The 56,324-nt window shown below is 64.6% G+C and carries 43 protein-coding genes and 1 pseudogene; 20 read left to right on the top strand and 24 right to left on the bottom strand.

Going from position 1 to position 56,324, the window contains the following annotated elements; all coding sequences use genetic code 11:
• Positions 1 to 35 precede the first annotated feature (35 nt).
• Entirely contained in the window at positions 36 to 3,665 is a 3,630-nt protein-coding gene (locus VGL01_RS19995; RefSeq protein ID WP_331572385.1) for a hypothetical protein, read from the top strand.
• A 3-nt stretch (positions 3,666 to 3,668) separates the two neighbouring features.
• On the opposite strand, the gene VGL01_RS19990 is transcribed toward VGL01_RS19995, so the two are convergent.
• Complete coding sequence (locus VGL01_RS19990) at positions 3,669 to 4,541, bottom strand: helix-turn-helix transcriptional regulator (RefSeq protein ID WP_331572383.1); 873 nt, start codon at positions 4,539 to 4,541, stop codon at positions 3,669 to 3,671.
• 279 nt (positions 4,542 to 4,820) lie between these two features.
• Between VGL01_RS19990 and VGL01_RS19985 the strand changes: the two genes are divergently transcribed.
• Positions 4,821 to 5,573, top strand: coding sequence for a class I SAM-dependent methyltransferase (locus VGL01_RS19985; protein ID WP_331572381.1), 753 nt, complete (start codon positions 4,821 to 4,823; stop codon positions 5,571 to 5,573).
• A gap of 42 nt (positions 5,574 to 5,615) precedes the next feature.
• On the opposite strand, the gene VGL01_RS19980 is transcribed toward VGL01_RS19985, so the two are convergent.
• From VGL01_RS19980 to ppc, 4 genes are all read right to left on the bottom strand, one after another.
• Positions 5,616 to 6,824, bottom strand: coding sequence for an EAL domain-containing response regulator (locus VGL01_RS19980; RefSeq protein ID WP_331572380.1), 1,209 nt, complete (start codon positions 6,822 to 6,824; stop codon positions 5,616 to 5,618).
• A 72-nt stretch (positions 6,825 to 6,896) separates the two neighbouring features.
• The gene (locus VGL01_RS19975; protein ID WP_331572378.1) at positions 6,897 to 7,940 is read right to left on the bottom strand and encodes a response regulator; all 1,044 of its coding nucleotides are present in this window, start codon (positions 7,938 to 7,940) and stop codon (positions 6,897 to 6,899) included.
• Positions 7,941 to 7,962: 22 nt separating this feature from the next.
• Positions 7,963 to 11,718: a PAS domain S-box protein gene (locus tag VGL01_RS19970; RefSeq protein ID WP_331572377.1), complete on the bottom strand. Its 3,756-nt coding sequence runs from the start codon at positions 11,716 to 11,718 to the stop codon at positions 7,963 to 7,965.
• 191 nt (positions 11,719 to 11,909) lie between these two features.
• On the bottom strand, positions 11,910 to 14,783 hold the full coding sequence (gene ppc, locus VGL01_RS19965; RefSeq protein WP_414720308.1) for a phosphoenolpyruvate carboxylase: 2,874 nt from the start codon (positions 14,781 to 14,783) through the stop codon (positions 11,910 to 11,912).
• A gap of 293 nt (positions 14,784 to 15,076) precedes the next feature.
• Here ppc and hemC point away from each other — a divergent pair, with 293 nt between their 5' ends.
• From hemC to VGL01_RS19950, 3 genes are read left to right on the top strand one after another with little or no spacing between them, the layout of a single operon-like run.
• Positions 15,077 to 16,063: a hydroxymethylbilane synthase gene (gene hemC / locus VGL01_RS19960; protein WP_331572375.1), complete on the top strand. Its 987-nt coding sequence runs from the start codon at positions 15,077 to 15,079 to the stop codon at positions 16,061 to 16,063.
• Between the two features lie 17 nt (positions 16,064 to 16,080).
• A complete protein-coding gene (gene hemDX, locus VGL01_RS19955; protein WP_331572373.1) occupies positions 16,081 to 18,168 on the top strand; it encodes a fused uroporphyrinogen-III synthase HemD/membrane protein HemX in 2,088 nt (695 codons plus the stop codon).
• A gap of 2 nt (positions 18,169 to 18,170) precedes the next feature.
• Complete coding sequence (locus VGL01_RS19950) at positions 18,171 to 19,367, top strand: heme biosynthesis protein HemY (protein ID WP_331572372.1); 1,197 nt, start codon at positions 18,171 to 18,173, stop codon at positions 19,365 to 19,367.
• Between the two features lie 44 nt (positions 19,368 to 19,411).
• Here VGL01_RS19950 and VGL01_RS19945 read toward each other — a convergent pair whose 3' ends face one another.
• The 4 genes from VGL01_RS19945 to VGL01_RS19930 all read right to left on the bottom strand — a co-directional run bounded on the left by VGL01_RS19945 (position 19,412) and on the right by VGL01_RS19930 (position 25,352).
• Positions 19,412 to 20,665 (bottom strand): hypothetical protein, encoded by a 1,254-nt coding sequence (locus VGL01_RS19945; protein WP_331572389.1) that lies wholly within the window; start codon positions 20,663 to 20,665, stop codon positions 19,412 to 19,414.
• An 841-nt stretch (positions 20,666 to 21,506) separates the two neighbouring features.
• Entirely contained in the window at positions 21,507 to 22,832 is a 1,326-nt protein-coding gene (locus VGL01_RS19940; RefSeq protein WP_331572371.1) for an MFS transporter, read from the bottom strand.
• 159 nt (positions 22,833 to 22,991) lie between these two features.
• Entirely contained in the window at positions 22,992 to 23,750 is a 759-nt protein-coding gene (locus tag VGL01_RS19935; RefSeq protein WP_173260608.1) for an SDR family oxidoreductase, read from the bottom strand.
• Positions 23,751 to 23,912: 162 nt separating this feature from the next.
• The gene (locus VGL01_RS19930) at positions 23,913 to 25,352 is read right to left on the bottom strand and encodes an aldehyde dehydrogenase family protein (RefSeq protein WP_331572369.1); all 1,440 of its coding nucleotides are present in this window, start codon (positions 25,350 to 25,352) and stop codon (positions 23,913 to 23,915) included.
• A gap of 199 nt (positions 25,353 to 25,551) precedes the next feature.
• Between VGL01_RS19930 and ppa the strand changes: the two genes are divergently transcribed.
• Positions 25,552 to 26,079: an inorganic diphosphatase gene (gene ppa, locus VGL01_RS19925; protein ID WP_331572367.1), complete on the top strand. Its 528-nt coding sequence runs from the start codon at positions 25,552 to 25,554 to the stop codon at positions 26,077 to 26,079.
• Here ppa and VGL01_RS19920 read toward each other — a convergent pair.
• Together VGL01_RS19920 and VGL01_RS19915 are read right to left on the bottom strand one after the other, a co-directional pair.
• Positions 26,079 to 26,369: pseudogene (locus VGL01_RS19920) on the bottom strand (GIY-YIG nuclease family protein); the annotation flags it as partial. The gene ppa and the pseudogene VGL01_RS19920 overlap by 1 nt on opposite strands.
• A 27-nt stretch (positions 26,370 to 26,396) precedes the next feature.
• Complete coding sequence (locus VGL01_RS19915; protein ID WP_331572365.1) at positions 26,397 to 27,566, bottom strand: GNAT family N-acetyltransferase; 1,170 nt, start codon at positions 27,564 to 27,566, stop codon at positions 26,397 to 26,399.
• Between the two features lie 156 nt (positions 27,567 to 27,722).
• On the opposite strand from VGL01_RS19915, the gene VGL01_RS19910 reads away from it, so the two are divergent.
• Positions 27,723 to 28,061 carry a P-II family nitrogen regulator gene (locus VGL01_RS19910; protein WP_173260618.1) on the top strand — a complete coding sequence of 113 codons (339 nt, stop codon included), beginning with the start codon at positions 27,723 to 27,725 and terminating at the stop codon, positions 28,059 to 28,061.
• 144 nt (positions 28,062 to 28,205) lie between these two features.
• Here the strand turns inward: VGL01_RS19910 and VGL01_RS19905 are convergent, their stop codons facing one another.
• The 5 genes from VGL01_RS19905 to VGL01_RS19885 all read right to left on the bottom strand — a co-directional run bounded on the left by VGL01_RS19905 (position 28,206) and on the right by VGL01_RS19885 (position 33,016).
• Positions 28,206 to 29,321, bottom strand: coding sequence for a porin (locus VGL01_RS19905; RefSeq protein ID WP_331572363.1), 1,116 nt, complete (start codon positions 29,319 to 29,321; stop codon positions 28,206 to 28,208).
• 516 nt (positions 29,322 to 29,837) lie between these two features.
• The gene (locus tag VGL01_RS19900; protein ID WP_331572362.1) at positions 29,838 to 30,605 is read right to left on the bottom strand and encodes an ABC transporter ATP-binding protein; all 768 of its coding nucleotides are present in this window, start codon (positions 30,603 to 30,605) and stop codon (positions 29,838 to 29,840) included.
• A 15-nt stretch (positions 30,606 to 30,620) separates the two neighbouring features.
• Positions 30,621 to 31,334 carry an ABC transporter permease gene (locus tag VGL01_RS19895; protein ID WP_331572361.1) on the bottom strand — a complete coding sequence of 238 codons (714 nt, stop codon included), beginning with the start codon at positions 31,332 to 31,334 and terminating at the stop codon, positions 30,621 to 30,623.
• 3 nt (positions 31,335 to 31,337) lie between these two features.
• Entirely contained in the window at positions 31,338 to 32,027 is a 690-nt protein-coding gene (locus VGL01_RS19890; protein ID WP_331572359.1) for a histidine ABC transporter permease HisQ, read from the bottom strand.
• A 410-nt stretch (positions 32,028 to 32,437) separates the two neighbouring features.
• Positions 32,438 to 33,016 carry a periplasmic heavy metal sensor gene (locus VGL01_RS19885; protein ID WP_331572358.1) on the bottom strand — a complete coding sequence of 193 codons (579 nt, stop codon included), beginning with the start codon at positions 33,014 to 33,016 and terminating at the stop codon, positions 32,438 to 32,440.
• A 218-nt stretch (positions 33,017 to 33,234) separates the two neighbouring features.
• Here VGL01_RS19885 and VGL01_RS19880 point away from each other — a divergent pair, with 218 nt between their 5' ends.
• Positions 33,235 to 33,957, top strand: coding sequence for a response regulator (locus VGL01_RS19880; RefSeq protein ID WP_331572356.1), 723 nt, complete (start codon positions 33,235 to 33,237; stop codon positions 33,955 to 33,957).
• Entirely contained in the window at positions 33,941 to 35,239 is a 1,299-nt protein-coding gene (locus VGL01_RS19875) for an ATP-binding protein (RefSeq protein ID WP_331572354.1), read from the top strand. Before VGL01_RS19880 ends, VGL01_RS19875 begins: the two co-directional genes overlap by 17 nt.
• Before the next feature lie 14 nt (positions 35,240 to 35,253).
• On the opposite strand, the gene VGL01_RS19870 is transcribed toward VGL01_RS19875, so the two are convergent.
• Together VGL01_RS19870 and VGL01_RS19865 are read right to left on the bottom strand one after the other, a co-directional pair.
• The gene (locus VGL01_RS19870; RefSeq protein WP_331572352.1) at positions 35,254 to 35,517 is read right to left on the bottom strand and encodes a hypothetical protein; all 264 of its coding nucleotides are present in this window, start codon (positions 35,515 to 35,517) and stop codon (positions 35,254 to 35,256) included.
• 116 nt (positions 35,518 to 35,633) lie between these two features.
• Entirely contained in the window at positions 35,634 to 37,310 is a 1,677-nt protein-coding gene (locus VGL01_RS19865) for a diguanylate cyclase (protein ID WP_331572351.1), read from the bottom strand.
• Positions 37,311 to 37,686: 376 nt separating this feature from the next.
• On the opposite strand from VGL01_RS19865, the gene VGL01_RS19860 reads away from it, so the two are divergent.
• Together VGL01_RS19860 and VGL01_RS19855 are read left to right on the top strand one after the other, a co-directional pair.
• Entirely contained in the window at positions 37,687 to 39,444 is a 1,758-nt protein-coding gene (locus VGL01_RS19860) for an ABC transporter permease subunit (RefSeq protein ID WP_331572350.1), read from the top strand.
• Between the two features lie 41 nt (positions 39,445 to 39,485).
• Positions 39,486 to 40,847, top strand: coding sequence for a nitrate/sulfonate/bicarbonate ABC transporter ATP-binding protein (locus tag VGL01_RS19855; protein WP_331572349.1), 1,362 nt, complete (start codon positions 39,486 to 39,488; stop codon positions 40,845 to 40,847).
• A gap of 156 nt (positions 40,848 to 41,003) precedes the next feature.
• On the opposite strand, the gene VGL01_RS19850 is transcribed toward VGL01_RS19855, so the two are convergent.
• On the bottom strand, positions 41,004 to 42,068 hold the full coding sequence (locus tag VGL01_RS19850; RefSeq protein ID WP_331572348.1) for a sigma-54 dependent transcriptional regulator: 1,065 nt from the start codon (positions 42,066 to 42,068) through the stop codon (positions 41,004 to 41,006).
• A gap of 292 nt (positions 42,069 to 42,360) precedes the next feature.
• Between VGL01_RS19850 and VGL01_RS19845 the strand changes: the two genes are divergently transcribed.
• The 5 genes from VGL01_RS19845 to otsA all read left to right on the top strand — a co-directional run bounded on the left by VGL01_RS19845 (position 42,361) and on the right by otsA (position 46,551).
• Positions 42,361 to 42,624, top strand: coding sequence for a hypothetical protein (locus tag VGL01_RS19845; RefSeq protein WP_331572387.1), 264 nt, complete (start codon positions 42,361 to 42,363; stop codon positions 42,622 to 42,624).
• A gap of 181 nt (positions 42,625 to 42,805) precedes the next feature.
• Positions 42,806 to 44,227 (top strand): sigma-54 dependent transcriptional regulator, encoded by a 1,422-nt coding sequence (locus VGL01_RS19840; protein WP_331572347.1) that lies wholly within the window; start codon positions 42,806 to 42,808, stop codon positions 44,225 to 44,227.
• Between the two features lie 110 nt (positions 44,228 to 44,337).
• A complete protein-coding gene (locus VGL01_RS19835; protein ID WP_331572346.1) occupies positions 44,338 to 44,514 on the top strand; it encodes a hypothetical protein in 177 nt (58 codons plus the stop codon).
• 140 nt (positions 44,515 to 44,654) lie between these two features.
• The gene (locus VGL01_RS19830; protein ID WP_173260014.1) at positions 44,655 to 44,867 is read left to right on the top strand and encodes a hypothetical protein; all 213 of its coding nucleotides are present in this window, start codon (positions 44,655 to 44,657) and stop codon (positions 44,865 to 44,867) included.
• Between the two features lie 202 nt (positions 44,868 to 45,069).
• Positions 45,070 to 46,551 carry an alpha,alpha-trehalose-phosphate synthase (UDP-forming) gene (gene otsA / locus VGL01_RS19825; protein ID WP_331572345.1) on the top strand — a complete coding sequence of 494 codons (1,482 nt, stop codon included), beginning with the start codon at positions 45,070 to 45,072 and terminating at the stop codon, positions 46,549 to 46,551.
• 93 nt (positions 46,552 to 46,644) lie between these two features.
• Here the strand turns inward: otsA and VGL01_RS19820 are convergent, their stop codons facing one another.
• The 5 genes from VGL01_RS19820 to VGL01_RS19800 all read right to left on the bottom strand — a co-directional run bounded on the left by VGL01_RS19820 (position 46,645) and on the right by VGL01_RS19800 (position 52,478).
• The gene (locus VGL01_RS19820) at positions 46,645 to 48,135 is read right to left on the bottom strand and encodes an RNA polymerase factor sigma-54 (RefSeq protein WP_331572344.1); all 1,491 of its coding nucleotides are present in this window, start codon (positions 48,133 to 48,135) and stop codon (positions 46,645 to 46,647) included.
• Positions 48,136 to 48,378: 243 nt separating this feature from the next.
• Entirely contained in the window at positions 48,379 to 49,743 is a 1,365-nt protein-coding gene (locus VGL01_RS19815) for an MFS transporter (protein ID WP_331572342.1), read from the bottom strand.
• Between the two features lie 7 nt (positions 49,744 to 49,750).
• The gene (locus VGL01_RS19810) at positions 49,751 to 50,260 is read right to left on the bottom strand and encodes a YbhB/YbcL family Raf kinase inhibitor-like protein (protein ID WP_331572341.1); all 510 of its coding nucleotides are present in this window, start codon (positions 50,258 to 50,260) and stop codon (positions 49,751 to 49,753) included.
• Positions 50,261 to 50,394: 134 nt separating this feature from the next.
• Positions 50,395 to 51,798 carry a heavy metal sensor histidine kinase gene (locus VGL01_RS19805; RefSeq protein ID WP_331572340.1) on the bottom strand — a complete coding sequence of 468 codons (1,404 nt, stop codon included), beginning with the start codon at positions 51,796 to 51,798 and terminating at the stop codon, positions 50,395 to 50,397.
• Positions 51,795 to 52,478: a heavy metal response regulator transcription factor gene (locus VGL01_RS19800; RefSeq protein ID WP_173260020.1), complete on the bottom strand. Its 684-nt coding sequence runs from the start codon at positions 52,476 to 52,478 to the stop codon at positions 51,795 to 51,797. Before VGL01_RS19800 ends, VGL01_RS19805 begins: the two co-directional genes overlap by 4 nt.
• Positions 52,479 to 52,826: 348 nt before the next feature.
• Between VGL01_RS19800 and VGL01_RS19795 the strand changes: the two genes are divergently transcribed.
• The 4 genes from VGL01_RS19795 to VGL01_RS19780 all read left to right on the top strand — a co-directional run bounded on the left by VGL01_RS19795 (position 52,827) and on the right by VGL01_RS19780 (position 56,285).
• Positions 52,827 to 53,504, top strand: coding sequence for a carbonic anhydrase (locus tag VGL01_RS19795; RefSeq protein WP_331572339.1), 678 nt, complete (start codon positions 52,827 to 52,829; stop codon positions 53,502 to 53,504).
• Between the two features lie 117 nt (positions 53,505 to 53,621).
• On the top strand, positions 53,622 to 55,124 hold the full coding sequence (locus VGL01_RS19790) for a SulP family inorganic anion transporter (protein WP_331572338.1): 1,503 nt from the start codon (positions 53,622 to 53,624) through the stop codon (positions 55,122 to 55,124).
• Between the two features lie 207 nt (positions 55,125 to 55,331).
• Positions 55,332 to 55,490, top strand: coding sequence for a hypothetical protein (locus VGL01_RS19785; RefSeq protein ID WP_331572337.1), 159 nt, complete (start codon positions 55,332 to 55,334; stop codon positions 55,488 to 55,490).
• A gap of 264 nt (positions 55,491 to 55,754) precedes the next feature.
• A complete protein-coding gene (locus VGL01_RS19780) occupies positions 55,755 to 56,285 on the top strand; it encodes a TIGR00645 family protein (RefSeq protein ID WP_331572336.1) in 531 nt (176 codons plus the stop codon).
• Positions 56,286 to 56,324: the final 39 nt, after the last annotated feature.

Raw genomic sequence — 56,324 nt, 5'->3', positions numbered from 1 at the left:
TGGATCGGCTTTTGCGCATTCGGAAGATCGATTCATTGGGCGATCTGGTACCGCCCATTTTCCCCATCGCCCCGCTGCCGAGCAACGTCACGGGCGTCTTGACGCCGACCGATGGAGCGGTGTCGGGCTACGCCGCCTTATTGGCGGAGGCGTTACCCGGACTGCCACAGGCGGTGGAGGAGATCTGCGGTCCGGCGCCGTGGATCGTGCGTAGTGCCGGCATCGAGGATTTGACGGATCATGTCAACGCGGGGGGCTACGAAAGCCTGATATGCCTCGCGCCGCAAGATCTGATGCAGCGCATCGCCGCCGTGGCCCTGAGCGGATCGACCGAGCATGCACGGCGTCAGCAGGCACTTTCGGGTCGAACTGCTCGTTCCGAGGCCATTTCATGCTTTGTGCAGCCGCTGCTGAAGATCGATGTTGCTGATGATGTCGGCCCCAATCACTCGCCATTTCTGGACGCGACGGTCTTGGATCGAATGGAGGCGGTATGTGCCGAGCTGATGGAGGCCTTCGACTTCGCGGCCATTGATTGCGAATGGGGCCTCGAAACGACGCTGGGCTTCGTCTCCATTACCACCATTGCGCCGCGCAATCAGAGGCTGATGAACGTCGCCCATACGATGGGCTTCGGCTTCGCCAGCGCCCAGAACACCGGCTCGCGGGCGACGACTCTTGCCCTGCGTCCGGCCACCACTGGCCTCCGACTCTGGCGGGGACAACACTTGCGTGAGACCCTGGTTCAGCGATTGCATTTGCTGCAGGCTAGGCCGGCACATCTTGATGCTGCCTTCTGTGAGCGGTCGTCGCTTACCGACGACTGCTACGAAGCGCTAAACCAACACTACGACGTGGTGGAGGCCGGGCTATTGATGCTAGGCGCGGCGTCCTTTGGCCACGTTTTGGTAGCGCCGGACCTTATGAGTGCGTGGCGTCGGTATCTCGCCTTAGATACGCAGGGGCAGGCCGCTGTGGCGGTGGTCATGGTGGACAAAGGCAGTGCGGAAGAACATGCCGGCATCATGTTTCGGCAGCAGAAGATCACCTGCGTCAGAGCGGACACGCGGCGTGTACCTGCCGGGGCGGACTGTGCTGCATTCGATCGCGGCACATGCGTGCTGGGGGGAGCAACCATGCTGCGGTCAATTCAGACAGAGGTTCGCCGAGAGCTGATTTTGCCCGACGACTGCGCCTGCGTCTTCACGGAGGAGGTGCTTTCTCCCACCGGCGAGCTGACACTGGAATGCACCGACGCCCTATCCCAACTGCATCTTCTGCCGCTGGCCAAGGAGGTCAAAGAACGACTGCTTGCGCGCACCGAACAGCCGATGGCGACACTGTGGATGCAGCGGGTCGGCGGCGCGGTGGAGTCGCCGTCCCTCCTCGCGCAGATCGGGCGATCGCGGCATTCGGGGTACGCTGGAGGACTCGCCGCGCGCACCGAATTCGCACAAGCCTATGAACGCGCCGCCCGCGTGTCGCGCATCGAGCTGTGGCGCGAACTGCCCACGCTATTTGCGCTGTCATCCGATATACGCCCACTAGTCGAAAGCGCCGACCTGCGTCTCATAATGGCGTTGCTGGTTTGCGAAGCAGCAGCGTCTTGGGTACCAGCGGAAACTCTTTCCTGTTTGCTCAATTCGGCAGCCATACAGCTGGCTGCGCAGCAGCGAGACAACGCTGTGCTTGTCTTGGAGACCGTATCGTTAGTCAGTGCGGAATGCGCACGACTGCCGCTCTATGAGGCGGATGAGACCGTTTCATACCTGAATACGTTGGCACGCGCCTTTGAGAGTGGTCTGACCGCTAGATCGATGGCGTCCATCCATTCATTGGAGCTGCCGATCTCCAGCGTCGTGCGGCTGGCCATGCGGGTGCTGGATCGTCCTGCCGTCCTCGAACCAGTGAACGCCTTCCAGCAGGCGGTGGCGTCGTTCAGGGGAATTGTGTCTGCCGGAGCCGCGGCGGCGTGGCTCTCACAGCAGTTGAATGAGGCCTTCTGGAGCCTGCGAAACGCGCTGTGCGACGCCGATCTGAAGGATGTCGCCGAGCAGCTCAGGGGATCGCTGATTGAAACCTACGACGCGTCGCTGAAGGGACTGCTCGCTCGTGCGGTGGAGGGGGGCGATGCCGCTAGCTACCAGCGATACCTTGTGGTGATGCAGCAATGGATCGCACTCCTGTGCGCGGAGCCGCTTTCTGAGCGCGATGACATAGTGCTCCGTCGCTTCGAGGTATGGCTGCGTCAGTGGAAAGATGAGGAGATACTCAAGTCGTTCGAGATAGAGGACCGCAACTGGCGTTCCGAGTTTGACAAAATTATGGCTGCACGCGAGGCTGCTCCTCGCTATGAAAACCCGCACGTTCTGCACAACCTCCTGCACCAGTGGTCCCTGGCGGGGCTGCGACTGGATACGCGTTGGCTACCGCAACGGGTACAAGCGCTTGCGCGTTTCTGCTCGACATTCAGCAGCCGGTCGACGAAGGTTTTGCGCTTTGAGCGAGAGCTCCTAGAGATTCAGATCCCGATGGGGACGCATAAGGCTAGCTACGTGTTCACGCCCCGTCAGATCACGGTGGAATGGGCAGAGCCGCCCGATTGCCGCGGCGACGAGATTGCGCGAATCCTGGCGTTCGAAGTATTTCTGGATCGTTTGCGCACCTGGATGTTTCCGGGGCTCACGGTCCGGCGCGAGCAGGTGTTGGGCACTTGGACATTGTTTATCCGCCTCGGCGTGCCGGCATCAGGTCGCTGGCATGACGAGGACCTCACACGCTTTGTGGCCGCAACGCGTTTCCTCTTCGATGCGTCGTACGATTTCTCGTACGTCGAGAACGATGCGGTCGACGGCTTTGCCGAGCGCTTTAACGGCCCGAATTGGGAGTCGGTGGTCGCTACGCTGGTCCGGTATCGGGAGGTCTTCGAGGACGCATCGCAGTACGTTGCCTTGCATACTTTGCCGATGTCTTCGGCTGTCAGCGCGATCGCGCAGAGTCGTGTGGTGCGTGGGCTGATACTGCGCTGTCGGCGCGGTGGTATCGAGTACTGCTGGTCGCTGATCGACACGTACGCGCGGTGGCTGGAGATGTGCGCTGAAGATGACGACCGGTGGCGCGGTCGTTATGAGTGCCTCCGGCAGGCCAGCCTGTTCCTGGCGGCGATGTGGCCGCGGGAAGCCCTTAAGGGGCTCGCCTCCCGGGCAAGCTTTCACGTAGGCCATGACCTAATCGCGGCGTGCCTCTTCAAGCGCTCGGACTTGGAGGATGAACTGCAGCACATCATGACTGCGGGGGGCGCAGAGCTGTCCGGAATGTCCGCACTCATCACGCGGCATGCCCCAAAGATCGCTGCGGCGGGCTGCGGCGCGGAGGCCTTGGCCGCGCAACTCGCCGACACCGGCGTTCGGTTCCGGCGCGCCAAACACTTCTTGGTCGCTCACTACAGTGATCGCATCGATCTGGCCGTGCTGGGGCGTCTGATCGAGGACATGGAGACTGTACCGTGGGGACGCACCGCAGCCGCGGAGCAGGCCGTCCAGACGCAGATATCGACGCGGGGGCTTACCTGCCGATTCGAACTGGAGCGAGGCATTGACTGGACGATGCTGGACTCTTGCTCAACGACCTCGCGAGAACGGTGTGAGCCCCGACCCGCGCCGTAAGCCTCAGTCCCGCACGAGCACCACAAGCAGCAAATCCTCCCGATGCGCGGGCTTGAACGTGATTTGTTCGTAGACGACGCGACCCGCATCGGGATGATCGAATTCACGCCTGCCGACTTCGCGTTCGCCGACATCCTGCGACGCCCAAAACCGCGCGAAGTCCTCGCTTTCGGCAACGAGCCCATCGATGAGGGCCCGTGTCGGCGCGTCGTTCAGATGCCGGATCGAATCGGCGCGGAACTGCGCGACGAGGCGCCGCGCGCGCGTTTCCCAATCGACGATGAACGTGCGCGCCGCAGGCACAGTGAACGTGAAACGCAGCAAGTTGCGCTCGCGCGTGGGGTCTTGCGGCGCGCCATCGAGCCAGCCGACGAACAGCGCGGCCGCCGGCGCGTTCCACGCCAGCGCATTCCATTGCCGATCGAGCACATAAGCAGGCGTATCGAGATGGCGTACCGTCGCCAGCAGCGCGGTGGGGGCGTCCGCCGCGGCCGGCGCGGGTTCCGACGGGTCGCGTTCCCCCGCCAACTCGAAAAGGTAGGCGCGCTCCGCCCGCGTGAGCTGCAAGGCTGCCGCTATGCGTGCGAGCGCATCGGGGGATGCCGAGACCGACCGCCCTTGCTCGATCCAGGTGTACCAAGTGGGACTCACGCCGCACAGTTGAGCAACTTCCTCGCGCCGCAGCCCCGGTGTGCGGCGACGCGGGCCCGGTGGCAGCCCCACGGCCTGAGGAGAAAGACGCTCCCGATGGGCGCGGATGAAATCTCCGAGCGCGCGTGCCGGTGTTTCGCCGAGCGGCCCCGCATCGGCAGCGGCCGACGATGCCGATGACGGGATGGGGCGCGAAGCCGGCGGTCGATCGTTCGTATTGGCCATCTTCGATTCATGTACAAGATTGGGCGCGAGGCCGGCTGCCGGGCCAGCTCGTGATGCATAACGTGTAGAGCCCCGCGGACAGTTCCCGAGCGGGCAGCCTGGGCCAAGCCGGGTGGATCGGATACCAGGATAATCGCTTGCCTTGTACCGGTACCGAGGCAACCGTATTGTAGCGTCAGATGTGACGCCTCGGGGCTGTGCACGTGATGTTGCCGGCCGTGCGGGCGTCGTCGCCGGATTCGTCCGATCCGTCTTTTACTCTTCGAAGGAGTTGCCGCAATGAAACACCGCGAACAGGTTGCCGATGCATTCGGCTCGACCGCTGCCGCCTATCTCGTCAGTCAATCTCACGCGAGCGGCGCCGATCTGCGGACACTGGCCGGCGAGCTCGCCGCGGCCCCGGGCGGCAGCGTGCTCGATCTGGGCTGCGGTGCGGGCCATGTAAGCTTTGCGGTGGCGCCCCATGCGGCCACGGTGACCGCCTACGATCTTTCGGCCCAGATGCTCGAGACGGTCGCCGCAGCCGCTCACGAGCGCGGATTCGACAATATCCGGACTCAGCAAGGCGCCGCCGAAGCGCTGCCGTTCGCCGATGCGTCGTTCGATTGGGTCTTGAGCCGGTTCAGTGCCCATCATTGGCACGACGTGCCGGCCGCCCTCGCCGAGGTGCGCCGCGTTTTGAAGCCGGGCGCGCGGGCGATCTTCGTCGACGTGGCCGGTGCCGACCATCCGTTGCTCGACACTTACGTGCAGAGTGTCGAGCTCCTGCGGGACACGTCCCACATCCGCGATTACCGTGCCGACGAATGGTTGACCTTTTTCGAACGGGCGGGCTTCGAAGCGCATGTGCGCGAGCGCTGGAGGCTGCCCATGCAGTTCGACGAATGGGTGGCGCGCATGCGCACACCCGCGGAGCGCGTGGCGGGGATCCGCTCGCTTTGGCGCGCGGCACCCGACGAAGTGCGCGAGTACTTCGCCGTTGCCGAGGACGACTCGTTCGAGATCGATGTCCTCATGATCGACGCGCGATGAACGACGCTCACGGGACCGCGCGTTCGGCCTAAAGCGGGAGGCCTACATCATCGACGCATAACGTTGCGTCCACGCCTCGTGCCAGCCGGCCAGTTGCGCCGCTGGCATCGGCGCACCGACGAACGCGCCCTGTGCGACCTCGCAGCCCATGTCGCGCATCGCCTTCCAGTCCTCGAGGTCGTCGATACCTTGCGCCACGGTGCGCATGTTGAGCTGGCGCGCGAGTGAAAGCGTGGCCTTGACGATTGCGCCGAGCGACGAATCGCGGCTCGCGCCGTGCACGAAGCTGCGCTCGAGCTTCAGTTCGTCGAACGGAATGTCGCGCAGATGGGCGAGCGCCGCGTCGCCGGTGCCGAAATCGTCGATCAGCAGACTGATGCGCTTCAAGCGCAAACGCGTGAGGACATCGAGCGAGATGAGGCGGTTGCGCTGGATGCGCGTTTCGGTGATCTCGAGCACGAGCCGCGAAAGCGGGAAGTCTGCGGCATGGGCGGCGTCGACGATGAAATCGGGAAAATCGAGCGAGGCGAGATCGTCCGTCGACAGGTTGATCCCGAGCCGGAAATCGGGGCCGAGCGCGTGCCATTGCCGTGCTTGTTCTAACAAAGCTGGGAGCAGGCCCCGCGTGACATCGTCCACGATGCCATGCTGCTCGGCCATCTTGAGAAAGCGTCCGACGAGCACGAGGCCATCGCGCGGGTGCTGCCATGCGACGAGTGCCTCGACGCCGGCCACTTCTCCCGTTGCGAACGCGGCCTGCGGTTGATAGCACATCACGATCTGCCCCGCTGCAATGGCCGCGCGCAATTCATCGGGCGAGTAGCTGGGCGCATCGCTCGCGTTGGCCGCGGTATTCGGCGCATCGGTCGCGAGGCGCTGCTGCAATTGCTCGCGCGTGGCCGGCTTCGCGAGGGAGCCCAGCACGCGCAGCCCGCGCGAGTAAGCCAGCTTTTCCGCACTCTTCAGTACGCGCAGATCTTCGCCGCTCACGAGCACGACTTGTCCATCGTAGCCGCGCGCCACGAGCTGGCGCAGGAACTCGACGCCATCCATCTCGGGCATCTGCAAGTCCGTGAAGACGACGTCGATCTCATGGTCCTCGGCTTCGAGCGCGGCCAGCGCGTCTTGCGCGTGCTCGTACGGCAGTATCGCCTCGTAGCCGAGCTGCGTGAGTTGGCGCACGAGCACCTTCAGAACGAAAGGCTCGTCGTCGACCACCAGGATCTTGCGTTGCTTGGTGGGTTGAGTCATGCAGTTCACCGTTATCAATGAATCAATGAATGAGTGAGGCAGGCGGCGCGTGGACCGCGCCGCGCGCGACTGTCATGACATTGCCGTTACGGACAGGAAAAGGCGCAGCTTGTCGACCAGCGTATTGCGATCGAAAGGCTTCACGAGGAAATCGACGGCGCCTGCCTTCAGGCTTTCGACGACGATGGCGCGTTCGCTGTGGCCGGTCACCATGACGATCGGCACGTGCGCGAATTGCGCGATCGCTTTGATCGCGCGCGTCGCCTCGACACCGCTCGTATCGGGCAGGCCGACGTCCATCAGCACGAGATCGGGTTTCATCTCCCACATCAGCGATTGCGCTTCGGCGCCCGTGCCCGCGAACGCCAGCTGCAGGTTCTGCCCGGAGAGCAGCCGTGCGAGCAGCTTTTGCTGGAATTCGTCGTCTTCGACGATGAGGACTTTGGGCCGATCCGGTTGCGGCGCGGGGCTCGCGTCGGGCTTCGCAGGCACTGCCTCGGGGGCGGCGCCGGCAGCGATGGGGCTTGCGTGCTGCGCCTCCTCGAAGAACCCGCCCGCGCGCGGTGCGGCGGCAGCCGGTTGGGCACTGGCCTGGGGCGCTGGCGCGACAGCGGCGCGAGCCGTCGCCCGCACGGAGCGGGCAGTGGCGGGCTGGCCGGGAGCCGCGCGCAGCCACGACTCGCCGGCGCGGTTTTCCGTGCGCATGAGCCGCAGCACCTGATGCACGGACATGCGAATGCGCGGCGCATCGTTCGTGGCCGGCCAGAACAGCACGTAATCGTCGAAGTGTTCCTTGCGGCACAGTTCGTAAGCGGTGCGGAGATCGCGGGAATTGCAGAGCAGCACGGTGCGATGCGGCACCGTGTGCACTGTCGTGCCGAGCCGGTAGAGCCCGAGGTAATAACGCTGCGCGGCTTCGATCGTATCGAACGCGAGCACGAGCACGGCCGGGCGGTGCGTTTCGAAGTCGGCAACGGCGGATTCCGGTTTGACGGACAAACGCACGGTGCCGAAGTCGTCGGCAAGCAGTTTTCCGACCAGCTCCGCGTCGGCGACGGCTTCGGACGCCACGAGAATCGAGGCGTGTTCGCAAGAGAGATCGGCTTCGTTGAACATCGTTGAGCCCCTATCGATTCATTTATTTCAGTTCTGCCGCGAGCAGGTGCTCGAGCGTGTCTTCCACGGCCGCGAGTGCCGTATCGAATTGATTCGCCCAGTTGGCAAGCGTCGCGAGATCGCCCGCCTTGCCGGCGTTTTCGAGTTCGGCGCACAGATCGCCGAGCGCCATCGCGCCTACCGAGCGCGACGACGATTTGAGCTTGTGGGCGATCGCGCCGGCTTCGCGTCCGCGTCCGGCGTCGCAGTGCGTGCGCAACTCGGCGGCCAGCTTGCCGACGGATTGCTGATAGTCCGACAGCAATTCACGCACGATGTCCGGATCGTCGCCCACGATGCCCTTCAGTATCTCGACATCGACGGCCGCCGCTGTTTGCGCGGTCGTATGCGCTTGAGACTCCGCAATGGGCGCGGTCATCGGCACCATGGCGTCGGGTGCGCGAAAGTGCGCTTCGAGGACGGCCTGCAGCCGGTTGAGCTGAAGCGGCTTGGTGAGATACCCGTCCATCCCGACCGCCTGGACGCGCGCCGCTTCGCCCTGCACGGCGTTGGCCGTCAAGGCGACGATCGCGAGCCGTGTGCCGGGCGGCTCTTCGCGGCGGATCGTCTCGACGAGTTCGTAGCCGTCCATTTCGGGCATGTGCAGATCGGTCAGCAGCAGCGCGTAGCGATGCGCCCGCCACAGCGCGAGCGCTTCCTGGCCATCGCTCGCGATCTCGGCCACATGTCCCAGCAAGCCGAGCTGGCGCAGGATCACTTTCTGATTGATCGCATCGTCCTCGGCGACGAGGATCAGCCGGCCTTGCTCGCGCGCCTGTGCGACCGATAACACCGGGCCAGAACGCTCGATGCGGGCCGGGTCGCGCCCCTGTGCCGTGGCGTGCACGCCAAAGCGGCTGACGGAGACGGCCTCCGTTTCGACATCGAAGGGCAGCCGTACCGTGAATGTGGAGCCCGCGCCGACGGTGCTGTCGACGGTCACGGTCCCGCCCATGAGATCGACGAGCCGGCGGCAGATCGCGAGGCCGAGTCCCGTCCCGCCGAAGCGGCGCGTGGTCGACGCTTCGGCTTGCGTGAACGGCTTGAACAGCTTCGGTAAGGTCTCCGCCGAGATGCCGATGCCGTTGTCGGCGATGGCGAACGCGACTTCGACGCGTCCCGATTCGAGCGGCGTGGCGGTGACGCGCACGGACACGCTGCCCGGTGTGTCGGGCCGTCCGCCCGAGAACTTGATCGCGTTGCCGACGAGGTTGTTGAGCACTTGCCGCAGCCGTGTGTCGTCCGACAGTACGGCTCGGGGGAGATCGGGCGCGACGAATTTCGACAGTTTGACGCCTGCGCGCTCGGCCACTGGTGTGAGCGACTGGCACAGCCCGTCGGTCAGATGGGCGAGGCAAACCGGCACGAACTCGATATGCAAACGTCCCGCCTCGATCTTCGAAAAGTCGAGGATATCGTCGATGAGCGTCAGCAGCGCATTCGCCGATTCGCGAATCGTCGTGATCATGTCGCCCTGATCGGCGGTAAGCCCCGTTTGCGCAAGGACCTCGGTCATGCCGATCACGCCGTTCATCGGCGTACGGATTTCGTGGCTCATCGCCGCGAGGAAGGCGCTCTTCGCACGTGAGGCGGCCTCGGCCTCGGCACGCGCCTGTTCGAGTTGCTGCGTGGCCAGCCGGCTTTCGGTGACATCGCGCGCAGTCGCATAGATGAGCCCGTCGAGTTGGATGGCTTTCCACGCGAGCCAGCGTACGCTGCCGTCCTGGCACAGGTAGCGGTTTTCGACATTCTCGATCGGCTCGCCCGGCGCGCGGCGCTCGATTTCGGCGACCGTCGCGGCCCGATCGTCGGGGTGTACGAATTCGATGAAAGGCCGCGACAGCAACGCCTCGCTCGACCAGCCGAGCACCTTCGTGAAGGCTGGATTGACCCGTTTGAAGTAGCCCGCCGGGTTCGCGTCGGTGAGGCAGATGAGGTCGAGTGAGAGATCGAAGAAACGGTCGCGCTGCGTTTCGGCTTCCTTGCGGCTCGTGATGTCCTGCAGCATGACCAGCGCACCCCAGGCGCCGTCCACTTCGTACGGTACCGCCGTCATTTCGCCGATGAACGTGCTGCCGTCGAGTCGCAGCCAATTCGCTTCGCGCGCGGGCGAAGCGATGCGCGAGCGCGACAAACGCAGCATGCGTTCCTCGATCGTCGCGCGGCTGTCGGGACGCAGGAACTCCATCAGCGAAAGCCCGCGTATTTGCGCGGCGGAATAGGCGCCGAGCGTCTGAAGCGCCTTCGGATTGGCGAACGCAATCGTTTGCTCTTGAATGAGCAAGACCGCGTAGGGCGACAGTTCGATCAACTGCCGATAGCGCGCTTCGCTGTTCTTGAGCGCTTCCTCGCTGGCCCGCTCGCGGCTCACGTCGCGAATCAGCGCGACCACCCCCGCCGATGCCGTACCGCGTTTTTCGACGCGCACTTCGAAGACGGCCGGCACCGGCGTTTCGAGGCGGAAGATCGCGCTTTGCGCGTTGCCGAGCGTCGCGTCGCCGGCCAGCACGGCCGCCAGGCGCTCAGCCTCGGCCGCGCCCTCCTGCTCGAGGTCGTCGCGGAAAAATGCGCGGGCGACATCGGCCGGCGTGGCGTTGACCGCGTCGTCGCCCGTCCAGCCGACGAGCGCGAGAAAGTGAGGATTGTGGCCATCGATGCGGCCCTCGGCGGAAAAGCCGACCGCTGCATCGGGGATCGCTTTGAAGAGCGCTTCGGCGCGCTCGACTTCGTCGCGCGTGCGCGCGAGCGCTTCGCTCTCGCGTGCCGACGACGCTTCGAGGCGCTTGGCGAGCCGCCCCTGAACGAGCGCGGCGCCGAGGATCAGCAGCGTCAGGACGATACCCGCGGCGACGAGCGCTGTCGTGCGCTGCCGAAACGCTTGCAGATATTCGGCGTTCGAAAACCCGACCATCGCCACGACGGGATAGTCCTCGAGACGCTCGTAGCTGATCGTGCGCTGCACGCCGTCGTAGAAGCTGGCCGCTTCGAACGTGCCGCGCAACGCTCGCGCGAGCGCGACGCGCAACGGCGAGCGCGGCGGGATCGGCCAGCTCGTGTCGAAGTTGTAGTGCGTGCCTGTGCGGCGGGCGCGCAGCACATAATCGTTCGTGCCGATGACCGCAAAGAGGCCGTCGCGCCCGATGCGCTCCGATTCGAGCAGCTCCGTGAAGACCGACGGCGGCACGGACACCACGACCACGCCGACGAATCGTCCCTGCGGATCGTTGATGCGGCGTGACAGCTGGACCGAACGTTCGCCGCTCACGCGATCGATGACGGGCTTGCTGATGAACAGGCGTGCGCTGGGGTCGTCCATGTGGACGCGGTAGTAGTCGCGATCCGTGTGGTCCATCGGCACGAAGCCGTGAAACGTCGAAGCACGCAGAATGCCGTGCTTGTCGATGACGGCCACCTGGGTGAACACGTCGAGATCGACGAGGCCCGAGTGGACGTAGTCTTCCAGCGCGAGTTCGGGTCCGTCGCGCTTCACGAGCCATGTGACGACATCGGCGACCTGATTCGCCTCGCGCAACACCCGGGTCGTATGCGAGGCCAGCGCGCTCGCGAGCGCCTCGGTCTGCAAGCGCTCGTTCTGGCGCTCGGCATTGAGGTTCCAGGCCGAGAACGCACCTAGCGCGAGCCACAGCGCGAAGACGAGTCCCAGCGCCGCCGCGCGATTGACGCGCGACGTGCGGCTCGTTTGCGCGCTCGACGATGGAATCCGGGGGGCGTGGCTCATGGTGGCGATCAGTTGGCTTCGACATTTTTATCGACCGAAACCGGGGCGAACTTTAATGCGCCGAGCCTTGTAAATCGGGGCCTGAGAGGTAGACCGGTCCGTCAACCGGGGGCGCCGTTGGCAATGAAAAAGGGCCGTGGCTTGCGCGCACGGCCCCGACGGACGGTGAAGAACGATTTTCGCCCGGGCACTCAGCCCGTATTGCGCAAGCCTGCGGCGATTCCGTTGATGGTCAGGTGAATGCCGCGCCGCAACCGCGCATTGGTATCGCCGGCGCGATGGCGCTTGAGCAGCTCGACTTGCAGGTGGTTGAGCGGATCGAGATAAGGGAAGCGGTTCTTGATCGAGCGCGCAAGCAGCGGATTATCGGAAAGGCGTTGTTCTTTCCCGGTGATCTGCGCGAGCGCCTCGGTGGTGCGCTCCCACTCGGCGACGATCCGTGAAAATACCTGCTGGCGCAGCTTCTTGTCTTCGACGAGCTGCGCATAGCGCGACGCAACGGCGAGGTCCGTCTTGGCCAGCACCATGTCCATGTTCGAGATCAGCGTCGAGAAAAAGGGCCAGCTCTTGTACATTTTCTGGAGCGTCGAGAGGCGCTGCGCTCGCTCCGCTTCGCTTGCAGCGCCGGCGATATGGGCCTGGACGGCGCTGCCGAAGCCGTACCAGCCCGTGAGCAGCAGCCGGCACTGGCCCCAGGAGAAGCCCCAGGGGATGGCGCGCAAGTCCTCGATGCGGCGGTGCTGCGGATCTTGCAGCTTGCGCGAGGCCGGGCGGCTGCCGATGTTCAGCTCGGCGATCTCGACGATGGGCGTGGCCTGGAAGAAATAGTCGGTGAAGCCGGGCGTCTCGTAGACGAGCGCGCGGTACGCGGCCATCGCCGCATCGGAGAGGGTCTGCATCGTCTGTTCGCTCTCGGGCAGACTCGCGGGCGCGTCGCCGTGCGGCAGCAGCGAGGCCTCGAGCGTCGCCGCGACGACCGTTTCGAGATTGCGGCGGCCGATCTCGGGGTTCGCGAATTTGCTGCCGATCACCTCGCCTTGCTCGGTCAGGCGGATCTGGCCGTCGACCGTGCCGGGCGGCTGCGAAAGAATCGCCTGGTAGGTCGGCCCGCCCCCGCGGCCCACGGTGCCGCCGCGGCCGTGAAAGAGCCGCAGCCTGACGCCGCGTTCCTTGAACAGCGCGACGAGCGCGAGCTCGGCACGATAAAGCTCCCAGTTCGAGGTCAAGAACCCGCCGTCCTTGTTGCTGTCCGAATAGCCCAGCATGACCTCCTGCTCGCTGCCTTGATGCGCGATGAGCGCATCGAGCCCCGGAAGCGCGAAGTACTCGCGCATGATGACGGGCGCGTTGCGCAAGTCGGCGATCGTCTCGAACAGCGGAATGACCATGAGCCCGTTACGCGCGCTCGCGTGCGTGGCCGCAAGCGTGCCTTCGAGCAGTCCAGTCTCCTTCTGGAGCAGCAGCACCTCGACGAGGTCGCTGACGGTCTCGGTATGCGAAATGATGTAGTTGCGCACGGCGCGCTTGCCGAACCGCTCGCGCATGACACGCGCCGTTTCGAGCACGCCCAGTTCGCTGCGCACGAGCTGCGAATACTCGAGATACGGAGAGCGCAACAGGCGCGGCTGTTCGAGCTCGGTCAGCAGCAGCCGCAGCTTGTCGGCTTCGGGCAGCGAGGCATAGTCGTCGTGTACGCCCGCGCGTTTGAACAGCTCGGCAATGACCGCTTCGTGCACATCGGAGCTCTGGCGCAAGTCGATGCTCGCCAGGTGAAAGCCGAATACTTCGGCCGAGCGCACGAGCGGCGCGAGCCTCGGCGCGATCAGCGTGCCGCCGTGATGCGCTTCGAGCGATTCGACGAGTACGTTCAGATCGCGCACGAACTCGGTGGCACCGGCATAGGGCGTCGCACGCACGGGCGGCGCGCCGTGGCCGGCGCTGCGCAGCGGCACCGTGCCTTCGCCGAGCCGCACGCGCACGCTCGCGGCAAGCCGCGTATAAACGCCGATCAACGCGCGGCGATACGGTTCGTCCACGCGATGCGGCGATTGATCCGGTGAAGCCTGGGCGAGCGTCTTCAGTGCCTCGCTGCAACCGGAGAGCATATTGGACACCGAGAGCTCGGCACCGAGCGCATGCACTTCCTCGAGATAGTGCTCGAAGATGACCGTGGCCTGGCGCGCGAGGGCATGCTCGAGCGTTTCGGCCGTGACATTCGGGTTGCCGTCGCGATCGCCGCCGATCCAGCTGCCCATCTGGAAAAAGGCGGGTAGTCGCTTGTCGAGCGCGTATCGGTCGCCGATCGCCTCCTCGATATCGGTGTAGAGCGCCGGTATTTCTCGCAGGAACGTCGCGCGGTAATACGACAGCGCGTTTTCGATTTCATCGGCGACGGTGAGTCGCGAATCGCGCAGCATGCGCGTTTGCCAGAGCGCCGAGACGCGGGCCCGCAGCAGCGCTTCGTTTTGCGCGCGCTCGCGCTCGGTGAGCGGTTGATCGCGCTCGGCCAGCAGCCGCGCGATATCGTGCTGCGCATCGAGAATGCTCTTGCGCTGCACTTCGGTCGGGTGTGCCGTGAGCACGGGTACGATCAGCGCGTCATCGAAAAAACGCTTGAGCATGTCGGCGTCGATGTTGCCCGAGCGCGTGAAACGCTCCAGCGCGTAGGCGACGGTGCCGGCCTGCGGAGCCGATCCGGCGAGCGCGTGAATGCGGCGGCGCCGGTTGTGATGGCGGTCTTCGGCGATGTTTGCCAGATGCGAGAAGTAGCTGAACGCCCGCACGACACTCACGGTCTGTTCGGGCGTGAGCGCGCGCAACTGCTTTTCGAGCGCCAGTGCGGCGCCGTGATCGTCCTCGCGCCGGAACTTGACGGCGTTCTGGCGAATCGTTTCGACGACGTCGAATACAGCGTCGCCCTCCTGTTCGCGCACGACGTCGCCGAGCAGGCGGCCGAGGTAGCGAATGTCCTGAAAGAGCGGCTGGTCCTTGTCGTCGCGCCCGCCGGGGGCGCCGGACGCGGGCGGCGTGGCGGCGCCTGGGGCGTCCGCGGGTGTGGGGTGCAATGCCTCGTTGGGGCGGGCGGCGTGTGCCGGTCCGTTAGACGTCACGGTGATGTCCTCAGTGAAGCTAGAGTCGATGGAGTGGCGGTCTCGTCATACCAAACGAGACCCATGACAGCAAAACTGATAAAACGGCGCCCGAGCCTTCGCGGCGTGCGCTTGTGGCGCAACGCACATCCCGATGCCGGGCGCCGCGCCGTGGAGCGCGGCCGCTTCCCGGCCGGCGCGAAAAATGGGGCAAGGCGTGCGTGCTACCATTCTTCGATGTTCGATCCCGTCATTCGAAATACCGATCAATGAATTCCGAGACGCATTTCCCCGCATCGCCCGCCACACTCGTCATTGCCTCGCGCGAGAGCCGTCTCGCGATGTGGCAGGCCGAGCATGTGCGCGATGCGCTGCACAAATTATATCCATCTTGCGAGCTACGAATTCTCGGAATGACGACGCAAGGCGATCGGATTCTCGATCGCACGCTCTCGAAGATCGGCGGCAAAGGGCTTTTCGTGAAGGAACTGGAGACCGCGCTGGCCGACGGCCGGGCCGATCTGGCGGTCCATTCGCTCAAGGACGTGCCGATGGATCTGCCCGAGGGCTTTGCGCTGGCTGCCGTCATGGAGCGCGAGGATGCGCGCGATGCTTTCATTTCGAACGACTACGCGAGCCTGGCCGCGCTGCCGCCCGGCAGCGTGGTCGGCACCGCGAGTCTGCGGCGCGAAGCCATGCTGCGTCTGCGCTATCCCCATCTGGTGGTCGAGCCGTTGCGCGGCAATCTCGACACGCGGCTCGGGAAGCTCGACCGCGGCCAGTATGCAGCCATCATTCTGGCCGCGGCCGGTTTGAAGCGGCTCGGGCTCGGCGCGCGTATCCGCGCACTGATCGAGACGGACGAGAGCCTACCGTTGGCCGGGCAGGGCGCGCTGGCCATCGAGGTGCGTGCCGATCGGGCCGACCTTGCCGCCTGGCTCGCGCCGCTCGATCACCGGCCGACGGCGCTCGCCGTGCAGGCTGAGCGGGCCGTATCGCGCAACCTGGGCGGCAGTTGCGACGTGCCGCTTGCGGCGCATGGCCACTGGGGTGGCGCCGGCAACCTGCATCTCGCGGGCCGCGTGTCGATGCCGGATGGCTCCCGCATAGCCTCGGCCGAGGTCGTCGCGCCGGTCGCGAGCGATGCCGAGGCACTGGCGCTCGGACGCCGGCTCGCTGAGGCGCTCGCCTTACAAGGTGCGCGTGAGATCATCGCGGCGCTGGCGGCGCAAAGCGGCGGCGAGTCTGCCGTTTGAGCCCGCGCGCCGCTCCGATGGCCGACTCCGTTTCCGATCCGCAGGGCGGTGGCCGCCCGGCCGGCGGCGATCGTGCCCGTGAAGCTCGCTCGTTTACTGCCGTTCTCACGCGCCCGGCCGGGCAGTCGGCCGCGCTTGCTGCGCGGCTGGCGCGAGACGGCATGGACGTATTCGAATTTCCGCTGATCGAAATTGCGCCCGTCGAGGACCCGCTGCCGCTGCGCGATGCGCTGGCAACGCTCGAGCGCTATGCGCTGGTCGTCTTCGTTTCGCCGAATGCGATCGACCACGGGCTTGCCGAGCTGAGCCTGCCGTGGCCGAAGGCCGTGCCTGCCGCGGCCATTGGGCCGGGTAGCGTCGCCGCGCTGGCGCGGCATGGTCTCGCGCCACCCGCGATCGAAGTGATCTGTCCCGCGGGCGCCGATGCACGCGAGGCGCGCGTCAACGGGGCCGGCAACGGCAACGGCGATGACGCCGCGAGCCAGCGGTTCGATTCCGAATCGCTCTGGGCCGCGCTCGAGGCGAGGTTCGGCGAAGGCGGCCTGGCCGCCAAGGATGTGCTGATCGTGCGCGGCGATGGTGGCCGCGAATGGCTCGCCGAGCGCTTGCGCGAGGCGGGCGCGAACGTTCGGGCCGTGGCCGCCTACCGACGCCGCGTGCCGCAAGCGAGCCCCGATGCATGGTCGCGCGCGCGCGCATTGTTGGCGGGCGTGCCGCATGCCTGGCTCGTGACGAGTTCCGAAGGCTTGCGCAACCTCGAGACGATGGCCCGAGCGCAATTACCGGCTGCCGAATTCAGCGCGCTCAGGCATGCTCCGCTCGTCGCTCCCCATCCGCGCATCGCCGAGACGGCGCGGGCATTGGGTTTTGATAGGATTACGCAATCCGGCCCCGGCGATGAACGCATCGCTGCGGCCTTGCGCGCCATTTCGGCATCGTCTCGCGCATCCTTCGATCAACCGGCTTCGGCCTCTTTTTCGGCTCCATTGCGCATGACTGACTCGAACCAGGATTCCCCGAACCCCGCCGAGCATGCGGCCTTCAACCAGCCGCAGTCCGGCGCGTTCGTCTATGACGAGCCGAAGCGCCGCCGGGGCGGCGGGGTGTTGCTTCTCTTGATCGTCGTGTTGGCGGTGGCCTGCGCGACCGGCATCGGCGCATACGCGCTCAATCGCAAGGTGGACCGCCTCGATGCGCGCGTCGCGGCACGGCAGCAGGCGATCGACGCTCAAGCGGCCGAGCTGCGCGTGAAGATCGATCAGGCGCTCGCCACCGTTCATCAGGTCGATGCGCAGTTCGCGCAACTGCAAGGCAAGCTCGCCGATGCGCAAACGGCTCAGCAGGCGCTGCAAAAGCAGTACGAGGATCTGGCGCGCAACCGCGACGACTGGACCTTCGCCGAAGTCGAGCAGATGCTCTCGAGCGCGAGCGAACAACTGCAACTGACCGGCAACACGCAGCTCGCCCTCTTTGCGCTGCAAAGCGCGGACACGCGGCTGGCAGCGCTCGCGAGCCCGCAGGCGATGCTGATGCGCCGCGCGATCGCGCAGGACATCGACAAGCTGAAGGCGACCCCTTCGGTCGATTTGACGGGCCTGGCGATCAAACTCGATGACGCGATCTCGCAGGTCGACTCGTTGCCGCTGCTGGGCGAGGCGCGCGTGCCCCGTCCCGCACCGGCGAGCAGCGTACCGGCCGCGGCTGGCGCAAGCGCGGCCGCGGCCGGCGAGCCTCGCTGGAAGGTCTGGTGGCGCGAGGTGTCTTCGGCCGTCGGCGTGGAACTCAAGGGGCTCGTGCAGGTCCGCCGTATCGACAATGCCGACGCGATGCTCAATACGCCCGAACAGGGCGAATACATCCGCGAAAACGTGAAGCTGCGGCTGTTGTCGGCGCGGCTCGCGCTGCTCTCGCGCAACCAGACGACGCTGAGGTCCGACCTGCAGGCCGCCGATGCCGCGCTCGCCCGCTACTTCGATGGCGGCGCAAGACGCGTGCAGTCCGTGCGCGCGCTTCTCAAGGAGGTGGGTGCCGGTGCGGCATCGGTCGAGACGCCGAACATCAACACGAGCTTGCAAGCCGTGCACAACACCAAGAGCCGGGGGTAACCATGGCACTCAGGGGACTCTTGTGGCTCGCACTGCTTTTCGCGCTCGCGGCCGCGCTTGCGACAGTGGGGCACTTCGATGCGGGGCAGGTGCTGCTCGTCTATCCACCGTATCGCGTCGACATTTCGCTGAATCTCTTCGTGGTCGGCATCGTGGTGCTGTTCGCGCTGCTTTACGCGCTCACGCGCATGGTGCGCAACATCTGGCAAATGCCGCGCCGCGTCGCCGCTTACCGGGCGCGCGCGAGAGAGGCCAAGGCGCATTCGGCGCTGCGCGAAGCCATCGGCAATCTGTACGCGGGGCGCTTCTCGCGAGCCGAGAAGGCAGCGCGCGAGGCGCTTGCGAGCCAGTCGAACAAGGGCGCGGCAGGACTCGTCGCGGCGGTGGCAGCGCATCGCATGCGCGAGTACATGCGACGCGACGAGTGGCTCGGGGCCATCGATGCGCCGGATTGGCAGGACGCCCGGCTCATGGCCAGCGCGGACATGCGCGCCGATGGCCGCGATCCCGAAGGCGCGCTGGCGGCGCTGACGGAGATGCAATCGCAAGGAGCCCGGCGTATTCATGCGCAGCAGATTGCACTGCGCGCGCAGCAGCAGCTCAAGAATTGGGGCGAGGTCCTCAAGCTCGTGAAGACGCTCGAAAAGCGCGAGGCCATCCATCCGGCCGTCGCGGTCAGGTTGCGTCAGCAGGCCGCGGAAAACCTGCTACGCGATCGGCGGCACGATGCCGAAGCGCTGTTGACGCTTTGGCATTCGCTGGCACCCGTCGAACGGCACTCGCCGCGGCTCGCCGATCTCGCGGCTGAGCTGCTGATCGCACTGAGTCGGCACGACGAGGCTCGCCGGATCGTCGAGGAGGCGTTGCAGCACAACTGGGATGCCCGGTTGCTGCGCCGCTATCCGGAGACGGCATTACCCGGCGAAGCGCTGCCGTTGATCCAAAAGGCCGAGGCTTGGCGCAAAACGCGCCCCGAGGATCCGGATCTGCTGTTCGCGCTGGGGCGCCTGTGCCTGCACCAGCAATTGTGGGGCAAGGCGCAGTCGTTCCTGGAATCGGCGCTCAGGCTCGCCGACGATAACGACGCCCTCGTGATCCGCACCCATCGTGCGCTTGCACGGTTATTCGAACAGCTCGGCGATACGGGTCGGGCCGGCGAACACTATCGTGCGAGTGCGCTGGCGATGAAGGTCGTCTGACGGCCGTCGGGGCACGCCTCGAAAGCGTGCTCCGGGGGGGCGACTCAAGACACTCTGAAGGCGAAGTCCGCGATGTTGTCGGCATCGAGCTTCGCGTTGGTCATCGGATGTTTGGGATTGCTGACGAGATACTTGGCCAGCTCCTTCATGTCCATGAACTCGACTCCCTTGTTGACCCTTGTGTCGAAGCCGCGCGACGGGTCCGATGCGACTGTGGCCAATCCGATCACTTTCTGAGCCGGGTTGTTCAAGGACAGTTCTTCGCCGAAAAGACCGACCGACGCGTTGTCCTTGCTGAACTCCCCGTCGCCTTCCTGGTTGTAGATGGCCGCATCCTTGAACTCATGGCGCTCGGCATCGGCCCTGGAAATGGGCCGCAACCGATCGAACGTCGCGACGATCTTCTCATAGGTCGCGATGTGCGCTTTGAGCTCGGCGATCGTGGCTCGCCGAGACCCGCCTCCGGCACGGACAACCGCCGATGCGATCTCTTCGGCCGATGCCCCCGGGTTCCGCGTGTGGATTCGAAAGGCGTATTGACCGTTGTCCTCCGCGTCGCTCCGAGCCGGCATCTCCAACGCGCTGTCCGGTGCGGCGCGCCGTGTGCGATCGGCCTCGACGGGACGCGAAGCCGGCGTGGCCGGTTGACCGGTCGTCCCGGAGGACGAAGCCGAGTTCGGACCCAGCGCTTCACGGAGCGCATTAGCGAGCGGCAGATTCCCCAGCAGTCCGATTTCGTGCATGTTGGGGAAATGCGATCGCAATACAGGCATCATTCGCCGGTTCACACGCGCTGGGTCCCCGTCGATCAACGCGGAGACGACGCCGTGCGCTTCAGTCAGGTCGACCCCTGCGCTTTGCAATTGCCGAACGATATCGCTTGCCTCGGGTGTCGATCCGCGCGGTGAGCCTCGGGATGGCGTAGCGGCGCCTGGCCGCGTTCCTCCGGCTGCTTGTCGCTGCGCGCCTGCGCTGCCCCGGGCGTGCTCCATGAGGCGCATCGCTCTGCTCACGTGCATCAGGGGATGATCGACGAGCGAGACGCCCTCCTCGATGCGGGTATCGATCCCGGCGCGTTCCAGTGCATTCCTGACATGGGCGGGCAAGTCCTGCCCCCAAACTAGAGTGTTCTCCAGGGCGTCGCGCACTTGCTGCATGTCGATACCCGATCGGGCCAGTCGCTCCAAAGCCGCACTGGCCGGTCGCAGATCCGCTCGGTGGGACCGGGCCTGCCGTGTCGGCGCGTTCGCCTCGCCTGCACGAGGCGGGGCGGGGGTTCTTCGCAATCCGCCGCCCATCGCTCCCTGTCGCGGTCCTGTCGGCGCACGGGGGGGCGAAAGGGCCGCCCGCGGTGACGAGGGCGCCGCTCTGCCAAGCGCGTCGCGAAGCGCAACGGCAAGTGGATCGCGTTCATCGAGGCCGATCATCACCATATTGGGAAAGTGTTGCACCAAAACGCGCATCGTTCGGCCGTCGACGTTCCGCGGCTCTCCGTTGATCAAACCGGATACGGTTTCATGCGCGTGACGGAGATCGACCCCGGCACTCCGAAGTTGTTCGACGATGCCATCCGCGTTTGGCGCGCGTGTGCGTTGTTCCAACCGCGGCGGCGTGGCGGCGCTTGGGGCCGCGGAGGTCGGGCGCGAGCCGCTCGGCGCCCGCGCGCCCGCGCGGGGCGGCGTTTGCCGCGCCATCACTTCCTCCCCGTGGCCGCGCGGCAGCGCCTCCAACCGCCGAAGTGCCGCGGCCGCGCCTCGCGGCGGTGTCGCCGGCGTGGAGCGCGCATCACGACCCGCTGACGATTCCGCGCCGACGCTGCCTTGCGCTTGCGGCGCCGCGTTCGTTGTCCGGAACGGGCGCGTGAGGAAGCCTAATACGCCATGACGCCGGCGCTCGCCGGATGCTCGGCCGCTGTCGTTGGACCCGTTGGGGCTTCGCGTCGGCGTTTCATTGCCGAGTCGCTCCGCCGACGGGGAGTGGATGGGGCTCGTTCTACTGATTCCGGGCATGGGGCCTTTTCCTCCGGCGGACCGTTTTGGATACGGTTCCAGCCTATGCCGCGATGCCCGAATGTCTGCGTAATACCGGCGAAAAGCATAGGCCGCCAGCGAACGGCGCTGGCGGCGAGCATCGTCGACCCTACTTGTTCACGAGCCGAGCCGGCACGCTCAGCGCGAGGAGTGCGCCGAGCACCATGAAGGCGGCGAGTAGATACATGCCCATATCGTTGACGCCCGTGGCCTGTTTGAGCCAGCCCATCGCATAAGGACCGAGAAAACCGGCCAGATTGCCGATCGAATTGACCATCGCGATGCCGGCTGCGGCACCCGCGCCGGCGAGAAACGCCGTCGGCAAGCTCCAAAAAAGCGGCAGCGACGTAATGATGCCGGCCGTTGCCAGCGTGAGCGCCGCCATCGCCAGGGCCGTCTGGTGGGCCCAGGTCACCGAGAGGACGAGCCCGACCGCGCCGGCGAGCGCGGGCAATGCGACATGCCAACGCCGCTCGCGCCGCTTGTCCGCGCTCCGCGCGACGAGCAGCATCGCGACGACGGCGGCAGCGAACGGAATCGCCGAAAGCAACCCGATGATGAACGAATCCGTCACGCCCGTTGCCTTGATGATCGTCGGCAGCCAGAAGCTCACGCCGTAGAGTCCGACCACGAAAGAGAAATAAATGAAGCTCATGAGCCACACCCGCGGGCTCGTCAGCACGGCGCCGAGTTTCAGATCTTCCTTGCCTGTGTCCTCCGCTTCGATGTTGCGTGCGAGCAATCGTTTCTCGTCGTCCGTCAGCCAGCGCGCGTGAACGATGCGATCGTCGAGCGCAGCCAGTACGACGAGGCCCGCAACGATGGACGGTATGCCTTCGAGCAGAAACAGCCATTGCCATCCGTGCCAGCCGTTCGCACCGTGAAAAGCCTTGAGGATGTAGCCCGAGATCGGACCGCCGACCACACCCGAGAGTGCCACGGCCGTCATGAACCAGGTCGTCATGCGCCCGCGCCGGTTGGCGGGGTACCAGTAGGTGAGGTAGAGGATGATGCCGGGGAAGAATCCCGCTTCGGCGAGCCCCAGCAAGAAGCGCATGACATAGAACATGGCGGACGTGGTGACGAACATCGTCAACACGGACACGAGCCCCCAGGTAATCATGATCCGCGCAATCCATACCCGCGCGCCGACACGGTGCAGGATCAGGTTGCTCGGAACTTCGAAAATGAAGTAGCCGAGAAAGAAGATTCCTGCGCCGAGCCCGTAGACCGCGTCGCTCAGATGCAGATCGGTCGCCATCTGCAGCTTGGCGAAGCCGACGTTGACCCGATCGAGATACGCGACGAGGTAGCAGATCAGCAGTAGCGGCAAAATGCGCAGCGAGACTTTGCGGTAAGTCGCTTCTTCGAAGCTCGACGATTGCGCGTCACCGGGTGTCGAGAGCGGGTCCAGGCCCGCGCGAGGTTGATTCATGATGTGTCTCCTCCAATGGAGTAGGCGTTGGCAGCAAGCGGGCGTGCATACGCCCGTCCCGTGCAAGGCACTTGTTGTATGGAATGAGCGGCGATACGAGAGCGAAACGTGAAAAATGCAACCCAGCGGCCGGAGCGGGCGAAACCGCCCCGGGGCACATCAAACGCAGCGTCCGCCATCGACTTCGAGGCACACGCCGGTAATGAATTCGGCTTCGTCGGATGCGAGAAAGAGCGCGGCGTTCGCGACATCCTGCGGCGTCGAAAACCGGCCCAGCGGAATGCCGGCCAAAAAACGTTGGCGGTTGGCGGGCGTGTCTTCCATGCCCATGAACTCGGAGAGCAACGCGGTCTCGCCGATCACCGGATTCACGCAGTTCACGCGGATGCGGTCGCTGCCGAGCTCGGCAGCCAGCGACTTGCTGGCGACGATGACGGCGCCCTTGCTCCCGTTGTACCAGACGAGTCCGGGGCGCGGACGCACGCCGGCGGTCGAGGCGATGTTCACGAAAACGCCGCCGCCTTGCTGACGGAAGTACGGCACGAACGCTTGCACGCTCCAGAAGATGCTCTTCACGTTGACCGCATGCACGCGGTCGAACTCTGCTTCCGTCACATCGAGGACAGGCTTGTTGCGGTGGGTGGTCCCCGCGTTGTTGACGACGATCTGCACGCTCTTGAAGTCTTCGAGCGCCGCCTCGCGCAGCGTTTGCCAATCGGCGAGCCGGGCGACGTCGCCCGCCACCGCGATCGCGCGGCCGCCCGCGAGCGCGATCTCGCTGGCGACGCGCTCCGCGGCCGCACCGTTCAGATCGTTGACGACGACATTGGCGCCTTCGCGCGCGAATGTCCTGGCGATTCCTTCGCCGAAGCCCGAGCCGCCGCCCGTGACGATAGCCGTTTTGCCAGTCAGTCGCATCGTGTCTCCTGATTTTGTGTTTTGAGCGATAGTGCTCCGACGGCGCACGGCAGGCAAGAGGCAAATTCGAGGAGCGCCAGGCGCGTCGGGCGAAGGCACGGCACGGCACGAAAGCCGTTCTGTGCCGTGCCGCCGGACAAACGATGAAACGCAGCCTTTGATTCAGCCGTGACGAATCGCGATCGTCTTGAGCGTCGTAAAGCCGTGCAGCGCTTCCAGGCCTTTTTCCCGCCCGAATCCCGAATGCCCCGTGCCGCCGAACGGCAGTTCGACTCCGCCGCCCGCGCCGTAGTTGTTGATGAAGACCTGACCCGCGCGAATGCTGCGCGCGAGCCTGAATTGCCGCGCGCCGTCGCGCGTCCATATGCCCGCGACGAGGCCGTACGGCGTGCTGTTGGCAAGGGCAACGGCATCGGCTTCGTCCTCGAAAGGCATGGCGGCGAGCACGGGTCCGAAGATTTCCTCGCGCGCGATGCGATGCGTGCGAGGCACGTCGGCGAGCAGCGTCGGCGGCTGATAAAAGCCGCTCGGATGGGCTCCCGAGAGGATCGAGCCTTGTCCCGCGACGCGGATGCCGTCGCGCCTGGCAAGTGCGACGAATTCCGCGACGCGCTGCTGTTGCTTCGCGTTGATGAGCGGGCCGCAATCGGCTTCGGTCTGGCCCGGGCCCGCGCGCAGCGCATCGAATGCGCAGGCGAGGCGGTCCACGAGCGGCGCGTAGATCGCGCGCTCGATCAGCACGCGCGAACCCGCGGAACAGGTCTGGCCCGCGTTCTGGAGAATGGCCGACATGAGCGTCGGCATGGCCGCGTCGAGATCGGCGTCGGCAAAGACGATCTGCGGCGATTTACCGCCGAGCTCGAGCGTCACCGGCGCGTAGTGCTCGGCCGCCATTTGCGCGACGAGCGCGCCGGTCCCGGGAGAGCCGGTGAACGAAATATGGTCGACGCCCGGGTGGCGCGCAAGCGCCGCGCCAGCCTCGTCGCCATAACCGGTGACCACGTTCAGCGTGCCGGCGGGCAGACCGGCTTCGGCGGCAAGCGAAGCCATGCGCAAGACAGACAAACAGGCGTCCTCCGCCGGCTTCACGACGCAGGCATTGCCGGCTGCGAGCGACGCGGCGATGCTGCGTCCGAAAATCTGCATCGGATAGTTCCACGGCACGATGTGCCCGGTCACGCCGTGCGGTTCGCGCACGGTAAGCACCGTGTAGCCGTTTTGATAGGGCAGCGTCTCGCCGTGCAGCTTGTCCGCGGCGCCGGCATAGAACTCGAAATACCGCGCGAGTGCGGCGGCATCCGCGCAGGCCTCTCTGAGCGGCTTGCCCGTGTCGCGGGCCTCGAGCTCGGCAAGCTCGTCGCGATGGGTCGTGACGAGCGCCGAGAGGCGGTACAACAGGCGCCCCTTTTCGGCGGCGCTCAACAAGCCCCAGGGCCCCTCGAACGCCGCGCGCGCACAGCTCACTGCCGCGTCGATATCGGCGGCGTTGCCGCGCGCAATGCGCGTGAAGACCTGCCCCGTCGACGGGTTGACGACATCGATGGTTTCTCGGCTCGACGGCGTAATCCATTCACCGCCGACGAAGTGTTTCGCTTCCTCCATGCAAGGCTCCCAAGTAAAGTCCGAACCGTCAGTCGAAACGCAGCGAGCGTCGATTATCGCGCCGATCGCCGAGGCGCCACCGCCAAAGTGCGCGTTTGCCGCTCGGCTATAATGGCGCGCAGCGCTTATGCCGGGGCCGCCGCAATACGTTGGATTCGGCCGCCCGACGCTTTCCTTTCACTTCCCTCACGAGAACGTCATGAGCTTCAATCACGTCCCCCCGGGCAAGGATCTTCCGCAAGACTTCAACGTCATCATCGAAATCCCGGCGCAGAGCGATCCGGTGAAATACGAAGCGGACAAGGAACTTGGTCTGCTCGTCGTCGACCGCTTCATTGGCACGGGCATGCGCTACCCCGTGAACTACGGCTATATTCCTCAGACGCTTTCGGGCGACGGTGACCCCGTCGACGTCCTCGTCATCACGCCGTTCCCTCTGATCCCCGGATGCGTCGTACGTTCACGCGCGCTCGGAATGTTGCAAATGACGGACGAGTCCGGCGTCGATGCGAAGCTCGTCGCGGTGCCGCACGACAAACTGTGCCCGATGACGGCACACATGAAATCGATCGACGACGTTCCGGCGTACCTGAAGGACCAGATCAAGCACTTCTTCGAGCAATACAAGGCGCTCGAAAAGGGCAAGTGGGTCAAGGTCGAGGGCTGGGCCGGCATCGACGCGGCCCACAAGGAAATCGTGGACGGCGTGGCCAACTACAAGAAGTGATCCGACGTGCCGCGCGCGGCACGCTCCAACACCGACGCGAGCGTGAGTTCGCCCGCGGCCAGTGCGCGCTTTTGCGTCGGTGACAGACGCTTGACCCGATATTCGGCGCGCAACGCGCTCGAACGATCGTCGAGCTCGAATCTCGCCAGCACGCATATCGGTTTGCGCGCACGCGTATATCGCGCGCCGGTGCCGTTCGCGTGCTTGGCGAAGCGCGCGTCGACATCCGTGGCGATGCCGGTATAGACGCTGCCGTCGGCGCATTCGATCAAATATAGAAACCAGGCCATCGTGGGTCGTCGTCGAATCGGAGTTCGCTATTTTTTGAACGGATCGTGCTCGCGCAATTCGTCGACATGCGCTTCGATCAGATTGGCCTCATTATCCAGAAAACGTCCGACGGCGTCGGCGAACGCGGGATGGCCGAGCCAATGCGCCGAGTGCGTGACCTTCGGCATGAAGCCGCGCGCCATCTTGTGTTCGCCTTGCGCACCGCCTTCGAATACGGCGAGCTTCTCTTCGATGCAAAATTCGAGCGGCTGATAATAGGCCGTTTCGAAGTGCAGGCATGGTACGTGCTCGACGGCGCCCCAATAACGGCCGTAGAGCGTGCCGCCCGTTCGCTCGTCGCGCTGATAGACGACGAGCGAACTCGCGATCGGCCGGCCTTCGCGCTCGGCGATGACGAGCAGCAGGTTCTCGGGCATCGAAGCGCCGATCATGCGAAAAAACTCGAGATTCAGGTACGGCGACGAGAAGTGCTCCCGGTACGTTTGCCGATAGCAGCGCGTGAAAAAACGCCAGTCGTCGTCGGTCGCCTGTTCGCCGCGCACGCGGCGCAGCGTCACACCGGCGTCATGGACCTTGCGCCGCTCGGCGCGGATATTCTTGCGTTTTTTCTGCTCGAGCGTCGCGAGAAAATCGTCGAAATCGCGGTAACCCGGGTTCACCCAGTGGAACTGGATGCCTTCGCGCAGCATCATCCCGAGCGCCGCTAGCGTATCGGCTTCGTCCGCCGTCGGGAAGAGCACGTGCAGCGACGACACGTCCGATTGCTCGGCAAGCGTGATGATCGAAGCCGCGAGCTGACGCCGCGCCGCGTCATCGACCGCGATGAGCCGGGTGCCTTGTACGGGTGTGAACGGCACTGCGCAGACGAGCTTCGGGTAGTACTCGAGTCCGTTGCGCTGATACGCGTCGGCCCAGGCCCAATCGAACACGTACTCGCCGTACGAGTGGCTCTTGACGTAAAGCGGCGCCGCTGCCGCGAGCGCGCCGCTCGTGGCATCGACGAGTGTGACGAAGCGCATCGCCCACCCGGTACGCTCGGTCGTGCAATGTGTTGCAGTGAGTGCGCTCAGAAATTCGTGACGTAAAAACGGCGTCGGTTGCGGCTGCCGTGCGAGCAGCGCATTCCACTGGCGCGCGTCGACCTCGTCCAAGGACGAGAGAATGCCCATGCGATAATCGATGCGTTCGTGTTTCACTTGTGTAGACCGTGTTCGTCGCCTGTTCGTCGCAGCATGCGAGCGGTCATGGTAATGCAATCCGCCACGTCGCGATGCTGCGCATCGAATGAAGCTTGCCTCGGACGCGGCGTAAAATCGTGCCATTCCATCGAAAGACCGAAACGAGGCTCAGCCATGAAACGCATTACCGCAATCATCAAACCGTTCAAGCTCGACGAAGTGCGCGAGGCGCTCGCCGAAGTGGGGTTGACCGGCCTGACGGTGACCGAGGTCAAGGGTTTCGGCCGGCAAAAAGGGCACACCGAACTTTATCGCGGTGCCGAATATGTCGTCGATTTCCTGCCGAAAGTGAAGATCGAAGTCGTGGTGGCCGACCGGCAGTGCGATCAAGTGATCGACGCCATCATCGGTGCCGCGCGCACAGGCAAGATCGGCGACGGCAAGATCTTCGTGACCGATGTCGAGCGCGTGATCCGTATCCGCACGGGCGAAGAAAACGAAGCGGCCGTTTGATGCCGCGGCCGGGCCTGCCAATGAGCGCATGCCCGCAAACATAAAAAAAACGGTGCGATGCCCTGACGGACACCGCACCGATACGCGCCTCTCGCAGCAGCGTTAAAACTGATGAAGTAAAACTTTTCTGACTACCCCGTTCGATTAGAACGTGTGCTGGATACCAGCATAGACGCCGGTCTGGCTGTGGCCATGCAGCGGGTTCTCGTTGAAGCCGGCCGCGGTGTTGCCGCCGTTGCCGAACGCGTTGGCATCGAGGCCGAAGTTAGCCGACTTGCTGTTGCGCACGGTCGCGACCTGGAAGTCGAGCAGCGTGCGCTTGGACAGGTTGTACGTGCCACCGACGGTGTAGATCGTCGCGTTGCCGAAGCCGTGGTTCGTGTTCACGTGGTACACCGCACCGATCAACGCTGCAGCCGGCGTAGCTTGCCACGTCACGCCGCCCCATTCGTGATCGATCGAGCTCGGAGCGCTGAGGCCGCCCGTGAAGCCCGACGTACGCAGAGCTTGATAGACGCCTTGAATCTTGACCGGTCCGAGGAACACGTTCACGCCCGCCGTGTACTCGCGCGAGAACGAGAATGCACCGTCGGCGCCGCTCAGGACACCGTTGGCCGGATTGCGGATCTCGTCATAGATACCGCGCACCTGGAAGATCGGGCTCGTGTACGTCACTTGCAAGCCCGCTTCGCGGCCTTGTGCCGTCGTGCCGTTGCCGTTCCAGCTCGTCGCGTTCGACAGCGCGTACTGGCCGTAGACGTCGAAGCCGCCCCAGTTCGGCGATTGGTACGCGACGTTGTTGCTCGATTGCGGCCAGTTGCGGCCACGCACGAGCGATGCCGACGACCAGTTCGATTGACCGAACGGATCGAAGTCCCACACGCCGTTGGCGATGTAGAGCATGCGGCCCATCGTGAACGTACCGTAGTTGGCGTTAGACAGGCCGACGGTTGCCCAACGATTGAAGAGACCGCCGCCGCCGGGGCCTGCGCCGGTCATCGTGTTGAAGCTGCCTTCCAACTTGAACACGACCTTATTGCCGCCGCCGATGTCTTCCGTACCCTTCATGCCCCACAGGCTCGTGCCCCAGTCACCGCTTTCCGCGCGCCAACGGGAGGTCGACCCGGTGTAGCTGGCGTTCGGCAAGCCGCTGATGTACTCGAGACCCGCATCGAGGCGGCCATACAACGTCACGCTGCTTTGAGCGTGAGCGATGACGCCTGCCGACATGAGTGCCGCGGCGAGCAATGCTTTCTTCATCTTCTCCTCCATACCCTGTCAAAAAGTGAAGCCATACTGCGAATAGCGCCCGGGCGGCGTGAGACGCCCGGGCGGGAATCCGACTTCAGGGAGATCGCTCGCGGAAAGGGCGCGACCGGCGCGCTCTGGTGGCCGTTCCGGTCCGCTCCGATGGCGGAACGGCGTCTCCTTCTTTGAAGTAAAACTACATTTGTGGCGTTGCGTTTTGCTACTTTGGTTACTAATTTAGCAAAAATAGACAGGGGTGGGTATAGAAATACGGCTAGCGGACGGACCTGTCGCCAAATTGCCATACGGTTGTGTCCCGTTATGCAACACCCGCGCGGGATGCACCGCGCTAACCCTTGTGCCATAAGGGGCGGCCGATGGGTCGCAGGTTGAGTCCAGGAATTTCGCTATTGACGCGGGAAATTGGCGGGGGTAATGCGTCGCGCCAATGAAAAAGGCGCCGAGGCGCCTTTGAAGTTCGGGGGGAAGGCCCGCCACCCCGTGGGCGGCACCGGCCGCGCGAAACGGCTACTTGAGGCTGCCGGACAGGAATTGCCGGAGCCGTTCGCTTTTGGTATGGCCGAAGACGTCGTTGGGCGCGCCTTCTTCTTCGATGCGCCCCTGATGCAAAAAGACGACATGGTTCGAGACGTTGCGCGCGAAACTCATCTCGTGCGTCACGACAACCATCGTGCGTCCTTCTTCGGCGAGTTTCTGCATGACCTTCAGCACTTCGCCGACGAGCTCCGGATCGAGCGCCGAAGTCGGCTCGTCGAAGAGCATGACGTCGGGATGCACGGCCAGTGCCCGCGCGATCGCCACGCGTTGCTGCTGTCCGCCCGACAGGTGCGACGGATATTGTTTTTCGAGCCGCGGCGCGAGCCCGACCTTCTCGAGATACGTACGCGCGCGTTCCTCGGCTTCGCGCCGCGGCAGCCCGAGCACGTGAATCGGCGCCTCGACGACGTTTTCGAGCACCGTCATGTGCGCCCACAAATTGAAGTGCTGAAACACCATCGCCAGCTTCGTGCGCATGCGTTGGAGTTGCTTGGGATCGGCCGCGCGCAGCGCTCCGGTCCGGTCTTTCCTGGTCAGGATCTCCTCGCCGTCGACCAGGATGCGCCCGGCGCTCGGCTGCTCGAGAAAGTTGATGCAGCGAAGCATGGTGCTCTTGCCCGAGCCCGACGAGCCGATGACGCTGATGACGTCGCCCGCATTGGCCTTGAGCGAGACGCCTTTGAGGACCTCGTGGTCTCCGTAGTACTTGTACAGTTCGTCGATGAAAAGCTTTTGCATCGGGTGAGATCCGGGTTACTTGCCTTGCGGCCGCAAATAGGCGAGCCAATGCTGTTCCGCGCGGCGAAAGAGGCCGACGAGCGCGAACGAGATCGCCAGATAGAGCAGGGCGGCGATGCCGAACGCGTGAAACGACATGTAGGTGGCCGAATTGACGTCGCGCGCGATCTTGAGAATGTCGGGCACGGTCGCGGTAAAGGCGACGGTCGTCGCGTGCAGCATCAGAATGACTTCGTTGCTGTAAAGCGGCAGAGCGCGGCGCAGTGCGGACGGCAGGATGATGCGCCGATAGACCGTGAAGCGCGACATGCCGTAGGCGCGCGCAGCTTCGATCTCGCCGTACGCGGTGGCCTTGATCGAGCCCGCGAAGATTTCGGTCGTGTAGGCGCAGGTGTTCAGCGTGAACGCGAGCAGCGTGCAGTGCATGCCGTCGCGGAAGAACTCGTTGAGGAGCGCGTGCGAGCGTACGACTTCGAGGCTATAGAGGCCGGTATAGCAAAGCAGCAACTGCACGTACAGCGGCGTGCCGCGGAAGATGTACGTATAGAGCCAGACCGGGCCCGAGATCAGGCGATTCTTCGATACGCGCGCCACCGCCAGCGGCACCGACAGGCAAAAGCCGATGCCGATCGATACGACGAGCAGCCACATCGTGATTGCCAGCCCGGTGATGCGAAACCCATCGGTGAAAAGATAATTGCGCCAGTACTCGTGAATCAGCTCGATCATGGCTTATAGCTCGGCACGGCGCACGCCGATCGAATAGCGCTTCTCGAGCCATAGCAGCACGAGATTCGAAACGGTCGTGATCGCCAGATAGATCGCGCCCGCGATCAGCGTGAAAAAGAAAAAACGCAGCGTGCCCTTGCCGGCGTCCTGCGCGGCTTTGACGACATCGGCGAGCCCGATGATCGACACGAGCGCCGTCGCCTTGACCATGACTTGCCAGTTATTGCCGATGCCGGGCAATGCGAAGCGCATCATTTGAGGGAACATGATGCGGGCGAAGACCTGCCAGCCGGACATGCCGAATGCGCTTCCCGCTTCGAGCTGCCCGCGCGGCACCGAAAGGAACGCGCCGCGGAAGGTCTCCGTGAAGTAGGCGCCGTAGATGAAGCCCAGGACGATGACGCCTGCCACGAACGGATCGATGTCGATCTGGTCCCAGCCGATGAAGTCCGTCAGATCGTTGAGCCAGATCTGAATGCTGTAAAAGAGCAGCAGCATCAGCACGAGATCGGGCACACCGCGCACGAGTGTCGTGTAGCCGGTCGCCAGCACGCGAGACGGACGATTTTTGGAAAGCTTGGCCGCGGCGCCGACGAGGCCAAGCGCGAATGCGAACGCGAGCGAAAGCACCGCCAGCTTGACGGTCTGCCAAGTGCCGGCGAGGATCAGCGGGCCGTAGCCTTCAAGAAACATGTTGGAGGTGCAATCCTTGACGGTGTGCGAAACAACGCGCGACCCGAGATTCTAGGTGGCCAAAAATGGCGTGCCCGGCCGCAGTGCGCGACTTTTCGTCCGGCGTGGCCGGCTCAACGGCGAGCAGTCTCCATCCCACTACCGGCTGCCGGAGCTCGCCCCCGCGAAAAGCGCGGTATTTTACCTCAACCCGGATAGGGCGCTACTGCGGGGGAACCCGCGGGTGTCACCCGCACGCCCGATTCGGCGGTTGCGGGTGCAACCGGGTAGTGCATGAAAAAAAGCGCCGCGGCCATTCGGCGCGCGGCGGCTCGAGGGGACGTCAGGCGTTGCGGGCGCAATGCGGGGCGCCGGGGACCCGTTGCGGTACGCCCTTTAGCTGCGCTTCGGAGCTGGAGACGGGGCGCGGTTCAAGGCGCCGTCGGCTGGCCGCCGGCGCTGCCGGCGCCGTGATGCTGCCGCCAGAATTCACGCATCTTCTCGTGGCGCGAGCCCATCTTCGCGAAATGTTGTTTCAGCTCGGTACTGACGGTCGTCTTTTGCTGATCGTCGAGGCTGTCGTAGAAAGCCAGCCATGCCGTGGCCGTCTGCTCGTGAAGCGCGTCGCTTTGTTGGCGAATCTGCTGATGCGTGGCGTGCAGGGCATCGAGATCGAGGATCGGCTGCTGCTGCGCCGCCTTGAACTGCTCGCGCATCTTCTCGTGATTGGCGCGCTCGGCTTCATGGTTTCGTTTCATCGTCGCGAGCGCCGTCTGCCATTTCTGCTCCTGTTCAGGCGTCAGCGCAAGCCGTGCGTGCAGCGCGTTCAAGCGCTCCATCATGAATGGACCGTGGCCATGCCAGCCCCCCGGGCCACCCTGCATCGCGGCCCCGTCGGGGCCGGCCGGCGACACATTGCCGCCGGCGGCATAGGCAGTGCCGAACGTGACGGCGAGCGCGGCGGCTGCGGTCGCGAGAAAGCGGGACGATCCGCGCAAGATCGGGTTCATCGAATACTCCTTCATGGAAAGTGAAGCGATGCGAGGACGCCGGCCATGCGGCGCCAGGAACGCTGCGTGAAGACTAGCCTTCGCAACGAAGCCGACGTGTTACGCGCGTATCCGGCCCGGTTACGTGCGTTTACGCCCGGCTTTCGCCGTAACCTTCCGTAACCCTTTCACCGCCGCGGGCCCGTTACGGGGACCTGGCTCGCGCTAAACTTCGCGCCATGGCTACTCAAATCCTCATCGTCGACGACGACGCAGAATTGCGCGATCTGCTGCGGGACTATCTCGTGCGGCAGGGCATCGAAGTGTCGGTGCTCCATGACGCTGCCACGCTCGAGCGGCGGCTCGAGCGCGAGCGCCCCGATCTCATCGTGCTCGATCTCATGATGCCCGGCGTCGATGGGCTCACCGCCTTGCGCAAACTGCGCGCCGCCGGCGACGACATCCCCGTCATCATGCTGACGGCGCGCGCGGACGACGTCGATCGCATCGTTGGCCTCGAACTCGGCGCCGACGACTATCTCGGCAAACCGTTCAACCCGCGCGAGTTGCTTGCGCGCGTGCAGGCCGTCTTGCGCCGCCGCCGCACGGTACCGTCCGCGGCGCCCGAACAGCGCGAGCCGTTCGCGTTCGGGCGTTTCGTGCTCGACTTCGAGAGCCGCACGCTGACGATGGACGGCCGCCCGCTGACGTTGTCGGGCAGTGAGTTCGCGCTGCTCAAGATCTTCATCAACCATCCGATGCGTACGCTCACCCGCGAGCGGCTGCTGGAGCTCCTGCACGGGCCCGAGTACGACGGCACGGACCGCGGCATCGACGTCCAGGTCTGGCGTTTGCGCCGAATCCTGGAAACCGATCCGTCGGCGCCGCGCTTCGTGCAGACCGTGCGCGGACGCGGCTATGTCTTCGTGCCGAATGGCGAGCCCAATGCGCCGACCCATTGATTCGCTGTTCGGGCGGCTGGCGCTGCTCGTCGTAGCGGTACTGCTCATCTCCCACTTCGCCTGGTTCGTGCTGATCCGCATCGAGCGCAGCCATTCGCAGGCCCGCTATGCCGTCGAGGAGGCTGCGTTCCTCGTGGAGGCCGTGCGCGAGCATGTCGCACGTGCGCCGAACCAACCGCTGCCCTCGCGCGTGCGCGCGATCGATACGGCCAACCCCGATGTTCCGCCGCCGCGCCGCGATCTGCCGCCCGCGATCCTGCGTTTCGTCGACGAGTTCCGCGACCGCCTGCCCGCGGGCTCGGACGTGCGGATCGGCCCGCCCGGTCACCCGCCGATGCTCTGGGTCCACGAGGCGGGCGATTCGCACTGGATCGTCGTGCCGATGCTTTCGCTGCATCCGCCGCGCTCGCTCGATCGCATGGTGCTGTGGCTCGCGATCATCTTTTCGGCGGCGGTGATGTGCGCGCTGTTCGTGGCCTGGCGGCTGCAACAGCCGCTCAGGGCGCTCAGTTCGGCCGTCGCGCGCTTCGGCCGCGGGCAGCCCGTGCCGCCCGTGCCCGAGCGCGGTCCGAGCGAGCTGCGCGCGCTCACGCATGGCTTCAATCAGATGGTGACCGAGGTATCGCGCGCCGATAACGACCGCGCCATCATGCTCGCCGGCATCGCGCACGATCTGCGTACTCCGCTCGCGCGCATGCGGTTGCGCGCCGAAATGATGGACGACATCAAGCAGCGCGATGGCGTCGTGCGCGACGTCGATTCGATGACGCACATCGTCGATCAATTTCTCGTTTTTGCGCACGACGGCGTGGATTCCAGCGAGCCCGTCGAAGTCGACGCCCAGTGCGAACGTCTCGTGCGCAGCTATCGTGCGGTTGCGCCCGGCGCGCCGCCGGTGCAGACCGCCTTGGCGGCGGGACCGGGCTTCAGGCTGCCGACGGCCACGCTCGATCGCGTGCTCTCGAACCTGCTCGACAACGCACATGCCTACGGCGCGCCGCCCGTCGTCGTCGAAACGGCGCGCACGGCCGACGGATGGCTGCTCGCCGTCGGCGATCACGGCAAGGGCATCGCGCCGCGCGACCTCATCGACGCGAGCCGGCCTTTCGTGAGGCTCGATCCGGCCCGTGGCGGCAATGGGCACAGCGGCCTCGGGCTTGCGATCGTCGAGCGGCTCGTGCGTCGTATGGGTGGCGAGTGCGAAATCGGCAACGCGCACGACGGCGGTTTGCGCGTGACGATGCGTTTTCCTCGCGATGTGCCCGTGAGGGCGGCGGCGTGAGGCCGCCCAGCGTGCTATTGGAACAGCGTATCGAGCGCTGAGGCAGCTTCGCTGTCGACGGTGTTGTACGTCACGCTATCGGCGCCGAAGATGTAATGAGTCGTGTACTTGCCGAGCCGCGCCAGAATTTCGTCCTGCACCGCTTCGGGGGCGGCGTCGAACTTCAGATACCACGCGGTCGAAGATAGGCGGGTCTGAAATGCGCCGTACTCGGCCATCAGATGATCGAACGCATCCGTGTCCTGGTCGCGACAGATGATGACCAAATTGCCCTTCATGCGAACCTCCAGGTAGATCGATCGGCGGCTTCATGCCAAGAAAGGACGATGATACCCGGTCTATTCGTCAAGGCGCAGTCGATTGGCCGATCGGCCGAGCTTCGCCGCCGCGGGCGCTACCGGTGGACTGCCGCGTTTGACGGCGGCACCGCGACATGCGCCGCGAAGGCCGCTGCGCGATCGCGGCCTGCGGCCTTCGCGTTGTAAAGGGCACGGTCGGCCCGGCTGATGAAGCGCTCGAGCGTATCGTCATCGGCCAGACCGGTCACGCCGATGCTGACGCGCAGGTCGACGGCGTCCGGCAGCCTCGGGGAGCGCTCCTCCCGCAGCGTGTCACGTATGCGTTCGGCGACGGCCAGCCCTTCGGCGAGCGAGGTGGCCGGCAGCAGGATGGCGAACTCTTCGCCGCCCAGACGGCCGATCGCATCGGTCGCCCGCAGAACGGTGCGGCAGCGCCCGACGAAGTGCTCGAGCGCGTAATCGCCGATAGTGTGGCCGAATCGATCGTTGATCTGCTTGAAGTGGTCGAGATCGGCGATCGCCACGCAAAGCGGCGTGCCGCGCGTGCGCGCAGCATCGATCTCGCGCTGCAGCAGGCTGAGGAAGTATCTCCGTGAGAGGGCGCCTGTCAACGCGTCGTCGCGGGCCTCCGCGGACAACTGGGCGTTCGAGGCCTGGAGCTCGCTCGCGAGACGGCGCGCCTCGCCATGATGGCGTTTCTCGCGGCGGTACGAGGCCGCGATCGTGGCAGCCAGCAGCAGCGAACCCATCAGAGCGGCGAAAGTCAGCCCACGAATATTGATGCGCTCATCGACTAAATGCTGCCAAAGCGCGATAGGCGTGAGCAAATGTACCGAGAAACCCGAGTTGATCCCGTTGCGCATGATGTAAAGCGAGGGCGGACCGGCCGCCTGCAACTCGACCATCTGGTTGGCCAACGCCGCCGGTACCCAGGGCGCGCTGCGCGCCATGCGCGGACGCAGCGGAGCGATATCGAGCACGGGAAAGCTGGAGCGGCGGTAGCTGTCGAAGCGTTGGGTCGCGTCCATGTGGGTAATGCGTGCGCCGGGCAGCCGATAGCCTTCGAACCGGCTTTCGTTGGCCATGACGATGACGCCGTTCTCGTCGGCGACGAAGGAGCCTGGTGCCGCGACCCAGTGCCGCAGCCTGCGTAATCCGATCTTGGCCACGATCGCACCGACGAGGGTGCCGTCGCTGTAGACCGGGGCAGAGAGGAACACTCCGTTTTCGCCGCTGACGCGCCCCACGGCGTACATCTGGCCATACGCGCCGAGCAGTGCCTCTTTGACATAGCCCCGGCCCGCGAGATCCACTCCGACGCACGACAGGCGCTCGAACGCGTCGCTGGAGGCGACGCACAGGCCGTTCGTATCGACGAGCCACATATTGTCGAGCCCGGCAAAGCCGCGCACGTCGTGCAAGAACGCGTCGGCTCGGCGTAAGGCGGGCACGGCGAGCAGTCGCGCCCGCCGTTCCGATTCCTGCGCCGCGCGCTTCTCGGGAAGACGGTACGCTTGCGTGAGCACACGCTGGATGACAGGCGTTTCCGCGAGCGTGGCCGGAATGGCGCGCGCCATCGACAGATCGCTCGCGATGATCTGGGCGATATTGTCGGCCGTGGCGAGCGAGAGCTGCGATTGCCCGCGCACCGTGTCGTTCAGATCGTGCAGGACCATCCGGTCAGCGACTTGACCGGCGACGAGCCAACAGACGAGCATGCCCATGACGGCGCTCGCCCCGATCATCATCCAGTGCAATGTTTTCTTGTTCATCGACTCCCTGGTCCATGCGGACTGCTCTCGCCGGGCGGCGCGACAATGGGGCCGCATGCCGCCCCCGACGCCCCCCCGGCTCTCACGCGGCGCACTACCTGCTCGGTATTATCGGCCTGACCGGCCCAAACTGAACGGCTCTCGGGGTTTCATCGTAGGCGCGCGGTTGTGCCTGAAACACAGTCTGTAGTACTGTCTTGCCGTCGCAAAAGCAGGAAAAAGCCGGACACGTGCCCATCGTACCGCCGGGCGGCCGGAGCCCACGAATGACTGCATCCATACGCCTCGACATGTTCAACTTACCAGTTTCGGGTTTGCCGGCGCATTGGCCCGCTTGCCAGGCTGCTGCCTCACGCCGCCAGGCCAGGGGGCGCTGATGGACTTCAGCTTCGACCTGAAGCGCACTGCCAACGCATCGGTGTGGCGGCTTTTGCCCAACCGCTGGGACTTCGTCGCCTTTCCGCTCATCATCTGCCTGATCGCGATGGCGGCCATCGGCGTTCACCAGACGATGGCGCCGATTTCGACGCTCAAGACGCAGGTGATCTCGCTTGACCCGTCGAACTTGCCCGAGTATGCGCTGCGCACCACGCTGCGGATGCTTGCCGCGATGTGCGCGTCGCTCACGTTCACGCTCGTCTATGGCACGCTCGCCGCGAAAAGCCGGCGCGCGGGCATGGTGCTGATCCCGGTCCTGGACATCCTTCAGTCCGTGCCCGTGCTTGGCTACATTTCGTTTACGGTAACGTTTTTCCTGGCGCTGTTCCCGAAGCAGGTCCTCGGCGCCGAGCTCGCGGCCATCTTCGCGATCTTCACGAGCCAGGCCTGGAACATGACGTTCAGCTTCTACCAGTCGCTGCGCACGGTGCCGCGCGATCTCGACGAGGTCTCGCGCGGCTTCCACCTGACCGCCTGGCAGCGTTTCTGGAAGCTCGAAGTTCCGTTCTCGATGCCGGGTCTCATCTGGAACATGATGATGTCGATGTCAGGGGGCTGGTTCTTCGTCGTCGCATCGGAGGCCATCACCGTCGGCAACAACACGATCACGCTGCCCGGCATCGGCGCCTATCTTGCGCAGGCAATCTCGGACAAGAACCTCGTCGCCGTCGGCTGGGTCATCCTCGCGATGACGGTCGTCATCCTCGCGTACGACCAGTTGATGTTCCGCCCGCTCGTCGCGTGGGCCGACAAATTTCGGATGGAGACGACGAGTTCGGGCAACGCGCCCGAGTCGTGGCTGCTCGATGTCGTGCGGCGCACGCGGCTCATTCATCGGTTGCTCGTGCCGGTGGGGTGGCTTTTTTCGAAGGCTGCGCGCGTGCCGATCCGGTTGTCGTTGCGGCCGGGCTTGCGGCTGGGCCGTGCCGGTGGCGCGCGGCGGGCGTCGTCGCGCGCCGCCGATATCGCGTGGGCGCTCGTTCTGCTCGCCGGTACGCTGTACGTCGTCTGGCGCGTCGCGGCCTATGTGCGGACCGGCGTGACGCTCGACGAAGTCTGGCACGTCATTCTGCTCGGCTTCATCACGCTTGTGCGCGTCGCGATCCTGATCGCGCTTTCCTCGCTGATCTGGGTGCCCATCGGGGTCCTCATCGGGCTGCGTCCGGCCTTGGCCGAGAAGATTCAGCCGCTTGCGCAGTTTTTCGCTGCCTTTCCGGCCAATCTGCTCTTTCCGGTGTTCGTGGTCGTGATCGTCCGCTTTCACCTGAATCCGGACATCTGGCTTTCTCCGCTCATCGTGCTCGGCACGCAGTGGTACATTTTGTTCAACGTGATCGCTGGAGCGACGGCCTATCCGAACGATTACCGGGAAGCTGCGACGAACTTCCGCATTCGCGGCTGGCAATGGTGGCGCCAGTGCATGCTGCCGGGCATTTTCCCCTATTACGTGACGGGTGCGCTGACGGCCTCGGGCGGCGCCTGGAACGCGAGCATCGTCTCCGAGGCGGTCCAGTGGGGCGACACGCATGTCGTCGCGCATGGGCTGGGTGCCTATATCGCGCAGATGACTGCCGCGGGCGACTTTCCGAAGATCATTCTCGGCATCACCGTCATGTCGCTTTTCGTCACGCTGTTCAACCGCAGTCTGTGGCGGCCGCTCTATGCTTATGCCGAGTCGAAGCTCCGGCTCGATTGATGCAAAAAACGCACGATAGGTCCATTCGAGAGTGAAGCGCAATGCAAAACCCCAAAGCTGAACCGAGTTCGGCGTCGCCCGTTTCACCCGCGTCGCTCGGCGCCGGTGCCGCGCCTCGCCTCGGCGAGGAAATCCTCAACGTCAAAGACGTGTGCCGCGGCTTTTCGAAAGCGCAGGGCGAACTGCTCGTTCTCGACGACGTCAATCTCTCGCTGCGCTCGGGCGAAATCGTCGGTTTGCTCGGACGGTCCGGTTCGGGCAAGTCGACGCTGTTGCGCATCATCGCCGGGCTCATCGAGCCGACGGATGGCCACGTCGACTATCTCGGCCAACCGCTCGCCGGTCCCGCCGAGGGCGTCGCCATGGTGTTTCAGACCTTTGCGCTTTTTCCCTGGCTCACCGTCTTGCAGAACGTGGAAGCGGGTCTCGAGGCGCAGGGCGTCGGTGCGCGCGAGCGGCGCGAACGGGCGTTGGCCGCGATCGATCTGATCGGTCTCGACGGCTTCGAGAACGCGTACCCGCGCGAACTGTCGGGCGGCATGCGCCAACGCGTCGGCTTTGCGCGCGCGCTGGTCGTCGATCCCACGTTGCTCTTGATGGATGAACCGTTTTCGGCGCTCGACGTGCTGACCGCGGAGACGTTGCGCACGGACTTGCTCGACTTGTGGACGCAGCGGCGCATGCCCATCAAATCGATTCTGATCGTCACGCACAACATCGAAGAGGCGGTGTTCATGTGCGATCGCATCCTCGTGCTTTCGTCGAACCCGGGGCGCGTGATCGCAGAGATCAAGGTGCCGTTCGCGCATCCGCGCAACCGTCTCGATCCGGCGTTCAAGCGTCTCGTCGACGACATCTACGCGAAGATGACGGCGCGCCGTACCGACGAAGCCACGAAGAAGGGGCTCGAGCTCGGCAGCTGGCTGCCGAGCGTCTCGACGAACTTGATGGCGGGTCTCATCGAAACGCTCGCGGCGCCGCCGTATCACGGCCGGGCCGATATGCCGGAAATCGCGCGCTCGCTGCATCTCGAGGTCGACGATCTCTTCCCGATCGCGGAAGTGCTGCAGCACCTCGGCTTCACCGACGTGCGAGAGGGCGATATCTTCCTCACGCCGCCCGCGCGAGTCTTCGCCGAGTTCGGCACGCAGGAACGCAAGATGATGTTCGCCGAGCACCTGTTGCGTCATGTGCCGCTTGCCGCGCGGATCAAGAAGGTACTCAACGAACGCCCGGGCCATCGGGCGCCGCGCGTGCGGTTCGAGCAGGAGCTCGAGGATTTTCTGTCGGACAGCGCGGCCGAGGAAACGCTCGACGCCGTCATCAACTGGGGCCGCTACGGCGAGATTTTTTCGTATAACGACCAGACCGAAATCTTCAGCCTCGAGGACGTCGAGTCCTGATCGTCATCTATCACGGGCGCGGAGCCTGTTTGCGGCTCCGCTGACCATGATCACCTGAATGGGCCGCTTGGGGCGCGCATGGACTTGTCAAAAGACAGTCCTGTACCGTCACGCATCGATCATGGCGGTGGACATGTTGCAATGTGCGAGCGCGTCTCAGGCATTGCCCGCCGACGGCGCGTCATCTTCGTCCTCATACGCGCCCAGACGGTTGTAAAGCGTCTTCAGGCTGACGCCGAGCGCCTTTGCCGTGCGCCGCTTGTCGCCGCCGCAGTGCTTCAGCGTGCCGAGAATGATCTGGCGCTGGGCTTCTGCGAGCGGCGTGCCGACCCAGATGCTCATCGCATCGCCTTGCGTTACGGCCTTTTTCGAGCGCGCCGCGAGCCGCGGATGCTCGATCTCGACCGTCTTTTCGGCCAGGATGAAGGCCCGGTAGATGCTGTTCTTCAGCTCGCGCACGTTGCCCGGCCACGAGTACGTGCGTAGCGTTTCCCTCGCCCGCTTGCTGAAGACCTTGTTCGTGCCCTCCCGCGTGTTGAGCTCCGCGAGAAAGTGTTGAGCGAGCAACTCGCGATCGCCCTCGCGCTCGCGCAGCGGCGGCGCACGCAGCGGAAACACGGCGAGGCGATACATCAAGTCCTCGCGCAAGCCGTTCTCCTTCACCGCCGACGCCGGGTCGCGATTCGTCGCCGCGATGACACGCACGTCGCTATGCAGCAGTTCCGTGCCGCCGACGCGATAGAACGTGCCCGTTTCCAGCGCGCGCAGCAACTTGACCTGGCGCACGGGCATCATCTCGGTCACCTCGTCGAGAAAGAGCGTCCCGCCATTGGCATGCTCGAAGTAACCGGCACGGCCTTGCACGGCGCCGGTGAAACTGCCGCGCTCATGGCCGAAGAGTTCGGCTTCGATCAGATTATCGGGAATCGCACCGCAGTTGACGGCCACGAACGGTTGATCGTGCCGACGGCTGCGATCGTGAATCGTCCGCGCGATCAGTTCCTTGCCGGTACCGGATTCGCCGACGATGAGCACGGTTGCATCCGTCGCCGCCACGCGCTCGATTTGCTCGAACAGCTCGAGCATCGCGGGCGATGCGCCGTAGAGCATGCCATAGGACTCGAGCCCCTCGGGTGTACGCTGGGGGCCGGAATCGTTTCGTTGGGCGGAGCCGTTGTCCGGAGCTTCCGCCGGAGTGTCAAAGTCGCTTGACGTCGCCATGAGTTCGGGATCCGAAGCGCGCAAGCGGATGCCGTGTGCATCGCCGCGCGCGTTTTTCCGAGTAGTCGAACCGGTATTTAACCACGTCGGAGCCTGCTTACGTCGGCCAAAGATGCCAAGCGAACCCCGCTTACCGAGTGGCATGAAACATGCTCTTGGTATGGCCTCGCAGCGGGAACTCGCGGCCGTCGGATCGATCCGAATGAAAGTCCGCGGCATCGAGAATCCGCATGCGGAAAAACTTGCAACGGTCTATACCATTCATATCGGCAACGAATGCAAGGGGAATCAAATGGCCCGTCCCAGAATCGGTATTTTCGGCGCGCTGGTCGCGGTAGGCGGCGTGCTCGCGTGGCGGTGGGCGCAGAAACACCGTGCGTCGCAGGCGCGGCTCGCCGGCGAACTGAATCGTTGGGAAGCTGAAGGCGGCGCACTGGCGTCCACCAGCCAGGAAGCGCCCTCGACGCTGGCTTCGCACGTGTCGCCAGGCACCATGTCGAACGGCCATGCGCAGGTAGGCGGCACGGCAGACGCATGGCGCTTCCCGCATAGCTGACCCTATTCCACGCGAGTCGGCCGGCTGTCCGTCCGTTCTTGCGCGGTTCGGCCCGGGCGGGCAGGATAGAGCCCCGTCATACGCGGCCGCAGCGGCGCGGCAGGGCTGTTGTGCGCTTGGAATTCGCTCGGTTGATTGGATTCCGTTCCATTTCGACACTACTCATTGATGACAGAACCCGATGCCACACGTGCTGATAGTTGACGACGACCCCGAGACCCGTGAAGCGCTGGTCTCGATCATTGCCGAAGATGGACTGACGACCGCGACGGCGGGCGATCTGCGCGAAGCGCGCATTCAGCTCGTCCGGCAAACGCCCGACGTCGTGTTCACCGATCTACAACTGCCGGACGGCAGCGGCGTCGATCTGTTCGAAGATCTCGACCCGCGCTCGGGCGTCGAAATCGTCGTGATCACAGGGCATGCCACGGTGGAATCCGCGGTGTCGGCGCTCAAAATGGGCGCATCCGACTACCTGGTGAAGCCGATCAACATGCAGCGCGTGAAAGCGGTGCTCGACCGGCTGCCGCGCGCCGGCGATCTGAAAGCGCAAATCGGCAACTTGCGTGGCGAACTGCGGCGCATGGGCCGTTTCGGCCTCATGCTCGGCAGCTCGCCGGCCATGCAGTCTGTCTACGACCAGATCGGGCGCGTCGCGCCAACAGCTGCGTCGGTGCTGCTGGTGGGCGAGTCGGGCACGGGCAAGGAAGTGGCGGCGCAGACGATTCACGAGCTGAGCCTGCGGCGCAAGCACGCGTTTTTAGCGGTCAATTGCGGCGCGATCTCGCCGAACCTGATCGAATCGGAAATGTTCGGACACGAGCGCGGCTCGTTTACCGGTGCGGATCGTCAGCACAAGGGCTATTTCGAACGGGCCAACGGTGGAACGATTTTTCTCGACGAAATCACGGAGATGCCGGCCGAGTTGCAGGTCAAGTTCCTGCGCGTGTTGGAGACGGGCATGTTCATGCGTGTCGGTACGACAAAAGAGATCGAAACCGACGTGCGGGTCATTGCTGCGACGAATCGCGATCCGGAAGAGGCGGTGCTCGAAGGCAAGCTGCGGCTCGATCTCTATCACCGGCTCAACGTTTTTCCGATCAGCCTGCCGCCGCTGCGCGAGCGCGGCAACGACGTCTGGTTGCTGGCGCAGGCGTTTCTCGATGAGCACAACGAACAACACGGCACGCATAAGCAATTCCCGCCCGCGGCCAAGGACATGATGCTGTCATACCCCTGGCCGGGCAACGTCCGTGAGCTGAAGAATTATGTGCAACGCGCCTATATCATGTCCGGCGCCGATTCCGATACGACGGCCGCGGTACCGCTGCAGATTTCGCTATCCAAGCCTACGACGGGCACAGCCGTCACCATACCGTTCGGAACATCGCTCGCAGTCGCCGATCGTCAGCTCATTCTCGCCACGCTCGATCAGTGCGGCGGAGTGAAGACGCGTGCCGCCGAAATTCTCGGCATCAGCCTCAAGACGCTCTATAACCGGCTCGTCGAGTACAACGAGGAAGGCGGCAAATCCGCGGCGGGAGAAGCGGCCGGCGACCCCGATCCGGCCGGAGAAACGGGCGAGCCGGCGGCGGGCCCCTGAGGCGTGCCCCCGGCACGGGCGGCTGGGCAAACCGATTGCTCGATAGCGGTGGCGGGCGATGTGTGCAACGCATCGCTGCGTATCACTCATGCCCACTCGAGGAGATCGCGATGCACGAATCGAAGCGCGAGCCGATCCGGCTCCACACGCCCGAACCCGACCCGCCTGGGCCGCCCCCCACGGAGGATCCGCCCGGGCCGCATCCCGAGCCCGAGCGCGAACCTCCGGAGCCGCCTATGCCGCCGATCGGCGATCCGCCGCCCGAGCCGATGCAGGCAAGCGCGTAAAGTCCCGGCGAATACTGTCCTGTATGGGTTACATATCTTGCGCAATTGTTACCGCGCGAAACAGCGCGCCGCATCCTAGACTGTTCGCATAGGCAGATCCGGTTTCGCCCATCCGGGCGCGCTTCGACGAGAGGTATCCCATGAGACATCCAGCGTTGCGGCGTTCGCCGCGCCACGCTTCCAAGCGCGAAGCCAAAAACACCGGTCAGACATCCGGGCCGCCTGCGCACGACCCATCCGCGCAGAACCGCGTTGCGCCAAATGCGCCGCCTGACGGGGCGTTCAACCAGGGCGGTGCGCGTCCGGAGGGGCTCGATTACCAGCGCGATCTCGGGGCTGAGCAGGACGCCTGAACGCCTGGCCCGGTGCGCGTAATCGTAGAGGACACCTAAGTTAATCGATTCACGCGAGCGCGTCGCTCAGGGGACGCGACGCGCTCGCGCCTCGCATGCTCGAAAGCGGTGCATTGCGACGGCACGCGACTTGCATTCGATGAACCGGAGCGGCGATGGTTGTCGCCACGCGAGAACGCCAATTCGACGAGGTGGGGCCGCAATGAGCAGACTTATCGTGGTATCGAATCGTGTTGCGCCGACGCAAGAGGGACGTCCCGCCGCCGGAGGGCTGGCAATCGGCGTTCTCGATGCGTTGAAGGAGACGGGTGGCCTGTGGTTTGGATGGAGCGGCGAAATCGTCACACAGGGCGACGGGCCCGCTATCGAGAAGCAAGGCAACGTCACTTACGCGACGGTGGGTTTGACGCGTCGCGATTACGATCAGTACTACCGAGGGTTTTCGAATGCGACGCTGTGGCCGACGTTTCACTATCGCACCGATCTCTCCCGCTACGACCGGCAGGAATACGCCGGCTATCTGCGCGTCAATATCGCGCTCGCAACGCAATTGAAGGCACTGCTCAAGCCCGACGACATCATTTGGGTGCATGACTATCACCTGTTGCCGTTCGGGCGCGCGCTGCGCGATCTCGGTGTAACGAATCCGATCGGCTTCTTCCTGCATATTCCGTTTCCGGTGCCGGAGATGCTGCGAGCCGTCCCGCCGCATGCCGAGCTCGTCCACGCGATGTGCAGTTACGACGTGCTTGGATTCCAGACGCAGACCGACCGTCAAGCGTTCGTCGACTACATCGAACGCGGGGGCTTCGGTTCAGTGAGCGCGGAGGGCATGGTGCATGCGTTCGGACGGCTGCTGAAAGTGGGTGCCTACCCGATCGGCATCTATCCGGATGCGGTTGCGAAGGCCGCCGAACAGTTCAGCGATCGCAAATCCGTCGCCGAACTGCGCGAGGCGGCAGGCGGGCGCAAGCTCATCATGAGCGTGGACCGGCTCGATTACTCGAAAGGCCTCGTCGAGCGCTTTCAGGCGTTCGAACGGCTTTTGGCCGACGTGCCGCACTGGCAAGGAAAGGTCTCGCTCGTGCAAATCGCACCGCCGACGCGCTCGGATGTGCAGACCTATCAGCGCATCCGCCAAACGCTCGAAGGCGAGGCGGGGCGCATCAACGGACGTTTCGCTCAGCTCGACTGGACGCCGATCCAATACCTGAATCGCAAATACGAACGCAACGTGCTGATGGCGCTGTTCCGATTGTCGCAAGTGGGCTACGTCACGCCGCTGCGCGACGGAATGAATCTCGTTGCGAAAGAGTATGTCGCGTCGCAGGATCCGGCCGATCCCGGCGTGCTCGTGCTGTCGCAATTCGCGGGCGCGGTGGAACAACTGCCCGGGGCACTCGTCGTCAATCCGTTCGATCTTTCTCAAATGGGCGATGCGCTGGCCTGCGCGTTGTCGATGCCGCTCACCGAGCGCAAGGCGCGCCACGCCGACATGATGGCGCGCCTGCGTGCCAACGATCTATCGACCTGGCGCGATGCGTTCCTCGACGACCTGCGGCACGTCGTCGAGGCCGCGTCGGTGACGCGTCGCGCCGTCGAACTGGCCGACAAGGGCCTCGACGTGCCGATTCCGTTTCGCTATCCCGTGAACCGGCCGGCGCGTGCCCTGCATCGGTCCTGAAGCGATTGACGGTATCTCCGGAACGCAATCGATAAAAAAGGGCCGCTCTTCGAGAGCGGCCCTTCGTTTTTGCTGCGCGCCCGTTATGGGCTGCTACCCTTGACGTCGCAATTGCGCGGGCGGCAGTTTGAGCAAATTGCGGTATTTGGCGACGGTGCGTCGCGCGACGAGCATGCCTTCTTGCGTCAGCATCTTCGCCAGCGCCACGTCCGAGAGCGGATTGCGCGGGTCCTCCTGCTCGATCATCTCTTTGATGAGGGCGCGCACGGCCGCGGCTGAGCAACGCCCGCCGGTTTCGGTCGCGAGCTCGCGCGGAAAGAAATGTCTGAATTCGAAGATGCCGCGCGGCGTGGCCATGTACTTGTTGCTCGATGCGCGCGAGACGGTCGACTCGTGCAGGCCGAGTTCCTCCGCGAGCTTGCTCAGTACGAGCGGCTTCAGCGCGATTTCGCCGTAATCGAAGAACGCCTTCTGATACGACACGATGCATTGCGCGACGCGCTGAATGGTCGTGAAACGCTGCTCGGCGTTGCGCAGCAGCCAACGGGCTTCTTGCAGTTGCTGGGCGAGCGGCGAGCCACTGCCCCCGGCGGATTGAGCGAAGAGTTCCGCATAGACGCGATGGATCCGCGCGCGGGGCAGGACGGCGGGGTTGATTGTCGCGACCCAGCGGTTCTTCACCCGTCGGACGATCACATCCGGAATGACGTAGTTGTCGTCGGTGCGGGCGTAATACTCGCCCGGCTTGGGATCGAGCCGCCGCACGAGCGCGCATGCGACGCGCAACTCCTCGGCCGAGCAGCCGAGCTGTTTCTGGAGCTCGGCATGTTCGCGGCGCGCGAGCCGCTCGAGATGGCTTGCGGCGATTTCGTGCGCGAGATCGCGCCCCGCCGTTTCAGGCGGCATCGCATCGAGTTGCAACTGTAGGCATTCGGCGAGCGAACGCGCGCCCACACCGGGCCGATCGAGCGTTTGCACGAGCCGCAGCGCCACCCGCAGCTCTTCTTCGGCCAACGGGGGGTCGGCTTCGAACGCGGCGGCGAGATCGCTGAGCGAATCGCGCAGGTAGCCGTCGTCGTCGAGCGCTTCGATCACGACTTGCGCCGCGGCACGATCGCGCTCGTTGAGCGGATAAAGGCTCAGCAGATCGTGCAGATGTTCATGCATCGTCGGCTGGGCATGCGCCCATGCGCCCGGGTCCACGTCGTCGCCGTCGCCGTTATGGCGCGACGCGGAGCGCAGTGACCAGTCCTGCGAGAAATCGCCGCTGGCCTCCTCGCTGGCGGCGGCGGCCGATGCATCGGCTGCGGCGAGGCTGTCGAGCCCCTCGGTGGCTTCAGTGGTTGTGGGCGCAACGGTTTCCGCGGCGTCCTGTCCGACGCCGTGGACCTCTTTGACGCGATCGGACTCGGTCTCCCCGTCGGGAACCAGTTCGTCGTATTCGAGAAACGGATTGCTGTCCAGCGCTTGACGCAGCTCGTGCTGAAACTCGAGCGACGACAACTGCAGCAACCGCACCGATTGCTGCAGGCGCGGCGTCAACGCGACGTGTTGTTTGCTGCGAAGTTCGAGAGTCGGTGGCATAGTCTGGGTCCGTTTGAAGAGGTCCCAGCAACTAAAGCAACGCCCATACCATGCCACGCAACGAGCGACGGCACCCGGCAGGCGGGGGGCTCACGCCATGTCGGCAGCCTTATCCAGGTAGCAGCTTTTACAGGTAGTGTGCAAAAAACGCGCCGCATTCCTCGGCTTACGCGCGATCGTGTGCGCTGGCGTACGCTTGCGCGCGGTAAGCGGGGGCGGGAACTGGCGCCAACGAAGCGCGCGTCAGGCGGTGGCGCGCTGCGTTTGCCTCAATCGAAGCAGGCTCACGCATGCGGCGAGCGCCGCGAAACCCGCTCCGAGCTGAAGGCAAATCATCGGACCGCTCGTCGGCGCGACGCCGAATACCAGCGCAACGAGCGCGGCGCCGAGCGTTTGCCCGGTGAGCCGCGCGGTGCCGAGCATGCCGCTCGCGCCCCCGCTGCGCTCGCGCGGTGCGGCGGAGAGCAACTGGCGGTTGTTCGGCGCCTGGAAGAGGCCGAAGCCCGCGCCGCAAACGGCCATGCGCCAGGCGATGTCGGCGCCGCCGGGATGCGGGCCGAGCGTGGCCAGCAGCACGAGGCCAGCGGCGAGAATCGCGAGGCCGATGCCGCCGAGGATACCGGCCGAGTAGCGATCCGAAAGCACGCCCGAGAGCGGAGCGGCGAAGACGATCGCGAGGGGCCAGGGCGTGATGAGCAGGCCGGTTTGAACCTGCGTGAAGCCGAACGTCGCTTGAAAAAGAAACGGCAGCGACACGAATGCCAGCATCTGAGCGCAAAAGGAACAGATCGATGTGCCGACCGAAAGCGCAAAGACAGGAATCCTCAATAAGTCGACCGGCAAAAGCGGTGCGCGCTGCCGCAGTTGCCGCTTCACGAAGAAGTAGCCGACGGCTATCACCGCCAACGCTTGCAGCGTCACATAAGGCCAGGATTCGCCGTGGCCCACGCCGTCGATCGTGAAGACCATGAGGCCGAACACGAACGCGTTCATGACCGCGCTCAGGTAGTCGTAAGGCGCATTGTGTCCGGGGGTGTTGGGCAGCGCCTTGAATGCACCGACGATCGTGACGATGCCGATGGGCACGTTGATCGCAAATAGCCACGGCCACGATGCAACGGCGAGAATGCCGGACGCGACCGTCGGTCCCACTGCCGAGGCGAGCGCCACCACCATCGCGTTCAATGCGACGCCGCGCCCGAGGTGCGCGGGCGGATAGATTGCGCGCACGAGCGCGGTGTTGACGCTCATCAGGCCGGCTGCGCCGAAGCCTTGCACGACGCGCATCGCGGCGAGCATGGGCAGCGAGCCGGACAGCGCGCAGCCGAGCGACGCCAGCGTGAAAAGCGCGAGCCCCGACGTATAGACCCGCCGATAGCCGATGCGGTCGCCGAGCGAGGCGAGCGGCAGCAGCGAGATCGTGATTGACAGCTGGTACGCGTTGACGACCCAGATGGACGCCGCGGCACTCGCGTGCGTGTCGCGCGCGATGGTCGGCAACGCGACGTTGGCGATGGCGCTATCGAGGACGGCCAGCGTCAGGCCAAGCGCAATGACCGCGACGGCCCAGTAGCGTTCGGGAACGGGAAGGCCTTGGTCTGTCAACATCCGCGTTTCATTTCAGCTCGTAAAGGCCCGTGTAGATCGTCGAGTCGATTTCGTTCATATGCGTCATGAAGCGTGCGACGGCGTTCGTCGTCTCGGCCGTGACCGGCAGATGCGGCACCTTGAGCGCGTGAAGACGGAAGATGTAGCGGTGCGGCTTGTCTCCGCGCGGTGGCGCGGCGCCGCCGAAGCCTTGCGTGCCGTAGTCGTTGCGCACCTGCACCGCGCCGGCCGGAAGCAGCGAGCCGTCGGCCTTGCCGGCGTTGCGTGGCAGCGATCGCGCGTCGGGCGGAATGTTGACGACGACCCAATGCCAAAAGCCGCTGCCGGTCGGCGCGTCCGGGTCGTGGACGGTCAGTGCGAGGCTTTGCGCGTCTTCGGGGACGCCTTCCCATTGGAGCGAGGGCGATGCGTTCGCGCCGTTACCGTCGACACCGAACATTTTGTCGTCGCATTCCTGATCCTTCGGCATGAAGCCGTTGATCGGGAAGTCGTCGGACCACAGTCTGAAGTCAGCCATCGAATGCCTCCATTTTTTGAAACGTCAACGTCGAGGCCGCGAAGCGGCGAGCGAGCCGAGTTTAGCACCGGGTCCGCGCGCGAGGCGCGGGGGAGCGCCGGCATGGATAGCAGTATAGGCGCGCTACTGGTCGCTCAAGCACGGACGCTGCGAGCGAAGCGCAGCGAAAACGTCGTTCGGACGTCGGGCACGCTGTCGACGCGGCACTCGCCGCCGTGCTCGTCCATGATCGACTTGACGATCGCCAGGCCGAGCCCGGTGCCCGCCGCGGAATTCTGGCGCGCGGGGTCGAGCCGGTAGAAGCGATCGAAGATCCGCTCGATATGCGCCGGCGCAATGCCGGGGCCTGTATCGGTGACTGACACCGAAGCCACGGCATCGAACTCCCGGCATTCGATCGACACTGCGGAGCCCTGAGGCGCATGCGCGAACGCATTCGACAGCAGATTGCCGAGCGCGCGCTGCACGAGCAGCGGATCGCCATCGAACGCGCAGTGGCCATCGACGGTGATCGCGATGCCGCGGTCCTCGGCGATCGATTCGTAGTAGCGCGCGACGCGCAGCGCTTCGCGCTGCCCGTCGACGCGCTGGAAATGTGTGCGCCGTTGCCGCGCGTCGGCGCGGGCGAGAAAGAGCATGTCGTCGACCATGCGCGAGAGGCGCTGGAATTCCTCCACGCTCGATTCGATGATCGCGCGGTATTGCTCGTTGGAACGCGGCTGGGAGAGCCCGACTTGCGCCTGCGCCAGCAGGTTCGTGAGCGGTGTGCGGATGTCGTGCGCAAGATCGGAAGAGAATTGCGTGAGCCGCGTGAATGACTCGTCGAGCCGCTGCAGCATGCGGTTGAACGCATGCGTGAGCTCGCGCAACTCGTCGGCCATGCCCGTATCGGGCAGCGGGTGCGCGAGGCGGTTGCCGGAAATCTCGTCGGCGCGCGCGGCGAGCTGGCTCAGCGGTTTCAGCGCGAATACGGCGATTCTGTAAGCGACGAGGGCGGCGAGCACGGTGCCGACGAGCACGCCCAGCACGACACTCAGTGCGCAGATGTGCAAGAAGGCTTGAGCACCGCGATAGTTGCGCTGCACGACCACGCGCACCGGGACGTCCTTTTCGGCAATCCTGGCTCGCGCGACGAGATAGCGCAACGGCCGCTGCTCGTGTTGCACGGCGACCGGCGTGGTGCTCAGTGCGCTCAAGGCGCTTGCCAATACGTTCGGACTCGGCACGAAGTTCGGGCTGCTGACGAGCGTGTTGCCGCGTTCGTCGAAGACCGCCAGGTCGACGTCTTCATGGCCTTGCAGCAGCAGGGACGAAGCGGGACGTTCGTCACGCAGTTCTTCGATCGTCTCCACGGTGCCAAGCCGCGAAATGGCCGCATCGAGCGTCGCCTCCATCTCGTGCCGCAGCGACTTCGCGATCGATCGATCCAGCGTTTCGTAGAGTAGCGCGCCGCTCACGGCGAGAATGATCGAAGTCGACAGCGCGAACAGCACCGCGAGCCGGCCGCGCATCGTTTTCGGCACGAGATGTCCGATCATACAAGGGAGTCATCGCGTTGTTCGAGCACGTAGCCCATGCCGCGCACGGTATGGATCAGCTTCGGCTCATAGGGATCGTCGACTTTCGCGCGCACGCGGCGGATCGCCGCGTCGACGATATTCGTATCGCTTTCGAAGTTGATGTCCCACACCTGCGAGGCGATCAGCGAGCGCGTCAGGATCTCGCCCTCGCGGCGCATGAGCAGCCACAGCAGCGCAAACTCCTTGGCCGTGAGCAGGATCGTACGGCCTTGCCGTTTCGCTTTGCGGCGCATGAGATCGAGCTCGAGATCGCCCACACGCAGCACCGACGCGTCCAGTGTTTGCCCGCGGCGCAACAGCGAGCGCACGCGCGCGAGCAACTCGACGAAATCGAACGGCTTGACGAGATAGTCGTCCCCGCCGAGTTCGAGCCCTTTGACGCGATCGTCCACGTCGTCGCGTGCGGTCAGAAAAAGTACCGGCGTGCGATGCGTCTTGCGCAGTTCCTCGACGATCGACCAGCCGCTCTTGCCGGGCAGCATCACATCGAGGATGGCGAGATCGTACGCTTCTGTCTGCAACTGATGCAGCCCGGTGACGCCGTCCGCGGCGATGTCGCAGACAAAGCCCGCTTCGACGAGCCCTTGTTTCAGATAAGTCCGGGTTTTGGGCTCGTCTTCCACAATCAGGATCTTCATTTCGGTATTGGGGTGCGCCGTTGAACGAATGGGCGATGAAAAAGGGCGAACGTGCATACCATGCAAAGAATATGCGCGGCCGGCAATCGAAACGATTGTTGACCGGGTCGTATCTCGATAAGTTCCGCTCAAATCGATTTCAATGGACTCCACGTCCGCGCAGGTAGCCCGGTAATAGAAAAAACCGAATCGATATCGATCGGCATTTTGGCCACTACCGACGAACATGACGACAAAATCATCTTGCCGTCATGTTTGCGATGCGCCTATTCGCCAGAATTCAACTCGTGAACGTCGCGTCATCTACGCTCATTGATGTTCTCCATTCCGGCTTAGGAGGAAAAAGCAATGAATTTTACGAAACAAATGATTTTGCAAAACGCTGCATGGGCCCGTGAGGCGTGCGATGGCGACCCGCGCCTTTTCGAACGACTGAGGCAAGGGCAGGATCCGAAGGTGCTATGGATAGGCTGTGCCGACAGCCGCGTGCCGGCGGAAATCGTGACGGGCGCGCGGCCCGGCGAGCTGTTCGTGCACCGGAATATCGCCAATCTGTTCGTGCCGCATGACGACAACACCATGAGCGTGCTCGAGTACGCGGTCTGCGTGCTGAAAGTGAAGGACATCGTGATCTGCGGGCACTATGGCTGCGGTGGCGTGCGGGCGGCGCTGGGGGCGCCGAACGACGGGGTGCCGCACGTCGAGCAGCGCATTCGTCCGTTGCGGTGGCTTGCGCGGCGTCACCGCGACGAACTCGATGCGATCGCCGATTCCGATGAGCGTACGAACCGCCTCGCTGAGCTGAACGTGCTCGAACAGGCGCGTGTGCTGCGTGCGTCGCCCGTCGTTCACGATGCCGTGCCTCGCCCGCAAGTCCATGCCTGGATCTTCGATATCCGCGATGGGCTCATTCGAGCGTTGCCGTTCGAGCATGCCGAGGCGGCCGAGCCGTCGTACGGCTCCGACCTATCGCATCGGCCCGGCCGGCGCGAACCTGCGCCGATTCGCGTCGCCAACGTCGGCTGAGGCTCGGCGCACGGCAGTTTTGCGTCGGGGCACATCGACTCCTTCGAACGAACCCCATGGCGCGCGCCGGCCTCGTACCGGTCGGGCGCGCGCTTCATTCTCTCGCAACCCAACACCATGACGAATGCCAAACTGGCGGCTACGCTGCCGCGGGATTGTTTTTCGGGAACGGTCGTTTTTCTCGTCGCGCTGCCTTTGTGCCTCGGGATCGCCCAGGCGTCCGGCGTCGAGCCGTTCGCCGGGCTGTTGGCCGGCATCATCGGCGGTCTTGTCATCTCGCTGCTGAGCGGCTCGCAACTGAGCGTGAGCGGACCGGCGGCCGGGCTCATCATGATCGTCGTCGACGGTATCGCGAACGTCGGCGGATTTCCTGCGTTTCTGAGCGCCCTGCTGGTGGGCGGCGCCATGCAGTTTTGCTTCGGTGTCCTGAAGGCTGGGCGGTTCGCGGCCTACGTGCCGTCGCCCGTCATCAAGGGCATGCTGGCCGCAATCGGTCTCTTGTTGATCGTCAAGCAAACGCCCGTCGCGCTGGGGCTGGCAACGGGCGGCGCCGCCAGCGGGGCCGGCGCCAGCTACGCGGCTGGTTTTCTCGAGACGCCGTTCGGCACGACATCGGTCGTGGCCTGCGCTCTCGCGGCGATATCGCTTGCGATTCTCTTCGGTTGGGAAAGCCGGTTCGTGCGGCGTTTGCCGCTGGTCGGGCTCGTGCCTGCGCCGCTCCTCGTCGTGGCATTCGGCGTTGCCGTCACGCTCGGCATCGACGCCTTCGCGCCGGCACTCGCGTTGCCCGCCTCGTACCGCGTGAACCTTGCGCCGCTCGATTCGATGGCCGCGCTGACCAGTGCGCTGGCCGCGCCCGACCTGACACGCCTCGCGAGCTTGGACGTCTGGCGGCTCGCGGCCACGATCGCGATCGTCGCCAGTCTGGAGACGCTGTTGTGTCTCGAGGCCATCGAACAGATGGATCCGCAAAAGCGCGCCGCCTCGCCGGACCGCGAGCTCAAAGCGCAAGGCGTCGGTAACATGCTGGCCGGCTTGCTCGGCGGCTTGCCGATCACATCGGTGATCGTGCGCAGTTCGGCGAATCTGCATGCGGGGGCGCGCTCGCGCATGTCGGCTTTCGTGCACGGGTTGCTGCTGCTCGCGAGTGTTTTCGTGCTGAGCGAGATTCTCAACAAGATTCCGCTTGCATCGCTCGCGGCAATCCTGATCGCCACCGGCTACAAGCTTGCAAAGCCCGCGCTCTTCGTCGATGTCGCCAAGCGCGGCGTGAACGCACTGGTGCCGTTTCTCGCGACGATCGGCGGCGTGCTGGCGACGGATCTGCTGATCGGCATCGGCCTCGGTATCGCGTGCAGCATCGTGCTCGCGCTGCATCCGAATCTGCGCAACCCGTTTTCGATTGCGCGGCACGGCAACGAGTTTCTGCTGCTGTTCCGCAAGGACGTATCGTGTTTCATTCGCGTGAAGCTCAAGCAGCATCTCGCGCAGATTCCCGACCGCGCCACGCTCATCGTCGATACGAGCCGTGCCGACTTCGTCGACCCCGATGTGCGGCATATGATCTCCGAGTTCGCGGCGCAGTCCGCCCATCGCGGGATTTCGGTGAGTTGGCGGTGAGGCAAGGGCGTAGCCGCCGTCCCTACCCCTAGCGCTGCACAGGCGTCGCATGAAGATGCGGCGCCTTTTGCGCGATATGGGGCGAACATAATGACATCGGTCGGCATGATCGCTCTCGTATTACCAATGGGGCTTTGCTCGGTATCGAACTTGCCACGGCCCGTGACAGGCCTACAATGCGGTTATCGCGACGTTGAGGAGGCGATCATGCCCGAGTCCTCGATCGGCTTGATGCTGATGCTGGCGGTTTTCGTCGGCATTGCCATGGCGCTGGCCACGCGTTATCACACCGACCATCCTTTGAGCGACCTGCGGCGTTGGCTCGGTGACCATCACCGGGTTGGCCGGACGCATCGCCGGCATTGAGGCGCTGGCCTCTACCGGCCATGCCTTGCCGTTGATCTTTGGCGCTCGCACTCGAAGTTCGAGTGGCCGGCCCGACTCGCTGGCGCGTCCCCTGCGGGGCGGCGTGCCGAGTCATCGAACCGATACGCACCACCGTTACAATGCGCATTGCCTGCCGAATTCGTCCTCGCGGCGGATGCGGCGGATTCTTGCGAGTTGGGCTACCCGGACCGGCACATCCCACGCTCGCGAATAGCAATAAATCGATCAAACTTTGAGCGCTCTATGCACCAACGCAACGCATTGGAAAAAATTCTCGAAAGTCTGTTATTCAATTCCCGGTGGCTGCTTGCCCCGTTTTATGTCGGCCTCGTGGTATCGCTGATGATGTTGCTCGTCGCGTTTATCGGCGATCTCGCGCATCTCGTTCCGAATCTTTTGCAGGCGAGCCCCGAGGACATCATCCTCGGCGTACTGACGTTGATCGATTTGTCGCTGGCGGGCAACCTCGTCGTTATCGTGATGTTCTCGGGCTACGAGAACTTCGTCTCGAAGATCGATACGGGACATAGCGAGGATCGGCCGAGCTGGATGGGTACGCTCGATTTTTCGGGCTTGAAGATGAAACTGATCGGCTCGATCGTGGCGATCTCGGCCATTTCGCTACTGCGTGCATTCATGACGCTGACCGAGCCGGGCAGCGTGCTCGACGAGGTGCGTATCCGGTGGCTCGTGATCCTGCATTTGACGTTCGTCGGCTCGGGGTTGCTGTTTGCCGCCATGGACTGGGTGGCGGCGCAGTCGGAGAAGCATTGACGGGAACGCTCGCCATTGGCTGACTTGTGCGGACCTACG

Source organism: Trinickia sp. (assembly GCF_036503415.1).
Classification (GTDB): domain Bacteria; phylum Pseudomonadota; class Gammaproteobacteria; order Burkholderiales; family Burkholderiaceae; genus Trinickia.
Note: the sequence above shows the minus strand (reverse complement) of the source record. Positions and strands in the feature narration are given on the sequence as shown.

Excerpts from the sequence above, each read along its gene's own strand:
- otsA (WP_331572345.1), top strand. The coding sequence starts at position 45,070 with ATGAGCAGACTTATCGTGGTATCGAATCGTGTTGCGCCGACGCAAGAG.
- VGL01_RS19980 (WP_331572380.1), bottom strand. The coding sequence starts at position 6,824 with ATGACTCAACCCACCAAGCAACGCAAGATCCTGGTGGTCGACGACGAG.
- hemDX (WP_331572373.1), top strand. The coding sequence starts at position 16,081 with ATGGCCGACTCCGTTTCCGATCCGCAGGGCGGTGGCCGCCCGGCCGGC.
- hemC (WP_331572375.1), top strand. The coding sequence starts at position 15,077 with ATGAATTCCGAGACGCATTTCCCCGCATCGCCCGCCACACTCGTCATT.
- VGL01_RS19905 (WP_331572363.1), bottom strand. The coding sequence starts at position 29,321 with ATGAAGAAAGCATTGCTCGCCGCGGCACTCATGTCGGCAGGCGTCATC.
- VGL01_RS19950 (WP_331572372.1), top strand. The coding sequence starts at position 18,171 with ATGGCACTCAGGGGACTCTTGTGGCTCGCACTGCTTTTCGCGCTCGCG.
- VGL01_RS19930 (WP_331572369.1), bottom strand. The coding sequence starts at position 25,352 with ATGGAGGAAGCGAAACACTTCGTCGGCGGTGAATGGATTACGCCGTCG.
- VGL01_RS19970 (WP_331572377.1), bottom strand. The coding sequence starts at position 11,718 with ATGAGCCACGCCCCCCGGATTCCATCGTCGAGCGCGCAAACGAGCCGC.
- VGL01_RS19840 (WP_331572347.1), top strand. The coding sequence starts at position 42,806 with ATGCCACACGTGCTGATAGTTGACGACGACCCCGAGACCCGTGAAGCG.
- VGL01_RS19900 (WP_331572362.1), bottom strand. The coding sequence starts at position 30,605 with ATGCAAAAGCTTTTCATCGACGAACTGTACAAGTACTACGGAGACCAC.
- VGL01_RS19835 (WP_331572346.1), top strand. The coding sequence starts at position 44,338 with ATGCACGAATCGAAGCGCGAGCCGATCCGGCTCCACACGCCCGAACCC.
- VGL01_RS19805 (WP_331572340.1), bottom strand. The coding sequence starts at position 51,798 with ATGATCGGACATCTCGTGCCGAAAACGATGCGCGGCCGGCTCGCGGTG.
- VGL01_RS19890 (WP_331572359.1), bottom strand. The coding sequence starts at position 32,027 with ATGTTTCTTGAAGGCTACGGCCCGCTGATCCTCGCCGGCACTTGGCAG.
- VGL01_RS19845 (WP_331572387.1), top strand. The coding sequence starts at position 42,361 with ATGGCCCGTCCCAGAATCGGTATTTTCGGCGCGCTGGTCGCGGTAGGC.
- VGL01_RS19790 (WP_331572338.1), top strand. The coding sequence starts at position 53,622 with ATGACGAATGCCAAACTGGCGGCTACGCTGCCGCGGGATTGTTTTTCG.
- VGL01_RS19935 (WP_173260608.1), bottom strand. The coding sequence starts at position 23,750 with ATGCGACTGACTGGCAAAACGGCTATCGTCACGGGCGGCGGCTCGGGC.
- VGL01_RS19880 (WP_331572356.1), top strand. The coding sequence starts at position 33,235 with ATGGCTACTCAAATCCTCATCGTCGACGACGACGCAGAATTGCGCGAT.
- VGL01_RS19975 (WP_331572378.1), bottom strand. The coding sequence starts at position 7,940 with ATGTTCAACGAAGCCGATCTCTCTTGCGAACACGCCTCGATTCTCGTG.
- VGL01_RS19785 (WP_331572337.1), top strand. The coding sequence starts at position 55,332 with ATGCCCGAGTCCTCGATCGGCTTGATGCTGATGCTGGCGGTTTTCGTC.
- VGL01_RS19895 (WP_331572361.1), bottom strand. The coding sequence starts at position 31,334 with ATGATCGAGCTGATTCACGAGTACTGGCGCAATTATCTTTTCACCGAT.
- VGL01_RS19870 (WP_331572352.1), bottom strand. The coding sequence starts at position 35,517 with ATGAAGGGCAATTTGGTCATCATCTGTCGCGACCAGGACACGGATGCG.
- VGL01_RS19855 (WP_331572349.1), top strand. The coding sequence starts at position 39,486 with ATGCAAAACCCCAAAGCTGAACCGAGTTCGGCGTCGCCCGTTTCACCC.
- VGL01_RS19865 (WP_331572351.1), bottom strand. The coding sequence starts at position 37,310 with ATGAACAAGAAAACATTGCACTGGATGATGATCGGGGCGAGCGCCGTC.
- VGL01_RS19990 (WP_331572383.1), bottom strand. The coding sequence starts at position 4,541 with ATGGCCAATACGAACGATCGACCGCCGGCTTCGCGCCCCATCCCGTCA.
- VGL01_RS19830 (WP_173260014.1), top strand. The coding sequence starts at position 44,655 with ATGAGACATCCAGCGTTGCGGCGTTCGCCGCGCCACGCTTCCAAGCGC.
- VGL01_RS19850 (WP_331572348.1), bottom strand. The coding sequence starts at position 42,068 with ATGGCGACGTCAAGCGACTTTGACACTCCGGCGGAAGCTCCGGACAAC.
- VGL01_RS19985 (WP_331572381.1), top strand. The coding sequence starts at position 4,821 with ATGAAACACCGCGAACAGGTTGCCGATGCATTCGGCTCGACCGCTGCC.
- VGL01_RS19815 (WP_331572342.1), bottom strand. The coding sequence starts at position 49,743 with ATGTTGACAGACCAAGGCCTTCCCGTTCCCGAACGCTACTGGGCCGTC.
- VGL01_RS19910 (WP_173260618.1), top strand. The coding sequence starts at position 27,723 with ATGAAACGCATTACCGCAATCATCAAACCGTTCAAGCTCGACGAAGTG.
- VGL01_RS19860 (WP_331572350.1), top strand. The coding sequence starts at position 37,687 with ATGGACTTCAGCTTCGACCTGAAGCGCACTGCCAACGCATCGGTGTGG.
- VGL01_RS19885 (WP_331572358.1), bottom strand. The coding sequence starts at position 33,016 with ATGAACCCGATCTTGCGCGGATCGTCCCGCTTTCTCGCGACCGCAGCC.
- VGL01_RS19800 (WP_173260020.1), bottom strand. The coding sequence starts at position 52,478 with ATGAAGATCCTGATTGTGGAAGACGAGCCCAAAACCCGGACTTATCTG.
- VGL01_RS19940 (WP_331572371.1), bottom strand. The coding sequence starts at position 22,832 with ATGAATCAACCTCGCGCGGGCCTGGACCCGCTCTCGACACCCGGTGAC.
- VGL01_RS19875 (WP_331572354.1), top strand. The coding sequence starts at position 33,941 with ATGCGCCGACCCATTGATTCGCTGTTCGGGCGGCTGGCGCTGCTCGTC.
- ppa (WP_331572367.1), top strand. The coding sequence starts at position 25,552 with ATGAGCTTCAATCACGTCCCCCCGGGCAAGGATCTTCCGCAAGACTTC.
- VGL01_RS19795 (WP_331572339.1), top strand. The coding sequence starts at position 52,827 with ATGAATTTTACGAAACAAATGATTTTGCAAAACGCTGCATGGGCCCGT.
- VGL01_RS19820 (WP_331572344.1), bottom strand. The coding sequence starts at position 48,135 with ATGCCACCGACTCTCGAACTTCGCAGCAAACAACACGTCGCGTTGACG.
- VGL01_RS19945 (WP_331572389.1), bottom strand. The coding sequence starts at position 20,665 with ATGGGCGGCGGATTGCGAAGAACCCCCGCCCCGCCTCGTGCAGGCGAG.
- VGL01_RS19810 (WP_331572341.1), bottom strand. The coding sequence starts at position 50,260 with ATGGCTGACTTCAGACTGTGGTCCGACGACTTCCCGATCAACGGCTTC.
- VGL01_RS19780 (WP_331572336.1), top strand. The coding sequence starts at position 55,755 with ATGCACCAACGCAACGCATTGGAAAAAATTCTCGAAAGTCTGTTATTC.